At 55.1% G+C, this 55,674-nt stretch carries 37 protein-coding genes, 1 rRNA gene and 2 pseudogenes; 20 read left to right on the top strand and 20 right to left on the bottom strand.

Features of this window, described 5'->3' with window-relative positions; genetic code table 11:
* The 4 genes and pseudogenes from HC757_RS17370 to HC757_RS19215 form a co-directional block, all read right to left on the bottom strand.
* The coding region (locus HC757_RS17370; RefSeq protein WP_211164479.1) for a fibronectin type III domain-containing protein at nt 1-1,008 on the bottom strand (1,008 nt) is incomplete at its 3' end.
* A gap of 60 nt (nt 1,009-1,068) precedes the next feature.
* Nucleotides 1,069-1,464 (bottom strand): annotated as a pseudogene (locus HC757_RS17375) (transposase); the annotation flags it as partial.
* 766 nt (nt 1,465-2,230) lie between these two features.
* A complete protein-coding gene (locus tag HC757_RS17380) occupies nt 2,231-2,701 on the bottom strand; it encodes an Imm26 family immunity protein (RefSeq protein ID WP_169565660.1) in 471 nt (156 codons plus the stop codon).
* 718 nt (nt 2,702-3,419) lie between these two features.
* Nucleotides 3,420-3,851 (bottom strand): annotated as a pseudogene (locus tag HC757_RS19215) (RHS repeat domain-containing protein); the annotation flags it as partial.
* Nucleotides 3,852-3,997: 146 nt separating this feature from the next.
* Here HC757_RS19215 and HC757_RS17390 point away from each other — a divergent pair.
* Together HC757_RS17390 and HC757_RS17395 are read left to right on the top strand one after the other, a co-directional pair.
* On the top strand, nt 3,998-4,747 hold the full coding sequence (locus tag HC757_RS17390) for a pseudouridine synthase (RefSeq protein WP_169565694.1): 750 nt from the start codon (nt 3,998-4,000) through the stop codon (nt 4,745-4,747).
* 159 nt (nt 4,748-4,906) lie between these two features.
* Complete coding sequence (locus HC757_RS17395; protein WP_169565661.1) at nt 4,907-5,794, top strand: SPFH domain-containing protein; 888 nt, start codon at nt 4,907-4,909, stop codon at nt 5,792-5,794.
* Nucleotides 5,795-5,872: 78 nt separating this feature from the next.
* On the opposite strand, the gene HC757_RS17400 is transcribed toward HC757_RS17395, so the two are convergent.
* Nucleotides 5,873-7,165, bottom strand: a complete 1,293-nt coding sequence (locus HC757_RS17400; RefSeq protein ID WP_169565662.1) for an SO_0444 family Cu/Zn efflux transporter — start codon at nt 7,163-7,165, stop codon at nt 5,873-5,875.
* Nucleotides 7,159-7,659: a Zn(2+)-responsive transcriptional regulator gene (gene zntR / locus HC757_RS17405; protein ID WP_169565663.1), complete on the bottom strand. Its 501-nt coding sequence runs from the start codon at nt 7,657-7,659 to the stop codon at nt 7,159-7,161. The genes HC757_RS17400 and zntR overlap by 7 nt, the downstream gene beginning before the upstream one ends.
* Nucleotides 7,660-7,982: 323 nt before the next feature.
* Here zntR and purH point away from each other — a divergent pair, with 323 nt between their 5' ends.
* From purH to HC757_RS17420, 3 genes are all read left to right on the top strand, one after another.
* Complete coding sequence (purH, locus tag HC757_RS17410; RefSeq protein WP_169565664.1) at nt 7,983-9,617, top strand: bifunctional phosphoribosylaminoimidazolecarboxamide formyltransferase/IMP cyclohydrolase; 1,635 nt, start codon at nt 7,983-7,985, stop codon at nt 9,615-9,617.
* A 61-nt stretch (nt 9,618-9,678) separates the two neighbouring features.
* Nucleotides 9,679-10,971, top strand: a complete 1,293-nt coding sequence (purD, locus tag HC757_RS17415) for a phosphoribosylamine--glycine ligase (RefSeq protein ID WP_169565665.1) — start codon at nt 9,679-9,681, stop codon at nt 10,969-10,971.
* A gap of 171 nt (nt 10,972-11,142) precedes the next feature.
* Nucleotides 11,143-14,364: an ImpA family metalloprotease gene (locus tag HC757_RS17420; RefSeq protein WP_169565666.1), complete on the top strand. Its 3,222-nt coding sequence runs from the start codon at nt 11,143-11,145 to the stop codon at nt 14,362-14,364.
* Between the two features lie 77 nt (nt 14,365-14,441).
* Here HC757_RS17420 and HC757_RS17425 read toward each other — a convergent pair whose 3' ends face one another.
* Nucleotides 14,442-15,245 (bottom strand): SDR family oxidoreductase, encoded by an 804-nt coding sequence (locus HC757_RS17425; RefSeq protein WP_169565667.1) that lies wholly within the window; start codon nt 15,243-15,245, stop codon nt 14,442-14,444.
* Nucleotides 15,246-15,340: 95 nt separating this feature from the next.
* Nucleotides 15,341-17,923, bottom strand: coding sequence for a putative bifunctional diguanylate cyclase/phosphodiesterase (locus HC757_RS17430; protein WP_169565668.1), 2,583 nt, complete (start codon nt 17,921-17,923; stop codon nt 15,341-15,343).
* A 348-nt stretch (nt 17,924-18,271) separates the two neighbouring features.
* Here HC757_RS17430 and HC757_RS17435 point away from each other — a divergent pair, with 348 nt between their 5' ends.
* From HC757_RS17435 to HC757_RS17445, 3 genes are all read left to right on the top strand, one after another.
* Nucleotides 18,272-19,015: a spondin domain-containing protein gene (locus tag HC757_RS17435; RefSeq protein ID WP_169565669.1), complete on the top strand. Its 744-nt coding sequence runs from the start codon at nt 18,272-18,274 to the stop codon at nt 19,013-19,015.
* Between the two features lie 10 nt (nt 19,016-19,025).
* Nucleotides 19,026-19,751 carry a spondin domain-containing protein gene (locus HC757_RS17440; protein WP_244623589.1) on the top strand — a complete coding sequence of 242 codons (726 nt, stop codon included), beginning with the start codon at nt 19,026-19,028 and terminating at the stop codon, nt 19,749-19,751.
* A gap of 72 nt (nt 19,752-19,823) precedes the next feature.
* A complete protein-coding gene (locus HC757_RS17445) occupies nt 19,824-20,579 on the top strand; it encodes a response regulator transcription factor (RefSeq protein ID WP_169565670.1) in 756 nt (251 codons plus the stop codon).
* Nucleotides 20,580-20,638: 59 nt separating this feature from the next.
* On the opposite strand, the gene hemE is transcribed toward HC757_RS17445, so the two are convergent.
* Entirely contained in the window at nt 20,639-21,703 is a 1,065-nt protein-coding gene (gene hemE, locus HC757_RS17450) for a uroporphyrinogen decarboxylase (RefSeq protein WP_169565671.1), read from the bottom strand.
* Between the two features lie 484 nt (nt 21,704-22,187).
* Here hemE and rsd point away from each other — a divergent pair, with 484 nt between their 5' ends.
* A complete protein-coding gene (gene rsd / locus HC757_RS17455; RefSeq protein ID WP_169565672.1) occupies nt 22,188-22,682 on the top strand; it encodes a sigma D regulator in 495 nt (164 codons plus the stop codon).
* A gap of 133 nt (nt 22,683-22,815) precedes the next feature.
* On the opposite strand, the gene acnB is transcribed toward rsd, so the two are convergent.
* Nucleotides 22,816-25,413, bottom strand: coding sequence for a bifunctional aconitate hydratase 2/2-methylisocitrate dehydratase (gene acnB / locus HC757_RS17460; protein WP_169565673.1), 2,598 nt, complete (start codon nt 25,411-25,413; stop codon nt 22,816-22,818).
* Nucleotides 25,414-25,867: 454 nt separating this feature from the next.
* Between acnB and hxpB the strand changes: the two genes are divergently transcribed.
* On the top strand, nt 25,868-26,527 hold the full coding sequence (hxpB, locus tag HC757_RS17465; RefSeq protein ID WP_169565674.1) for a hexitol phosphatase HxpB: 660 nt from the start codon (nt 25,868-25,870) through the stop codon (nt 26,525-26,527).
* Nucleotides 26,528-26,634: 107 nt separating this feature from the next.
* Here hxpB and HC757_RS17470 read toward each other — a convergent pair whose 3' ends face one another.
* The 9 genes from HC757_RS17470 to ampD all read right to left on the bottom strand — a co-directional run bounded on the left by HC757_RS17470 (nt 26,635) and on the right by ampD (nt 44,581).
* Nucleotides 26,635-28,677 (bottom strand): M13 family metallopeptidase, encoded by a 2,043-nt coding sequence (locus HC757_RS17470; RefSeq protein WP_169565675.1) that lies wholly within the window; start codon nt 28,675-28,677, stop codon nt 26,635-26,637.
* Between the two features lie 147 nt (nt 28,678-28,824).
* A complete protein-coding gene (locus HC757_RS17475) occupies nt 28,825-31,041 on the bottom strand; it encodes a patatin-like phospholipase family protein (RefSeq protein ID WP_169565676.1) in 2,217 nt (738 codons plus the stop codon).
* Nucleotides 31,042-31,138: 97 nt separating this feature from the next.
* Complete coding sequence (locus HC757_RS17480; protein ID WP_169565677.1) at nt 31,139-35,614, bottom strand: EAL domain-containing protein; 4,476 nt, start codon at nt 35,612-35,614, stop codon at nt 31,139-31,141.
* A gap of 143 nt (nt 35,615-35,757) precedes the next feature.
* A complete protein-coding gene (gene lpdA / locus HC757_RS17485) occupies nt 35,758-37,185 on the bottom strand; it encodes a dihydrolipoyl dehydrogenase (RefSeq protein ID WP_169565678.1) in 1,428 nt (475 codons plus the stop codon).
* Nucleotides 37,186-37,329: 144 nt separating this feature from the next.
* Entirely contained in the window at nt 37,330-39,324 is a 1,995-nt protein-coding gene (gene aceF / locus HC757_RS17490; protein ID WP_169565679.1) for a dihydrolipoyllysine-residue acetyltransferase, read from the bottom strand.
* An 11-nt stretch (nt 39,325-39,335) separates the two neighbouring features.
* Complete coding sequence (gene aceE, locus HC757_RS17495; RefSeq protein ID WP_169565680.1) at nt 39,336-42,002, bottom strand: pyruvate dehydrogenase (acetyl-transferring), homodimeric type; 2,667 nt, start codon at nt 42,000-42,002, stop codon at nt 39,336-39,338.
* Nucleotides 42,003-42,077: 75 nt separating this feature from the next.
* Nucleotides 42,078-42,830 (bottom strand): pyruvate dehydrogenase complex transcriptional repressor PdhR, encoded by a 753-nt coding sequence (gene pdhR / locus HC757_RS17500; RefSeq protein ID WP_169565681.1) that lies wholly within the window; start codon nt 42,828-42,830, stop codon nt 42,078-42,080.
* 256 nt (nt 42,831-43,086) lie between these two features.
* The gene (gene ampE, locus HC757_RS17505) at nt 43,087-43,941 is read right to left on the bottom strand and encodes a beta-lactamase regulator AmpE (protein WP_169565682.1); all 855 of its coding nucleotides are present in this window, start codon (nt 43,939-43,941) and stop codon (nt 43,087-43,089) included.
* Between the two features lie 91 nt (nt 43,942-44,032).
* Nucleotides 44,033-44,581, bottom strand: a complete 549-nt coding sequence (gene ampD, locus HC757_RS17510) for a 1,6-anhydro-N-acetylmuramyl-L-alanine amidase AmpD (RefSeq protein WP_342343079.1) — start codon at nt 44,579-44,581, stop codon at nt 44,033-44,035.
* A gap of 272 nt (nt 44,582-44,853) precedes the next feature.
* Between ampD and nadC the strand changes: the two genes are divergently transcribed.
* The 10 genes from nadC (at nt 44,854) to HC757_RS17560 (ending at nt 55,175) form a co-directional block, all read left to right on the top strand.
* Nucleotides 44,854-45,753 (top strand): carboxylating nicotinate-nucleotide diphosphorylase, encoded by a 900-nt coding sequence (nadC, locus tag HC757_RS17515; RefSeq protein ID WP_169565684.1) that lies wholly within the window; start codon nt 44,854-44,856, stop codon nt 45,751-45,753.
* 794 nt (nt 45,754-46,547) lie between these two features.
* Nucleotides 46,548-47,006: a pilin gene (locus HC757_RS17520; protein WP_169565685.1), complete on the top strand. Its 459-nt coding sequence runs from the start codon at nt 46,548-46,550 to the stop codon at nt 47,004-47,006.
* Between the two features lie 96 nt (nt 47,007-47,102).
* Nucleotides 47,103-48,812: a type IV-A pilus assembly ATPase PilB gene (gene pilB, locus HC757_RS17525; RefSeq protein ID WP_169565686.1), complete on the top strand. Its 1,710-nt coding sequence runs from the start codon at nt 47,103-47,105 to the stop codon at nt 48,810-48,812.
* 32 nt (nt 48,813-48,844) lie between these two features.
* Nucleotides 48,845-50,113, top strand: a complete 1,269-nt coding sequence (locus HC757_RS17530; protein WP_169565687.1) for a type II secretion system F family protein — start codon at nt 48,845-48,847, stop codon at nt 50,111-50,113.
* Nucleotides 50,114-50,172: 59 nt separating this feature from the next.
* Entirely contained in the window at nt 50,173-51,087 is a 915-nt protein-coding gene (locus HC757_RS17535) for a prepilin peptidase (RefSeq protein ID WP_169565688.1), read from the top strand.
* A gap of 32 nt (nt 51,088-51,119) precedes the next feature.
* A complete protein-coding gene (gene coaE / locus HC757_RS17540; protein WP_169565689.1) occupies nt 51,120-51,725 on the top strand; it encodes a dephospho-CoA kinase in 606 nt (201 codons plus the stop codon).
* A gap of 9 nt (nt 51,726-51,734) precedes the next feature.
* Nucleotides 51,735-52,469: a cell division protein ZapD gene (gene zapD / locus HC757_RS17545; RefSeq protein WP_169565690.1), complete on the top strand. Its 735-nt coding sequence runs from the start codon at nt 51,735-51,737 to the stop codon at nt 52,467-52,469.
* A gap of 98 nt (nt 52,470-52,567) precedes the next feature.
* The gene (gene yacG, locus HC757_RS17550) at nt 52,568-52,777 is read left to right on the top strand and encodes a DNA gyrase inhibitor YacG (RefSeq protein ID WP_169565691.1); all 210 of its coding nucleotides are present in this window, start codon (nt 52,568-52,570) and stop codon (nt 52,775-52,777) included.
* A gap of 25 nt (nt 52,778-52,802) precedes the next feature.
* The gene (gene mutT, locus HC757_RS17555) at nt 52,803-53,195 is read left to right on the top strand and encodes an 8-oxo-dGTP diphosphatase MutT (RefSeq protein ID WP_169565692.1); all 393 of its coding nucleotides are present in this window, start codon (nt 52,803-52,805) and stop codon (nt 53,193-53,195) included.
* A 342-nt stretch (nt 53,196-53,537) separates the two neighbouring features.
* Nucleotides 53,538-55,175: a PAS domain-containing protein gene (locus HC757_RS17560; protein WP_244623591.1), complete on the top strand. Its 1,638-nt coding sequence runs from the start codon at nt 53,538-53,540 to the stop codon at nt 55,173-55,175.
* 405 nt (nt 55,176-55,580) lie between these two features.
* On the opposite strand, the gene rrf is transcribed toward HC757_RS17560, so the two are convergent.
* A 5S ribosomal RNA gene (gene rrf / locus HC757_RS17565) occupies nt 55,581-55,674 on the bottom strand; the annotation flags it as partial.

Here is a 55,674-nt window from a genome sequence, read left to right on the forward strand (position 1 = left end):
TACGATAGTCGTCCAGGCGCCGTTATTCACGCTTTCCTGCAGTGTGTAACTGGTCGCAGTACTGGACGCGGCCCAACTGATGGCTATGCTGCCATTGGTCACAGTCGTTGTCGGCACGCTGATGCTGGCAGGCACCGATGGAGGCAGCAGCACTGTCACTGCGCTTGAGGCCTTCCAGCCACTGCATCCGGCTGAATTACAGGCCCGCACTTGGTACTTGTAGCTGCCATTGCTCCGTCCTGTACGAGTGAAGCTGGTCGCAGTCGGTGAGCTGATGGTCGTCCAAGCGCCGCCATTTACACTTTCCTGCAGGGTATAGCTGCTTGCCATAGCGACTTCAGGCCAACTGAGGGAAATAATACCATCGGTTACAAATGACTTTTGAACATTTAACTGTGCAGGTGAGAGCAGCACGTACGAATAATCAGAATAAATAAAATCCCCATAATAGCCGCTCAATTTACTTCTCAGTCGATACCTATATTTCCCAGACGCCAATCCAGACTGTGAAATAGAGGTTAAAGACCCAGTATAAGTAACTTCCCACGGACCGTCATTTATACTTCTCTGCAATTCAAAACCAGATACACCCGCGACGCCGCCCCAATTAACCACCAATCCACCGGAATAACTAAAACCACTCGAATTAAGATAGGAAGATGATCGAATAATGTAGTATTTATTGCCTACATCGGTATATGTACCTGAGCAGTAGACTACGGATTCGCCTTTTTTGCTATCATATTTCTCTGAGCATGGTGCCGATAAATATTCATAGATACCAGAAGACTTATTAGAACGATACCAAACCCCAATAATTGTGCTACTGGGAGTGCTCCATGAGCCGTTGTTTACGCGTTCACGGTATTTTGCCCCATCATCTGGAGTAGATGATCCACCAACAGCATAGTTACCGTCAGTATCTACAACGACAACAGCGTTAGCATAGCCAATAGTAAAGAGATAATAGAAACAGAGACTAACTACCAGATGGTTTAAAATTCGCATATTTCATAACCTGAAGACAAAAAACGAGAAAAATCCAACAAAATCCAACAAAATCCAGTCTTACTGATCAAACCATTCACAATCAAGCCAGTTCCCATCAAGGTATCCCGATACAAATGAAACGCCTGGCTCTATGACTTTGTTCATACTTCCCCCCCGCCAATCCCTCACCGACTTGGCCGTAATAGTCCTGCAGGCTCAGTTTCGGGCTGATGAGCTGCTTGTAGCGGTACATGGCGGTTTCTGACGGCGAGCCTTGGTGATAGTCATTGTCTTGCTTCCATTGTTTGAGGACATCACCTTGTTGAGTGCCTTGACTGCCTCGTTTCTTGGGTGACCTTCTTCCCAGTAACCTGCATTTTTCCTGGGTGGAATCGTGGGTTTGCTGCCTTTGCGTTTCAGCAGCTTATAGCAGCCTTTGGTGTCGTAAGCGCCATCTGTAGGCACTTGCACTTTCTGCATAGAGTATTGCGCTTCAGTGGGTGCAATAAGATAACAATGCACAGGTGCAAGACATCAGTTCACCCTTTGGCAATGCGCATCAGCATGAAATCCGACTGCAGATTCTGCCACCTGGAGTAAACGAGTTGCCGGCATTGGTTGGTCAGGCTGAAGCTCAGCCTGACAATATCAAAGCCTGAGTAGAAAAAGAGCAAAAAATACACAGAACTAGAAGCAGGTAGGTCATCCGTGAGCGCGCGGGCATATAGCTTTTACATCCTTGATAGCTGATTTCGCCACGGAAACTACAGGAAAAGTAACAACTTGTCAACGTAAAACACTCCACCCCATAACACAGGCAACGCAATTTTAGAAAGAACTTCGAAGACCAATGCGTCAGTACCTTTAGATATTGATAGACACAGGGCCAATCTCCGGAAGTTCAAAGGTCAGGTGACCGTCTTTAGTGACCCAGTAGCATGGCACGGATGAAACTGGCTAAGCCCAGAAAATCGAAAGGGGTATAGCCCTTGTGCTTATGCCCCTCTCGGTGTGCGTTTTTGTCTGCCTTCGATACAATACTGCCTTGCTTCGGCGTCTGGGTGGCGGCGCTGCCCCAAACTGCCCGCCCTGCTGGCAAACGCTGATCACTTCTACCGGCAAGCGCTGCCCAGGCTGCTGGTCGAATTGCCCAATTTCAGGCAAGAAAAAGCCCCAAGAAAATGGGGCTGAGAAACCAAAAGATGTAAGCCTGTCTTATCTCTTCGCGTATGAGGGGCGACTATTTTTCAATTAAATATATATTACTTGGCTTATTTCTAGGATTTAAAAGCAATCCATCAAAATAATCATCTTTATAGTAACAGTTCCAATGATGTAGTCCGTGATAAGCGCTCAAAAATTTTCTTATAATTGCAGACCCTTCAATTTCAACACCTATGTAGCGTTTTTTCTTTATTCCATCAAAATCAAAGAAATCATTTGGGTTTAACGGGGTAGAATGTCCGACAATCATCCATTGTCCGTTTTTCAATAAGTCTGGTGTCACAAACTGTATTGAAATAAGATTACCAATGGTTTCATAACTATATTCATTTGTACTATTCAGCTTTACATCATAAAACCCACACAAAACACTATTCAACGCTTCCGGCGTAATTTCCACTACCACGCCGACACTATAACAATCGCCATTTTCAAGAGGTATAACAAATACATCGCCAATATTGATGTCTATTTTTTTCTTAGTCATTACAGCTAACCTCGTCATCTATCTATTTGTTTTTATCTAGCTTCTTTAATTCCAAGCTATCTAATCTTCCAGAAACCCTGACTGTGCCAGTAACCTTTGTAGAACCAAAACGACTCTCTTTTTGCCCACTTGCTCTTTTGGGTTCTGCAAGACCTAATTTACCTCTACGAGCAGGTCCAACTGGATCTTTTTTATTTTGCACTGCATCGGAGTCTTTAGCCCTCATTCCAGCAGTCTTTTCCTGTATTTTGTTATGTTCTGCAACATCCAATTTTTCACCAGGCTCTGCATAGTCAACAATTTTATATTTATGTTCGACTCCTAGTGACTTATCGTGCTCTTTTTTACGCTCTTCAAATCGCTGAGGTGACTTACATTGTCCGATATAACATTCACCTGTATTTGGATTAGTTCTCTCATAAATAATTCCAGTATCCTTACTATCGCTTGCACCAATATCAGCAACTTGGCCTGTTTTAGTCTTAATACTACTATCGGCACCACTGCTTGGCAAAGCAGGCAGCTTTGCCTTACCGACAAGGATAGCCCCAGCAAGTAAAGAACCTGTTTCTTTGTACGCCCATTTCAGATCACTGCCTAAATTTACACCGGCAGCGAACTCCCCTGTGCAATAGCTACATGAATCAGCATTATTAAGCAGCTCGACCTGTGCAGTAGTTAAGTTTGCGTTATATCCAAATGACGCCCCTGCAATATAGTCAGCCGCATACCCCGTCGGATCCGTGCCCGCCAGCGGGTTGTTCATGATGTACGAATAGGGGTTGATGCTCTGCGTACTGGTCGGACTCTGGATCAGCGGATCGACACTGAGGAAGCGCCCCAGGTTGTAATCGTACACCCGGCCGTTCATATGGATCAGCAGTTGTTCGTTCAAGTGCTCATGGTCGGTGAAACCGCGGCGGTTTTTGTTGGTGTCGAGCAAATCACCCAGCGCGCCCGCTTTACTGCTGGTCGCAATGCGGCCGAAGAGGTCGAAGTAATGCTGGCTGGCAATATTGCCGTTTTGATCCGCCAGGGTCGTGGCGCTGCCGAGCCTGTCCCTCAGGGTAAACTGCAGCAGGTGACTGCGCTGCGGCGTGTAGCTGAGCACAGCAATATAGTTCCCCTCTCCATCAGACAAGAAGGCACGTCAACTACCGCCAGTGCCGACATTATAAGTGGTCATGGTCGCAGCGGCCTTAACGGCCCAGCCTCAGCGACAGTTGCCGCTCAAGCTTGCTTAATGTGGACGACGGGGGATAATGGTCTGCCCTTGGTTGCCGATCATTGTCTTTTATGCGTCTGGATAGATTCATCTGCAAGAGTACCGAGCTCGAACGCCCACAGGCCCTGGCCGCCATCCATGCAGGTGACGTGCGGGTTAACGGCGCGGTAATAGTGGCTGCAGCGACCCAAGTGCATGAAAACAATCACATCACCCTGGGGGGACGCGTGCTCACACTTCGCCCCTCGCGCTATCTCATGCTGCATAAACCCGCCGGCACCCTGAGCTCGAACCTGGACGGCCGCTATCCTTCGCTATTCCGCTGCCTGGACATAGAGCGCGCCGCCGATCTGCATCTTGTCGGTCGCCTGGACGCAGATACCACGGGCTTGGTGTTGCTCACGGACGACGGCCGTTGGTCGTTCGACATCATCTCCCCCAAGAGCCGCTGCGAAAAGTTATACCGCGTCGGCCTTCGCGACCCCATAAGTGCCGCGGAGCGCCCGGAACTTGTCGCCCGATTTGCCCACGGCTTGGCATTGCAAGGCGAAGCCTCCCTGACCAGGGCCGCCAACTTGAGCCTGGTTCACCCGACCGAAGCCTTGCTGACCATCACGGAAGGCAAGTTCCATCAGGTCAAACGCATGTTCGCCGCCGTGGGTAACAAGGTCACGACCCTGCACAGGCAAAGGATAGGCAGCCTCGACTTAGATCTCATGCCCGGCGAATGGCGCCATTTGAGCCAGGCCGAAGTCGCCTCCTTCCGCCCTGCTGCCACAGCCGTCGACGTCACCGCAGGCGCAGAAACGCCAATTAGCTAAGTCAATCATTAGGTTGCGGCAGGTTAACACTTAAGTTACATTGCATCTTTCGAAGCGATAACCTCAGGGTAAAGGACCTATCGGCTCTTTCAGCCGGCAGCGGCCGGCTCATGCCGCTATGTCCAAGAGCCCGTTATCCCCATCAGCAAAGGACGCGTAATGTTAAAAACAGGTTCGAACTCGGCCAACCCCTTTAGCCTCGGCAAATTAGTCCCAATCGTCATACTCTTGGCGCTGTTCACTGCCTTGTTCGGCAGTTGGTACACGGTCGACCAGGGTGAGCGCGGCGTGCTGCTGCGCAACGGCAAGATCATAGGCACGGCCGAACCCGGATTAGGCTTCAAGGCCCCCCTAATAGATACAGTGGTGAAGATCTCTACCCAGACCCATACCACCAGCTATCAACAGTTACAGGCCTACAGCCGGGATCAACAACCCGCCACCCTGCGCGCCTCGGTCACCTTCAGTGTGCCGCCGGACAGGGTCGAAGAAGTGTACGCCAACTTCAAGAGCATAGACGCCATGATAGCGCGCCTGCTGGATCGCCAGGTGCCCACCCAGATAGAAAACGTGTTCGGTAAATACACCGCCATCTCTGTGGTGCAGGAAAGGATCAAGTTCGGCATAGACGTCACCGCCGCCATCACCAATGCGATCAAGGGCCCGATCGAAATCAACTCGGTGCAGATAGAGAACATAGATTTCAGCAACGCCTACGAGAAGTCCGTCGAAGACAGGATGCGCGCCGAGGTGGAAGTGCAGACCCAGCTGCAGAACCTGGAAAAAGAGCGGGTCAGTGCCCAGATAGCCGTCACCCAGGCACAGGCCCAGGCCGACTCACAACTGGCTCGCGCCAAGGCGGAAGCCGAGAGCATACGCATCAAGGGGATTGCCGAGGCCTCGGCCATCAAGAGCCGCGCCGAAGCCCTGGCACAGAACCAGAACCTGGTGGAGCTGACCAAGGCAGAGAAATGGGATGGCAAGTTGCCAACCACCATGTTACCCACCGGCACCTTGCCCTTCATCGACGCCAAGACAAGCAAATAAGACGCCCGCAGCCTGCATGCGCATAAAAAAATCCCCGGCACTCTGCAGTGTCGGGGATTTTTTATGTCGGGCCGGAGGCTAGGAGCAGCAATCGCTGCGACGCCACCAACTTCTGGGCAACTTCTCCAGCAACACCTTGCCCATCAGCACGGCCAGGACTATGCCGGAAATCGCCACCAATCCCTGAGGCAACATGGCATGTTCGGCGTCTATCTGCGGCATCACCACAAAACCGAAAGTGTCGACCAGGTAATTGACCAGCATACCTGCGACCAGGGCCACGCCCAGGACCCCACCCAGGTAGCCATAGAGGGCACGCTTGCCGAGTTCACGAGTCACCACCCCAAGGGTGGCTATGTTGGTCGCAGGTCCCGCCATCATGAACACCAGCACGGCACCGGGTGACACCCCGGCGAGCAGCAGGCCGGCGGCTATCGGCGTCGAAGCCGTGGCGCAGATGTACATGGGCACGGACACCAGCACCATCACCAGCATGGCCAGTATGCCGTCGCCCCACTTGGCGAGAAAATCCCCCGGCACATAGGTCTGCACCAGCGCGGCGAAGAACAGCCCCACCAGCAGCCAGAGCGCCGTGTCCCGCACCATGTCGGTGGCGCCATACTTGAGTCCGGAGAGGAGGCGGCTGAGCAGGGACTCGGCGCCTGGGGTTGTCGCCATCTCTTGCGTCCCGGCGCAGCAACTGGTGCCGGCCGCTGCGTTCACGACCAGGGGTTCCCTGGGCTTAGCCGAGCAGCATCCCCCCTGGGGTTTCACGGCTTCGGCTTCGTGCCTTTCGACCCCAGGCGTTGGCTGGCCACTGCCGCAAGGGCTCTCGGCTGGAAGCGTCACGGCTTCGACGGCCTGGGTCCCACAACAAGTTTTTTGCACCGGCTCGGGCCGGCTGTCGGCCTTGCTTGCACAGCAACTGGCGGCAGGCTGTGCTGCAGCCGCCGGCTCGACAACTGCTGGCGCTTCATCCTCGTCGCGGCCCACCAGCAGCCCCGCCACTATGGCGCTGCTGACCGCCGCTATCGGCCGCACTATCGCCATGAAAGGACCGAGCAGCACGTAAGAAACCGTGATGGAATCTACGCCTGTCTCAGGGGTCGACACCAGGAAGGAAGTGGTGGCCGCCTTGGAGGCACCGGCACGGCGCAGGCCAATGGCCGCTGGGATCACCCCGCAGGAACATAAGGGCAAAGGCGCCCCCAGCAGCGCCGCCTTGACGACCGTCTTGACCCCATGGCCACCGAGCTGCTTCTGCATCCAGGCCATGGGCACGAACACCTTCAGCATGCCTGCCAAGAGCAATCCCAGCAGCAGCCAGGGAGCCGATTCCAAAAACAGATGAATGAAATTACTGACTAGCATGATTGTCTCCCTAATTTAGCCTGTGCTTTGTTGTTCGCATGCACCTGGATTTGAGGCTCACAGGCCGTGCCGGCTTCGCGTCTGACGGCCTGACTGCTGGATTCCAGCGCCTCGAGGATGGAGCAATGCTCGGCGCTTTCCGGGCCGCCACAACAGGCCTCGGACAGGCTCTGCAGTGAATCGCGAAAATGCTCCAGCTCGGCGAGTTTGAGCTGCACCTGTACCAGCTTGGTATCCACCATGCCCTTGACGTCGGCGCAGGCCCAGTTGGCCTTATCCAGCTCTATGGACAGCAGTTCGGCAATTTCGTTGAGGCTGAAGCCCACCGCCTTGGCCCGCAGAATAAACCTCAGCCTGGCCGCATCCATGTTGGAATACAGGCGATAGCCGGCATCGCTGCGCACCGAAGGCGCCAGCAGGCCATGTTTCTCATAGAACCTCAGGGTGTCGGCCTTCACCTGGCACTGTTTGGCCAGCTCTCCAATACGGTACATTCAATCCTCTCTGCACATCCACAGTTGCGAATAGACCCAGAGTATAAACCTTAGAGTCAACTCCAGGGTCAAGAATTTATTTTCATCCCCATGATCCGCTGCCGGGGGTCCGGCTTGTTCTGATAGCAATATTGTGAAATCGAGTAGAAAAACCACCCCCAAAAGCCAGTTTTACGCTAGAATACGCGCGCCGAGGCGAAGGGATAAAAAAGTAATAACTAGGACCAAGGGACTTTTGGAAAGCTGTGCAGCATTCACATCCGGATGGCTGTTCTGTTTTCCGAAAGATCCTTGAAACTAAAATAACTGGACCCTGTACCCAAATGACTGATGTTGCAACTAATGCCAGACCCATACGTCGCGCGCTGTTAAGCGTTTCAGATAAAACCGGAATGCTCGAATTCGCCCAAGCATTGCACGCCCAAGGTGTGGAACTCCTGTCCACCGGCGGCACCGCCCGCTTGCTGGCGGATAACGGTATTCCCGTTATCGAGGTATCTGATTACACTGGACATCCAGAGATCATGGACGGTCGCGTCAAGACGCTGCACCCCAAGGTGCATGGCGGTATCTTGGCACGCCGCGGCCTCGATGAAAGTGTTATGGCCGACAACAATATCCAGGCCATAGATCTGGTTGTGGTCAACCTCTACCCCTTCGCCGAGACCGTGGCAAAAGCGGGTTGTACCCTGGAAGACGCCATCGAGAATATCGACATAGGCGGACCCACCATGGTGCGCGCCGCAGCCAAGAACCACAAAGACGTGACCATAGTGGTCAACGCCGCCGATTACGCGCGCGTGCTGGCGGAGATGGCGGCCAACAATGGCAGCACCACCCACGCTACCCGTTTCGATCTGGCGATTGCCGCCTTCGAACACACGGCCGGCTACGACGGCATGATAGCCAACTACTTCGGTACCATGGTGCCTATGCATGGGGTGCCCGCTCACTCCCAAGACGAGTGTTTAGAGGGCTCTCTATCCGCTGAGGGCTCCAAATTCCCGCGCACCTTCAACACCCAGCTGGTGAAGAAGCAAGATCTGCGCTACGGCGAAAACAGCCATCAAGCCGCCGCTTTCTATATAGATACCAAGATAGACGAAGCCTCTGTGGCCACGGCCGTGCAGCTGCAGGGCAAGGCGCTGTCCTACAACAACATAGCAGATACAGATGCTGCCTTGGAATGCGTCAAGGAATTCGACGGGCCGGCCTGCGTCATAGTCAAGCATGCCAACCCCTGTGGTGTCGCCCTGGGTAAAGACCTGCTCGATGCCTACAACCGCGCCTATCAGACAGATCCCACCTCGGCCTTCGGTGGCATCATAGCCTTCAACGGCGAACTGGATGCCGCCACCGCCAGCGCCATAGTCGAGCGCCAGTTCGTCGAAGTGATCATAGCGCCGAGCGTCAGCCAAGCCGCCCGCGAGGTGGTCGCCAAGAAGACCAACGTGCGTCTGCTCGAGTGCGGTCAGTGGCATACCAAGACCCAGACCCTGGACTACAAGCGCGTCAACGGCGGCTTGCTGGTGCAGGACAGAGACCAGGGCATGGTGACCCTGGATGACATCAAGGTGGTCTCCAAGCGTCAACCCACCGAGAGCGAGCTCAAAGATCTGATGTTCTGTTGGAAGGTGGCCAAGTTCGTCAAGTCCAACGCCATTGTCTACGCCAAAGACGGCATGACAATCGGCGTGGGCGCCGGCCAGATGAGCCGCGTCTACAGCGCCAAGATCGCCGGCATCAAGGCCGCCGACGAAGGCCTGGAAGTGGTCAACTCTGTGATGGCCTCAGATGCCTTCTTCCCCTTCCGTGACGGCATAGATGCCGCCGCGGCAGCCGGCATCAGCTGCATCATCCAGCCGGGCGGTTCTATGCGTGACGCCGAGATCATCGCCGCCGCCGACGAGCACGGCATGGCCATGGTAATGACAGGCATGCGCCACTTCCGTCACTGATCCTAGTTCCCAGGCCCTGGTTTCCAGGGCCTTATCCATTTCGATTCATGGGAGTTTTACAATGAAAGTCTTAGTCATAGGTGGCGGCGGCCGCGAACATGCCCTGGCGTGGAAGGCGGCACAATCGGCGCAGGTGGACACTGTCTTCGTTGCACCGGGCAATGCGGGTACGGCGCTGGAGCCCAAGCTTGAGAACATCGCCATAGAAGCGACCGACATCCCGGCGCTGCTGGCTTTTGCCAAGGAGCACAAGATTGAGCTGACGATCGTCGGCCCAGAGGCGCCGCTGGTCATAGGCGTGGTCGATGCGTTCAGGGACGCAGGTTTAGCGATCTTCGGCCCCACCCAGGCGGCAGCCCAGCTCGAAGGCTCCAAGGCCTTCACCAAAGACTTCCTGGCGCGCCACAATATCCCCACCGCCGGTTACCAGAACTGCACCGACATAGGCATCGCCAAGGCCTATGTGCGCGAATTGACCGCCAAGACAGGCTATCCCGTGGTGATCAAGGCCGATGGCCTGGCCGCAGGCAAAGGGGTGATCATAGCCCAGGACGTGGCCGAGGCAGATGCCGCCATCGAGGACATGCTGGCGGGCAACAAGTTTGGTGACGCCGGCTCTCGGGTCGTGGTCGAGGAGTTCCTCAAGGGCGAAGAAGCCAGCTTCATCGTCATGGTCGACGGCAAGAATATTCTGCCCATGGCCACCAGCCAAGATCACAAGGCCCGCGACAACGCCGATCATGGACCGAACACAGGCGGCATGGGCGCCTACTCGCCAGCCCCCGTGGTCACCCAGAGCGTACACGACTGGACCATGGCCAACGTCATACGTCCCACGGTCGACGGCATGGCAAGCGAGGGCAATGTCTACACAGGCTTCCTCTATGCCGGCCTGATGATAGCCCCGGACGGCAGCGCCAAGGTACTGGAATACAACTGCCGTTTCGGCGATCCCGAGACTCAGCCCATCATGATGCGGTTGAAATCAGATCTGGTTGAGCTTTGCCTGGCTGCCACCCGTGGCGAGCTGGACAAGGTCACGGCCGAATACGACGAACGCGCCGCGGTCGGCGTGGTGCTGGCCGCCGGCGGTTACCCGGACGAGTATCGCAAGGGCGATGTGATCCAGGGGTTAACCCTGGGCAACAAGGACGCCAAGGTATTCCACGCCGGCACCAGGATGCAGGATGGCCAGGTAGTCACCAACGGCGGTCGCGTCCTGTGCGCCACGGCCCTGGGCAAGGGGGTCACCGAAGCCCAAAAGGCAGCCTACAAGCTGGTGGAAGAAATCCACTGGGACGATGTCTATTTCCGTACCGACATAGGCTATCGCGCCATCGCCCGAGAGCAATGATAGCGGGAAAACGACTCGATTAAACCGGCTGCCAGCCGGTTTTTTTATGCTTGAATTTTGACGAGCGTCAAATATAAACCACTGATTTTATGTAATTAAAATATTTAAACCTCTGTTTAACATAGGGATGGCAGGATACAATGCCAACCTGTGTTGATGAAAAGGACTCCCATGAAAAATCGTTTGCTCCTGGCATCCATCGCCGCCTTGCTTGGCGGCTGTGGCGCCGGCTCAGAGGACGGCGCCGCCACTGCGGCGCCCAGTCCTTCCCCTGCCCAACCGCCTGCGGTTAGCCAGTATACAGCCAGCAGTGTCGCAGCCCAAGGTGGAGCCTTGACCCCCTCCAGCCAAAAAATCGCCGCCGGCGAAGACTTCACCTTCACCCTCGCCCCCGAAGCAGGCTTCACACTCGAGAGCATCGGTGGCTGTGGCGGCAGCCTGGATGCACTCAGCTATACCACGGCGGCCATGAGCAGCGATTGCAGCATCACCCCCGTGTTCATCTCCAATGCCGAGAATGCCATAGCGCACCAAGATCAGGCTCTCGCCAGCGCCAGCGAACTGATTGACTTCAGTCTCACTCGGATAGACGCCATCCAAAGCAAACGCCAGGCAGAGATAAGCCTGCTCTACCAGGGAATAGATAAGGGCATCAGCTGGCACCCGAGCCACGACTCCATCAGCTTCGCCAACTTAATGCCGGAAAACACCTTCACAGTGCTGCCCTCCAACGTCAACGGCAGTGGTGGGAGTGAAGTACGCGGCCTGGTGATGGCGGGTGAGCAACAAGGGCTGCGCTACGGCGCGATGGCGGGCAACCTGTTCTCGGTCGATACCTCGGCGCAAACAGATGCTCTGCTGAAGAACCTGCTGCATTGGTTGACCAGGGGCGGCGATCAGAGCGACGGCCTGAGGGTGATTACGGCGCAGATGCCAGGCCATGCCGACAGCTGGTACTTCCCCCATAACGAAGGGATCCGCACCTGGCTGCAAACCAATTATCCCGATGCCCACAGCATCAATGAGGCCAACACTTGCGACTACGGCGCGCTCAGCGCCTGTATCGACACCCTGAAGCCGGATCTCATCATCCTCAGCGACATAGACCGCGAATCGCAGGGCTTTGCCGGCATAGAAGCGGCCGTCGCCAAGGCCAGAGCCGCGGGGATTCCGCTGCTGCTATCCAACTATTGGCGTGAAGCGAGCCCCATACTGGCTCCCCTATACCGGGACATGGGCCTGACCACGGCAGGCAACTACTGGTCGAAACTCCAGGCCAGCGACCTGAGCATAGAGAGTATCAAGGCCGAAGATGCCGCGCTGGCCAGGGTCAAGGCGCTGCTGGGGGATCTGAGGGAAGGACGCTTCGATACCTCGGTACTCGACGGCTGCAGCGGCAATTACCTCGGCTGCAACTCGACCGCCTTTGTCGATGCCTTCAAGGCGGGCGCCGATTGGTATCGCGCCGGCGCCGAAACCTTGGATAATCAGGCTATCGATGTCTTCGCCGAAGCGAACTTCTCCCTGCTGAAGGCGGGGCTGCTGCTGGCCGATAAGTACCGCAGCCAGATAGATTACCCCATAGCCTACGGCGAACATGGCGCCTGGCAACAGGCGCTGTTTGCCGATTGGACAGTGAGTTATGCCCGCCCCCATAACCTCGCCCAGCCGGATCTCGGGGAATTTGTCACAGACAAAAATAACCTCGCCAAGGGCAGCAACGCCCACTACTCCTACCCGGCAACTGTGACAGAACGCCAGCGCATAGGCGTGCCCTATGCTGGCCAGTGGACCAGCACGGGTTGGTATGCCCTGCCGGGACAGCGCATCAAGTTGACCCGCCACGACAGCGGCGCGGCCGATGTGAAAATCAAGCTCAACTATCACAGACGCAACACCAACCGCGCCTATCAGCAGAAGATCTATCGCGGCCCGCTGGAGCTGGCACAGCAACGCCTGCCCCTGGGCAGAGGGGCCAGCATAGAGTTTTCCAGCCCCTATGGCGGCCCCATTTATCTCTATCTGTCGGGCGGAAACACTGCCCTGAGTGTCGATGTGACCGCCGAGAATGTCGCCAAACACCCGAGCATCATGGACTTCTCGGATCCCGCCGAAATAGCCGCCTTCAACGATCGCATTCAAAACACAGAGCTGCCCCATGTGGATCTGCGCACCGATGGCGCCGAGCAACACCTGCGCCGCGACCGCTTCATGAATGCCATAGGCGGTAAGATTGTCGACGTGAATGCGCTGCTTGGGAGCATAGTCGATGATCATATCAACAGCGTTTACACTCTGGCGGGCCTCAAGATCCAGGGCAAAACGCTCGCCGACTCCCTGGCAACAGATGTCAAAGCCGGCTGCATGGCGCTATTCGGTGACGACTGCCTCGATAGCAGCCTGCACAGCCGCAACCTAATCCAGCATGCCAACTATGATCAAAATGCCCACTGCGGCGCAGGTTGCAGTGGCAATCCCTGGGATGCGGCCTGGAACATAGATCCCACGGGCTGGGGCGACAACCATGAGCTGGGCCACAACCTGCAGACCAATCGTCTCAATGTACAGTATGCCGCCGCCGGCGACAGGGATAACTGGGCAGGCTATGCCAGCCGCGCGGGGGAAAATTCCAACAACATCTTCCCCTATGTGGTGAAGTGGCAGAGCCACTATCTGCGTGACGGCAATACGGATCCAATCACAGATGGTCACATGAACAACAAAGATCTCTTCTATGTGTTCATGTCTGATGCCGCCGGCACCACAGATGCCAGCGGCAAACGCGTGGTATTCGGTGCCGACTGTAAGCCGATGGATGCCGGCGAGGACAGATATACGGCTCCCTGGCAGAGCAACAGCTATGCCGTCCACAATGGCTATCGGATGGCGTTTTACATCCAGATGGCGCTCAAGGCCCACGGCATGACGCTCGGCGACGGCACCCGGCTCGACAACGGCTTCGGCATCTTTACCTTGCTGTACCAACATAGCCGTATCTTCGGCAAGTATGCCGCCAATGCCACGGATTGGGAGGCGAACCGCGACAAACTTGGTTTCGCTTTATTCCCCTTCGAAGGCCATAGTCTGTACGGCGGCAAGCGGGTGACATCCATCCCGGGCAACGACTTCATGCTGGTGGCCCTGAGCAGGCTCACGGGCCGCGACTGGCGCAGCCACTTCGATATGTTCGGCCTGCGTTATTCCAGCCTGGCCGCCGCCCAAGTCGCCGCCAATGCTGTCTCGGGCACTGTGCCCATGGGCATGTACGAGCTGGAAACCGAGCTGCCACCGGCCAACATGAGCGAGGGGCTGAAGTTCCTGCCCCTGTCACCGAGCGACGGCAGCACCCTGTGGAAAGGCACAGGTTCACCGACGCTATGCCCTAAGCCTTAAGGCCTGAGTCCTAGCCCTAAGCCTTAAGTCCTAAATAAAAAAACGCCCCACGGGCGTTTTTTTTATTGGGCATGGCATCAATGCCCTGAGGCTATGGCTCTGCGGGCTGTCCTGTCTATCAGACTTGGGGCTATGAGTCGCAGCCAGCGGCCGACCCGGCCGCGCCAGGAAGTGATATAGAACCGCTTGCGCTTGGCGATGACGGGCAGCATCAGCTGGGCACACTCGGCGGCGGTGATGATCTTGGCTTCCTGCATAGGCGACTTGCCCAGGGCTTTGCCCTGACCGTCGAGTGCCCTCTTATGAATTTCCGACACCACGAAGTCGGGACAGATGACAGTCACTGCCACCTTGTCCTGTACCAACTCGATGCGCAGCGAGTCGAAGAAGCCGATGGCGGCATGCTTGGAGGCGGCATAACCACTGCGGGTGGGCACCCCTGTCAGGCCGGCGATGGAGGCCACCAGCACCACCTGGCCCTGGCTGGCCTTGAGGTGGGGCAAGGCGGCGTGGGTCAGGTAGGCGGGCGCCAAGTAGTTGACCCGCATCAGGCGTTCCAGTATCTCCAACTCCGCCAGCTCATCGAAGCGTGACCACATGGTCATGCCGGCGTTATTGATCAGAATGTCCAGGCGACCAAAGCGCTCGACACAGGCCTGGATCAAGGACTGGCACTGAGCGGCATCGCTCACATCTGCGGCAAAGGCCGCAGCCTCAGCGCCGGCCAGCAGCACCTCATCGACCAGAGACGAGAGGCGGGACTCATTCCGGGCGCTGAGCAACAACTTGCAGCCCAGGGGCGCCAATGCCAGCGCCAGGGCGCGGCCAATGCCCTCGGAAGCCCCTGTGAGCAACACCACCTTGTCTTTGAAGCTTTCCATCTATCTTGCCCCCTTGATGAGTGCGTTGTCCGGCTCGAGCCAAGCCTATCCCTATAGTCTCAAGTGCTCAAGAGGCCTCAAGTGCTCAAGAGGCCTCAAGCGCTCAAGGGCGCGGCATAGATAGACCCCAGGCTATAGCTTTCCAGCGGCTTGGGTCTGCCTATGCCATAGCCCTGAGCATAATCCACCCCTATGCTATGCAGCTTATCCAGTATCGCCTGATTCTCGACGAACTCGGCCACTGTCTCTATGCCCATCACCCGACAGACATCGTGGATGGATTTGACTATGGCGTAGTCCTTGGCATTACTGGCCAGCTGGCGCACGAAGCAACCATCTATCTTGACATAATCGACAGGCAACTCCCGCAGATAGCCGTAGGAGGCGAAGCCACTGCCGAAGTCATCCAGGGCGAAGGAGAAGCCCAGCTTACGCAGGCGGTGCAGCATTTCCAGTGCCCGCTGCTGGTTCTGAATAGCCGTGGTCTCTGTGATTTCGAAGCAGATACACGCGCTGGGGATGGCGAACAGCCTGAGCTGGTTGGCTATATATTCCACCATGCCCTCGGCCCCGAGGCTATTGCCAGAGAGGTTGATCGAGATGCAATGATCGTCCCAGAATTCGCTGTGACGGGACAGCCACTGGAAGCTCTTGCGGATCACTTCCTTATCGACTTCCGGCATCAGCTTGAAGCGCTCGGCGGCGGCGATAAATTGCGCCGGCGGCAATATCTGACCACTGGGCTCCTGGATCCTGAGCAGTATCTCCATCCGCTTTCTGGCTCTGCCCGGCATCAGACTCTCGATCGTCTGGTAGTAGAGCAGCAACTCGTTATTCTGGATCGCCTGGGAGATGCGTATCGCCCACTTGGGCGCATTGCGCTGATAAGCCAGCTCTTTATCTTTGGCATCATAGAAGTGTATCTGGTTGCTCCCCTTGCGCTTGGCGGCGATGCAGGCGATGTCGGCATCTTTGAGCAGCTCGTTAGCCCGGATCTGCGGCGCGCGGCCGAAGGCCACACCTATGCTCAGGCCCACCTTGTAATGCCTGCCCTTGTCCTGCAATACCTGCAACACCACTTGCGACAACAGATGCTTGAGCAATTGCGCCACTTCCAGAGCGCTGCGGTTGATGATCACCAGGCCAAACTCATCCCCCCCCAGGCGGGCGAGCAGCTCATGCCGGCTCAGGCAAGCCTGCATGGCCTTGGCCACCATGGCCAACATGCGATCGCCGGCATTGTGGCCACAGTTGTCGTTGATCAGCTTGAATTGTTCCAAGTCCAGGTAACACACGGCTATGTTGCCGGCCTTGGCACTGAAATCCGCCAGGCGCGCCTCGAAGGCCATACGGCTGGGCAGGCCGGTAATAGGGTCGAAGTTGGCCCTGCGTCGCAGTTGCTGCTTGAGCACTTCCTCCTGGGTGATGTCCCTGAGCAAGATAACAGTGCCTATCACCTGACCCTGGTGATTGCGCAGATTGCTTATGTTGCGCGCCATGACCCTGGGTACCGCCATGGGCAACTTCATCTTGGTCTGCAAGGGCTCGGTCGCGCCGCCATGCATGAAGGCGAACAGGGTCTCGTTGATCTTATCGTCGCTCCTGAGCAAGGCGGCGACTGTCGCCCCTGTGGCCTCGGCACAGCTCAGGCCGAATAACCGCTCCGCCTGAGGATTGAGGTACACGGTCCTGGCCCAGACATCCGTCAGCAGTACCGCATCGGAAATCGACTCCAGGGTGATCTTGGCCCGCTCCCTATGCTGAAAGCTACCGGCCAACAGGGTGTTGACCCTGTCGGCCAGTATCACCAGCTCGGCACCCCCACTGGCAACCACAGGGGTGTAATCCTTCGCCGCCGGATCTATATGATCCAATTGCTGCATCAAATCTTTGAAGGGGGATAACAAGCCTTTCTTGAGCCAAAAATACCCCAGGGTGACTATGGCGATCCCAAGCAAGAGGATCACCAAGGTGACAAAATCCAATCCCAGCTTAACCTGGGCGAAGGGGAGCCCGGAGAAACGCACCTCGAGTTGCAGCGGCGTTCCATTGAGCAGCCCAGGCAACTGCAGCGTTCTGCTGATGCCCTTGGCAGGCTTGGCCGGGATGGCGGCCTGTGTGATGCCAGAGATCCACTGGGACTGACCATAGAGGCGGGTAAGATCTTGCGGCAACAGCCTGACCACCACCACATACTCATCCTTGGCGGTCGTCGTCAGCGCCGCAATACAGACCCTGCCTTGCACCACCAGGAGTCCGGCTTGAACCTCGGGCTTGGCCGTGGGCGCCGCGGCGGCCAGCGTCGACAAGATCAGCGGGAGTATCGCGTTTGAGTCGGCATCGGCCATGGGCATCAGGGCGCGAACCCGACCCGAGCTGACCACATAGAGGCTAAGGGAAGCGGATAACTTGCTATCGGGCCAGGCACGCTGCAGTTCGGCTCTGCCAAGGTTATCCAACTGGACAAAAGGGACGGCGTAGACCTGGGTGAAGAAAGCCAAACGTGCTATGTCACGGTCAAATTGTGCCTGAATGCTGGTCAGCTGTCTCTCTATACTGTGCTCGCGGAATTGTTCAACCTTGTGATCGAACCAGATGCCCAGACAGTAGGATACCAAGACCAAGGCGGGGATACAGAAGCCGGTAATAAATACGATTATTTTTTTGCCAATGCGCATCGCTGTCCATGTGTTTTGCTCTCCGAATCACCTCTTCAGAAAAGCTTGGCCCGAAGGGCAAGATAACCTATTTTGTAGCACCGTCAAACAAATAAAATATTGATGACCGGAAAAATACCCTAATGAGTTAATGGGTTAAGCCAAGACTCAGAATAAATTTGAACGCTATTACCCCGACTTCCCACCCCGCCACGAAGGCAGCACTGCCAGAACTTCCAAGCCACAGCCTCTCATTCAGGCACAGGAAACCGAGGCAACTAAAATGTGAAGCTTTTGTGAGAATTTGATAACCCTGCAGTGAGATCCCTCTGTCACACTGGCCTTATACCCCAGTAATGGAGCTCGCCCATGAAACTCAATCACCAGAGATACCCACACTCAAGGTACTTGCACCCAAAGTACTGGCACCTGAGTTACCCGCTGGCATTGGCCGGCCTGCTCTGCGCGCCAGTCGACGCCGCTCAGTTGGAGATAGATGTCATTAATCTCACCCATGGCAATCATTTTACCCCCTTGTTGCTCGTAGCCCACATGGATGGCCACCTATTCCAGGCGGGCGAAATGGCCACCCTGGCCCTACAGAAGATGGCCGAAGGGGGTGACATAAGTGATCTGGCCAGCGACGCCACGGCGAATGGCAATATCACAGTGGAAAATCCGGCCGCCGGCTTACTGGCCCCCGGGGCCAAGGTCACGGGCATAATGCTCGACAGCCAGGCCATGACCCGCCTGTCGGTCGTGGCCATGATCTTGCCCACCAATGATGCCTTCATCGGCTTGGATGCCTGGAGCATCCCGACTGAGGCAGGCACTTACACCCTGGACCTCAACGGCTATGACGCAGGCACAGAGGCCAACGATGAGATCATCAATGGCGCTGGCATGCCTGGGGTTCCGGGGATCCCCGCGGCCCCGGGAGGCGATGGTGGCGTCAATGGCAGCGGCATGCAGGATAACAGCAGCAACGACAGGGTCCACATTCACCCAGGCGTCCTGGGCGATACCGATGCCCTGGGTGGTCCCAGTGATCTGGACAGCCGCATTCATCGCTGGCAGAACCCGGTCGCCAGAGTCGTGGTTCAAGTCAAATAAGGGGTGACAGATGAAACCTTCCGACATGATGATAAAACTGGGTCTTGGCAGCTTGTTGATGGCGGCCGTGCTCGGCCTCGGCGCCTGTTCGGATGAGAAACCGCCGAGCCAGGCGCCCATCCCGTCGAATGCCCCTGTGCCCAGGTTGTATTCAGTGACTGTCACTAACTTAACGGCCAATCAGCCGCTGTCGCCTATGGCAGTGATCGCCCATTCGGCCGACATGAGCCTGTTCCGGGTCACAGAGCCTGCCAGTGTGGCATTGGAAAAACTCGCGGAAGGGGGGGATACCACAGGCCTGGTGGCCTTGTTCGGTGTCAGTCACCTCGCCCGCGGCATCGAGGCCATACCCCCGGGGATGAGTGACACGGTCAGCCTCAGCATCCCGACTCCCCTGGTCGCCGGGCTGTCGGTTGCCACCATGTTGGTGAACACCAACGATGCCTTCGCCACCGTCAACGGCTATGATCTGAGGTCACTGGCACTCGGTGACGAGGTCGACTTGTACGCCCTGGCCTATGATGCAGGTACCGAAGCCAATTCTGAAGCCAGGGGCACCATGCCTGGCCCGGCCGATAACGGCGAGGGCTTCAATGCCGCCCGCGATGATGTCAACCGGGTTCACATTCACCCTGGGGTGATCTCGGCCGACGATGGCCTAGGCGATTCTGTGCTGTCGGCATCCCATAGATTCAACAACCCCGTGGCGAAGATCAAGATCCATCGCTCGCGCTGATAAGGGCAAACCAGGCGCAATAATATCCCCTTCCGGCTGGTCTTCTACAGAAGAACGGCTGGAGGGATTAGCATGAATAACATGAGGGGACAGGCGGCCTCGGCGAGCCACAATCGCATTCTTCTGGTTGAACATGAGCCGGAGCTGGCCCAGCTGCTGAGCTATGATCTCGGCGCCTTGCAGTATGACGTCATTCGGGCGACCAGCCTGAGACAGGCAGGCCAGTTTCTGGGCCAGAGCAGCATAGATCTGGTGCTGTTGGAGAGGATGCTGCCCGACGGCGATGGCATCTTGCTATGCCAACAACTGCGCCAGACCGGCGAGCAGGTGCCCCTGATGTTGCTCACAGCCAAGGGCTCGGAAGCCGACTTGGTATTGGGACTGGAATCCGGTGCCGACGATTACCTGGTGAGACCCTTCAGCATACTCGAGTTCAGGGCCAGAGTGAGAGCGCTGTTGCGCCGCGGACAGGCACAGAAGACCCAACCCGGACAGCTGGAATTCAACGGCGTGCATATAGACTGCAGCAGTCGCGAAGTCACGGCCTTCGATAAACCCTTGCACCTTACCGCCAGGGAGTTCGATCTCTTGTTATTCCTCGCCCAGCATCCACAACAGGTATTCAGTCGGATGCAATTGCTGCAGGCCGTCTGGGGCTATGACTATTCCGGCTACCAGCACACGGTCGACAGCCATATCAACCGCTTACGCAATAAAATAGCCTCCAGTGCCGAGCATCAACAGCTGGTGAAAACCGTCTGGGGAGTAGGTTATAAGTTTTCGCCCCCGCCCCCGCCATCAACCCAGGCCCTCGAACAAGGCGCATAAACACCCAGCCCAGAAACAAATAAGGCCCGTCAGACGGGCCTTATTTCACAGGGCTGCACTCATTTGTGGTACTGCTTGGATTGCCTATGCACTGCATTGATGAAGGCGCCGGCATGCTCGGGATCCACATGCTGGTGAATGCCATGGCCCAGGTTGAACACATGGCCGCTGCCTTCGCCATAGCCGGCGAGGATCTGTGCCACTTCCTGCTCGATACGCTCGGGAGAGGCGTACAGCATGGAAGGATCCATGTTGCCTTGCAGCGCGACTCTGTCACCCACACGGCGACGGGCATCGCCTATGTCGACAGTCCAGTCCAGCCCCAGGGCATCACAGCCGGTTTCCGCCATGGCTTCCAGCCACAGACCGCCGCCCTTGGTAAACAGGGTCACAGGCACCTTGCGGCCATCGGCGAAGCGCGTCAGGCCATCGACGATTTTCTGCATGTAACGCAGTGAAAATTCGCGGTAGGCACTGTGGGACAGGGCGCCGCCCCAGGAGTCGAAGATCATCAGCGACTGGGCACCGTTGGCCACCTGGGCATTGAGGTACAAGATCACCGAATCGGCCAGCTTATCGAGCAGCATATGCAGCGCCATAGGCTCGGCATAGGCCATCTTCTTGATCTTCTCGAAGGTCTTGCTCGAGCCGCCTTCGACCATGTAGGTCGCCAGGGTCCAGGGCGAGCCGGAGAAACCTATCAGAGGCACGGCACCATTGAGTTCGCGACGTATGGTGCTCACCGCCTTCATCACATAGCCCAGCTCGTCTTCGGGATCCGGGATCGCCAGCTTCCTGATGGCATCCAGGGTGTCTGTCGGCCGCTCGAAACGTGGGCCTTCGCCCGTCTCGAAATACAGCCCCAGGCCCATGGCATCCGGCACTGTCAGAATATCGGAAAACAGAATGGCCGCATCCAGCTCATAACGGCGCAGCGGCTGCAGCGTCACTTCACAGGCCAGCTCGGCATTGCGGCATAAGGACATGAAGTCACCCGCCTGCGCCCGCACCTCTTTGTATTCAGGCAAATAGCGTCCAGCTTGACGCATCATCCACACAGGTGTCATATCGACAGGCTGTTTCAATAACGCACGTAAGTAACGATCATTCTTTAATTCTGCCATTTGGCTGCTTCCTACACTGGTATGCTTGTATGAGTTTCCGCTGGGCGCTAGTTTAACATTTACCGCCACAAAGTAACCTTTCAGGACCGATTTATGTGAACCCGGGCCTCAGTACGAGCCACAGTACGGGCCGGACAGGCGTGACAGCCGGATTGCCCGAACCCGAAGCGACAACGAACCCGGCCAGGTTCACTCAAACCAGTGCGGTATAAAGTTAAAAAAACGTTGCACCGCCTGTCCCCCTTTGGTATAAAAAGTTTGCGCTAGCAAGAACAATCAAGAAGCTCGTCGTATCGAGCCTGTTAGATATATACTCACCCGGTTGTAGGTTTCTACAACCGGGTTTTTTATTGGCTACTTTTTTGTAGACAAAACAACTGGTTTGTCCATCCAGTCTCGGGGCAAAAATCCAACAAAAAGGTTGATTATTGTACGAGTCATCCCCTACATTAGAGATATGACAGGCTGAATATCGAGATAAGAAATGCTAAGACAATTAGAAAAGGCTGAGAAAAAATGGGGCGGTGCCAATACGCTTATCGATCAATGGCTGAATAATCGTCGTAAGCTGCTCGTCAATTACTGTCAAATCGCCGGGTTACCGCCCTACGGCTCGCCGGGAAAGTCATTGCCTTCGTTCGATCATGTAAAATCCTTCTGTGAACAACTGCTCGATTATGTCTCCGAAGGACATTTCGAAGTCTATGATAAGGTCGTCAGCGCCTGTGAGAAAAATGGCAACTCGGGCCGCAGCCTGGCCAAGGAACTCCTGCCCAAGATCAGCCAAACCACGGATGCCGCCCTCGACTTCAGCGACAAATACACAGAGGCACGCGACGAACAAGTCTTGTATCAGCTGGATCAAGATTTGTCGCGCCTGGCCGATGCCATGGAGACCCGCTTCGAGCTGGAAGATGAGCTGCTGGAAGTGTTGCATAGCAAACATGCGGAGAAGCGCTCCCAACGAGTGGGCAGCTGAATACCATTCTTGTGGCAACTGTTAGCATGATCTGAAGCGAGCATAGACACAAGAATAGAGACAAGAATAGAGACACAAAAAAGCCAGCTGAGAAGCTGGCTTTTTGTTTGTGTCTATCTTAGAGCACTGCGACTTAGACAGCTGACTGGAAGATGACTTCCTCGGCTTTCTTGGTGTAGGACTCTATCTGGTCGAAGTTCAGGTAACGGTAAGTGTCGGCTGCAGTGGCATCCAACTCTTTGGCGTATTCCTGATACTCTTCAGGTGATGGCAGACGTCCCAACAGGGCTGCCACGGCCGCCAACTCGGCAGAAGCCAAATAGACGTTGGCACCTGTGCCCAGACGGTTAGGGAAGTTACGGGTCGAAGTAGAAACCACGGTCGCACCTTCGGCTACCCTTGCCTGGTTACCCATGCACAGTGAACAACCTGGGATCTCGATGCGGGCACCGACACGACCGAAGATCGCATAGTAACCTTCTTCGGTCAGTTGATCTCTGTCCATCTTGGTCGGTGGCGCTATCCACAGACGGGTCGGCAGTGTCTTGGCAAATTTGTCCAGCATCTTACCCGTCGCGCGGAAGTGACCTATGTTGGTCATACAAGAACCGACGAACACTTCGTCAATCTTGGTCTGGGCAACGGAAGACAGGAGTACCGCATCGTCCGGATCGTTGGGGGCACACAGTATGGGCTCCTTGATCTCGTTCAGGTCGATTTCGATCACGGCTGCGTATTCGGCATCCTTATCGGCACTCATCAGCTCAGGGTTGGCCAGCCACTCTTCCATGCCCTTGATACGACGTTCTATGGTGCGACGATCACCGTAACCTTCGGCGATCATCCACTTGAGCATGATGATGTTCGAGTTCAGGTATTCGATGATAGGTTCTTTGTCCAGCTTGATGGTACAGCCGGCGGCGGAGCGTTCGGCAGAAGCATCCGACAGTTCGAACGCCTGCTCGACCTTCAGAGATTCCAGGCCTTCGATTTCCAGTACGCGGCCGGAGAAGATGTTGACCTTGCCCTTCTTCTCAACGGTCAGCAGACCCTGCTCGATCGCCTTCAATGGGATGGCATGCACCAGATCACGCAGTGTGATACCGGGTTGCATCTCACCCTTGAAGCGCACCAATACAGACTCAGGCATGTCCAGCGGCATGACGCCTGTGGCGGCGGCGAAGGCCACCAGGCCTGAACCGGCTGGGAAAGAGATACCTATAGGGAAACGGGTGTGAGAGTCACCACCTGTACCTACAGTATCGGGCAGCAGCATGCGGTTCAGCCAGGAATGGATGACGCCGTCGCCCGGACGCAGAGACACACCGCCACGGTTCATGATGAAGTCCGGCAGGGTGTGGTGGGTATTCACATCGATAGGCTTGGGATAAGCGGCGGTGTGACAGAAAGACTGCATGGTCAAGTCTGCGCTGAAACCTAAACAGGCCAGGTCTTTCAGCTCGTCACGTGTCATGGGACCCGTAGTGTCCTGTGAACCCACGGAGGTCATCTTGGGTTCGCAATATTGACCGGGACGGACACCGGCGACGCCACAGGCCTTGCCGACCATCTTCTGTGCCAGGGTATAACCCTTGCCGGTATCGGCGACATCTTGTGAACGCACGAATACCTCAGACACGCCCAGCCCCAGGACTTCACGGGCCTTGTCGGTCAGACCGCGGCCAATGATCAGCGGAATACGACCACCGGCACGGACTTCATCCAGCAAGACTTCCGTCTTCAGGCTGAACTCAGAGATGACTTCGTCGCTGTCATGACGTGTGACTTTGCCTGCGTATGGGTAGATGTCGATCACATCGCCCATTTCCATCTTGCCAACGTCCAGCTCGATTGGCAATGCACCCGCATCTTCCATGGTGTTGAAGAAGATGGGCGCTATCTTGCCGCCCAGGCAGAAACCGCCGGCGCGCTTGTTGGGCACGAAGGGGATGTCATCGCCCATGAACCACAACACCGAGTTGGTGGCCGACTTGCGCGATGAACCCGTACCTACCACGTCACCCACGTAAACCAGTGGGAAACCTTGGGTTTTCAAGGCTTCGATCTTCTTGATTGGGCCGACAGAGCCGGCAACATCGGGTTCGATACCGTCGCGGGCATTTTTCAGCATCGCCAGTGCATGCAATGGAATGTCGGGACGTGACCAGGCATCGGGGGCCGGTGACAGATCGTCTGTGTTGGTTTCGCCCGATACCTTGAATACTGTCAAGGAAACCTTATCGGCCAGCTTGGGACGGCTCAGGTACCAATCTGCGTTGGCCCAGGACTCAACCACTTGCTTGGCAGATGCGTTGCCTGCTTGCATCTTCTCGACCACATCGTGGAAAGAATCAAACATCAGCAGGGTATGCGACAGGGCCTTGACTGCCAATGGGGCCAGCGCAGGGTTATCCAGCTGAGCGATCAAGGGCTCTATGTTGTAGCCGCCCTGCATTGTGCCCAGCAACTCTGTGGCACGCTCGGCAGACAAAATGGGTGACGTCACAGTGCCTTTGGCAACCGCGTCCAGGAAGGCCGCTTTCACATAGGCGGCTTCATCGACACCCGGGGGAATTCGATTTTCAAGCAGGTCGAGGACGAATGCCTCTTCACCTGCCGGTGGAGTTTGTACCAACTTAACCAGTTCAGCCACTTGATGTGCATCCAATGGCTTAGGGACTACGCCCTCTGCAGCACGCTCTGCGACGTGTTTACGATATGCTTCTAGCACGGCAACATTCCTCTTTGTTTGGCGCTCTAACAACGAAACTGCACGTCTTCTCAATTGAAGCTGACAGTCCGACAGGCTCGACCCGTAATTCCGCCCTGCAGTATACACCAGCTTTGCAAAAGTATGAATCGGGTCACACTCGGGCCGGGTGCGAAATAAAGCTCAAATCCGGCGGGGTGCGTCAGGATAGGCTATCGCTGAAACGGTTGAAATTAGACGATAGTTTGAATCAGACTTAAAAACACAATAATACAGTCACTTAAATAGCAAGCCTGGATTTAAAACCAAACAGCTATCACAGACTTGTGACACTGTGATGTGCTTGAAAAAAAGTCCATCGGCTCAGTTATTACTTTAAAGATAGGGCCCCCAAGCCTAGAATCGGCAATCGAGCCTGACCCGGATCCATGCCTGTGTCCGTTTTTTTATCCGGGTCCAACCCGCAGGAGTCCCAATGACAGCCCCACAAATTCAAGCCGTTATCTTCGACATGGACGGCATACTGATAGATTCCGAGCCCGTTTGGCAGATAGCCGAGCATAGGGTGCTGCAGAGCCTGGGTCTGCCCATCAACTTCGACGACGCGCTGCAGACCACAGGGCTGAGGATAGATCAAGTGGTCGGCTACTGGTACCAGAGGTTTCCGTGGGAGAACTATGACAATGCCGCCGTCGCCAAGGCGATCGTCGATAGCGTCGTCAGCCATATCGAACGCCATGGAGCCCCCATGACGGGCGTCATGGAAGCCCTGGAACACTGCCGTGCCAGCGGTCTCAGGATAGGCCTGGCGACCTCCTCCTCCCATGCGCTGGTGGATGCCGTGCTGGGCAAACTGCAGATAGGCGACTATTTCGACGCCGTTGAATCCGCCCAAGACTTGGCCTACGGTAAGCCTCACCCAGAGGTGTATCTCAACTGTGCCCATGCCCTGGGGATAACGCCGACCTCTTGCCTGGCGATCGAAGACTCCTTTAACGGCCTGATCGCCGCCCGCGCCGCCAACATGCAGACCCTGGTCATTCCCGCGGCCTCGCAGCGCCACCAAGCCCAATGGGTCATAGCCCACAGCCAGGCCGACAATTTGCTGGCCCTGCCAGGCCTGCTGGCCAAGTAACAAGTAACAAGTAATCAGCCGGGCTTAGCCAAGCCGCCAATAAAAAAGCCAGACACGAGTCTGGCTTGTTTATTTCCCTATGCCCAATACCCGGGCCTAGGTGCGGCTTACCAGATCTTCACCCTGTCTTCCGGCGCCAAAAACATCTTATCACCCGCCTTCATCCCGAACGCCTCATAGAAGGCCTCTATGTTGCGTGGCGTCGCCATGGCACGGTAGTGGCTCGGCGAGTGCGGATCCGTCAGCAGACGCCGTCCCAATTCCTCCTCACGATAATTACGGCGCCACACCTGTGACCAACCGACAAAGAGTCGCTGATCGCCGCTTAAGCCGTCGATGACAGGCGCAGCCTTGCCATTGAGGCTCAGATGATAGGAACGGGCGGCGACCGTCAGGCCACCCAAGTCACCGATATTCTCACCCAAGGTCAAAGCCCCGTTGACGAATTTGCCCGGCAGGGCTTCGAAGGCCGAGTATTGTGCCGCCAGCTGGGCACCGCGCTTCTGGAACTCTTCCCTGTCCTTATCCGACCACCAGTCGCGCAGGTTGCCATCGCCATCGTACTTGGCACCCTGATCGTCGAAGCCATGACTGATCTCGTGGCCTATCACTGCGCCTATGCCGCCATAGTTGACCGCATCGTCGGCATCCATGTTGAAGAACGGCGGTTGCAATATCGCAGCCGGGAAGACGATTTCATTCTTCACCGGACTATAATAGGCGTTGACCGTCTGCGGCGTCATGCCCCATTCGCTCTTGTCTATCGGCTGCCCCAGCTTGCCGAGCATATCGGCATATTCGAATCTGGCGTAGCGCATATAGTTGCCCACCAGCTCATTGGGTTTTATCTCCAGGGCCGAATAATCCTTCCACTTGTCCGGATAGCCTATCTTGTAGGTGAACTTGGACAATTTTTCCTGGGCCGCGATCTTGGTCTCCGGGGTCATCCACTCCAACTCATTGATGCTGACTTCGAAGCCCTTGATCAGGTTCTTGATCATGGTCTCCATGCGCGCCTTGGCCTGCGGCTTGAAGTTCTGCTTGACGTATTGCTCGCCCACCAGCTCACCTATGACCTGATCCGCGGCATCCACGGCCTTCTTCCAACGGGGTTTCTGCGCTTCAATTCCCATCAGTGTCTTGCTGTGGAAGGCAAAGTTCAGATCGACGAAATTCTTGCTCAGCAGCTCCGAGTAGCTGTCGACCAGGTGAAAGGCCAGATAGTCCTGCCAGGCCGTGACCGGGAAGCGCTCGAAGCCGGCCCCCAGTTTCTCGAAATAAGATGGCTGGCGCACTATGATGTCGCTGGCCTTGCCATCCAGACCGGCACTGGCGGCAAACTTGTCGAAATCAAACTTGCCGCTCAGGCGTTGCAGCTCGGCACGGCTCAGCTTGTTGTAGCTCTTGTTGGCGTCGCGGGTTTCGACCCGGCTCCACTGACTCTGGGCGATAAAATGCTCTATCTTGGCGACATTGGCCGCGGCGCGACCGGCATCCTGATAACCGGCCTGGGTCATCAGCTCTTCGACATACTTGGCCAAGGCGTCACGAGTGGCGCTGAACTTGGCATCCTCTTGAAGATAATAATCCCTGTCCGGCAAGGTTAACCCCGACTGACTGAGATACACCCCGTACTGACTGGAGTTCTTGGCGTCGTTGTTGACGTAGAACGCCAGGGGAATACTGCTGCCGGCTGTGAGCAGGCTGCCCATGACACCGGCAACATCGGCATAGCTCTTCACCGCCGCTATGCTGTCGAGCTGTGGCTTCAGGGGGCTGATGCCCAATGGTTCCAGCGCGTCTGTGTTCATGTAGCTGGCGTAGAAATCGCCGATTTTCTGCTCGTTGGAACCCATGGCTTTATTGGGCTTTGCCGCCGCTGCGTCGATGATTTTTTTCAGCGCATCCTGGCTCCGCTCATATAACACAGAGAAGGCGCCATAGTTGGATTTATCCGCGGGTATGGGCGTATTGGCCAACCACTTGCCGTTGACGCTGTAATAGAAGTCATCCTGATGCCTGACACTGGCATCGAAATTGTCCTTTTCTATGCCGGAAACCACGCCGGCTTCGACGACAGGCTCGCTGCTGCAAGCCGCCAGTCCCAGGCTTAAGGCGATAGTTATTGCCAGTGAGCTTACACTTTTCATTCTCGTCCCCATTTTGTCTCTGTATGGCGCTGCGATAATCCAGGTCGCTATCGTCAGCGGCGCTATCATTTTTCCGGCCAAACCCTAGCACCCCAGCTTGCCTGGCTACAGCGGGATTTTGTAAAGGAATATGATCTCTGTCTGCGGTTAAAAATTCTTGCCCAGGAATAAATACACGGCATTCTCCCCCTCATCCGAGACACCAAACCCCAAGGCAGCCGGGCCGAGCGCCGTGTCTGTTCCCAGGAACAGGCTGCCGGAATAGATGAGTTCGGACAAATCGACCTTCTCATCCAGCTGCCAGACATTGCCCCCTTCGAGACTGGCCCCCAGATACAGCGGAAACTCTGTCATGCCCAACACGTCCCGACCGAGATCGTATTGATAGATGAAGGCGCCGAAGACCTTATCCGGGCCGGCGAGTGAGTTTTTATGGTAACCGGACAAGTTGAGGAAACCGCCCAATTCGGCGAAGTTGACGGTAAAGTCACTGTCGGTGAGCATTCTGGTATAGGAGGCCTTGCCCACGAACGAGTGGCTGCCAACGCTGACCACACCTTTCCAATCGGCCACCACCTGATAGGAGTCGCCCGGCTCATAGTCGAACTCGCCCTCGCTGTAGCGCTCTTGGCGGTAGTACAAGGTGACATTGACCAAATTGCCCCGGGTGGGGAAGCTGATGCTGTCCAGGCTGTCGTAGCCAAATTTGAGGTAGCCGCCCCAGGACTTGAGTTCGAAATCATCTTCGAGAATAGCGTCGTTGGAGATGGTGCCCACCTCCCCTGTGACGCCCAGTTCGACTATCCCCTCCTCGACATAGTTATAGCCCAGACCCAAGTCGAGCCTATGAGTGCTCTTATCCAGGGTGAACACCCGAGTGTTCGCGTCATACAAGACCCAATTCTTGAGTTCATACTGGTAACGGCTGCGGCTGTAAAACTGCTGATCTCTATCCAGTGGCTGATAGAATTCTGTGCCCAGCATCTTCTCGAAACCCAGTTTCAATTCGTTGCGCCATTCGCCGCCATTATCGGTCAGATCCGTCATCACGAAAGCGGTATCCAGGGACACGGACGAGTCCAGGGTAAAGTCGTCCTCCCAGTTGAAGCCCAGCTGGAAATAATTGGGTCCCCAGGATTTGGCCTTGGTGGTTAAGGTCAAGACCCGGCCGGCGGCGGTATCCTTGAACTCGGCGTCGATACGCTCGAACTTGTTCAGCGAATAGATACGGTTAATTGCCTCGTTCAGCTGCGCCTTGCCGACGACCTCCCCCTCATGCAGGCCGAGCGTTTCCCTGAGCAGGCTCTCGCTCACCTTGGACTGGTTGTCGAAGGCGATTTGCACTAGCGGCCGCGCGACCTCATCGCGCCACACCCGGCTGCGATGGATCTTGTCCTGGGTATATTGGGCATATTCGACCGCGCCTATGGACAGGGCCTGCAACTTGGGCAATTGCGCCTCGGTCGCTTCTCTGCCGAGTGCCAAGGCCTGGGGCATCAGGCTGAAGTCTGTGGTGCTGAGACCATCTATGGAGGGACGAATGAGGATGTCATCCTCGGTCAGCAAGGCTTTCTGGCGCTCAGTGCTGGCGTTGGTCAAGATGGTGGACAGCTGATCCAACACTGCCAGGGTGCCGTTGAGCTTGTCCTTCTCTACCAGAGGCGAACCTATGTCGACGGCGATGATGATGTCCGCCCCCATGGCCTTGACCACGTCCACCGGCATGTTGTTGGCTATGCCGCCATCCACCAGCAATTTATCATCTATCAAGGCCGGCTGCAGTGCCCCAGGCACTGTCGCCGAGGCCTGCATCGCCTGCACCAGGCTGCCGTTGCCCAGCACCACGGCCAGGCTGGTTTCGAGATCCGTCGCTACCGCGCGGTAGGGGATCGCCAATTGATCGAAGTCGCCAAACTGCTCGACCAGATCCGTGGAGTCGCGCAATAACTGCGACATGGTCTGGCCCCGCAGCAGGCCACTCGGGGTCTGCACTGCACCGTCGCGATAACCCAGATTGAGGGGGATATTATACTGATCCCGCTGGACCTTATCCCTATAGCTCAGCTCTTGCCTGGGGATAGTATCCGAGTAACCGCTGGACCAGTCGGCATGCATCATTATGACTTCGACCTCAGCGGCGCTGTATCCCAGGGCATACATGCCGGCCACATAGGCACCTATGCTGGTGCCTGCGATATAGTCCACGGGAATATGATGCTCTTCCAGGACCCTGAGCACCCCAAGATGGGCCGCCCCCTTGGCACCGCCACCACTGAGCACCAGGCCAATCTTTGGCCGCTCTGCCGCAGCCAGGTTGGCCGTTACCAGCGCGAGCAAGAGTAGAACGAGAGATCTGGGCAGCATAGGAAGTATTCTTTGGCTCTAGGTGTAAAATTGACCACATTCTAACAAAGAAAATGCCCCTTAGATAAATTCTTGTTATTTAGTGGTCCTTTAGCCATCACTCCAGTGACAGCGAGGTCCCGGTATCACTCAAACAGGGCAGCAAACCTAAGTAGGCGTCCATCTCATGCAGCGGCATGGGTTTGGCAAAATAATACCCCTGGATCACATAACAGCCCCGACCGAATACTTGCTCCAATTGTTCGACTGTTTCTATGCCTTCGGCCACCACATTGAGTTTAAGGTTACGCGCCAATTCTATGATACTGCTGACTATGGCCTGATCCGCCGCGTTGCTGGCGATGTCGATCAGGAAAGATCTGTCGATCTTCAGGCTGTTCACCTCGAAGTGACGCAGATAGGCCAGAGATGAATAGCCGGTCCCGAAGTCGTCTATGGCCACATCTATCCCCAGCACCTTCAATTGTTTCAGGTGAGACTTGGCCACATGCAATTCCTTCATCAACACCCCTTCGGTAATTTCCAATGCCAGCACCCGGGGCGGGATCTGAGTCTCATGCAGGACCTGTTTGACGCCATCGATAAAATCCGGTTGGCGGAAGTGTATCGCCGAAATATTGACCGACAACTTGAAGGGCTCGGAATACAACTTGCTCCAACGGGCCCCGTGCAAGCAGGCCTGACGCAACACCCAGCTGTCGATATCGACTATGAGGCCACAGGCCTCGGCGACCTTGATGAAGACATCGGGCCTAATATAGCCATCCTTGGGATGTTTCCATCTGAGCAGGGCTTCCATGCCCACCAGCTTGTCGTCGTTGACTACATCTATCTGTGGCTGGTAATAGAGCTCGAATTCTTCCCGCTCCAGCGCCTTGCGCAGATCCGCTTCCAGGCGCAGATGATACAGGGCTTCGGCGTTGCGTTCGGATGAATAATATTGAAAGTTGCCTCTGCCTTCATCCTTGGCATGATACATGGCCAGGTCGGCATTCTTGATCAACGCCTCCGGCTGCACCGCATCGTCCGGCCAGATGCTGATACCTATGCTGGTCGAGAGATAAAACTCACGCCCGAATAACTTGAATGGCGCCACTATCTGTTCCAGCAAGCGCTCGGCCAGATGATTGAGCCTATCCAGATCCCCGGCGTCACGCACCAGGAGCACAAATTCATCCCCACCGAAGCGGCAAAGAACGTGCTTATCCGACATGCAGGACTGCAGGCGATTGGCCGCTTCCACCAGCAGGGCATCGCCCATGCTATGGCCATAGGAATCGTTAACATGCTTGAACCTGTCCAGGTCCAGAAACAGCAACGCCAGCTTCTCATCGGTGCGCCGTGCCTTATCTATCGCCTGGGCGAGCCGGGTCGAAAATAAGCTGCGATTGGGCAAACCGGTCAGTACATCATAATTGGCCAAACGGCGCAGATCCGCTTCACTGCGTTTGCGCTCTGTGATATCTGAGAACACCACCACATAATGATGCTGCTTGCTGTGAGCCCCCTGCATGGTCGATACGTTCAGCCACACGGGGCAGCCGCGCTGGGCACCACAGAGCAGCTCGCGCTCACCCGTCCAGGAATTGGACTCTTGCAGCAAGGTGGCCACATCATCCTGCGCCTCCTTGGTGGCCGACATCAACTCGGAGAAATGCTTACCTTCCAAGGTTGCCGTGGCACAGTTGATGATGCGCCGCGCCGCGCTGTTGCTGACCTTGATCTTTTCATCGGCATCGAGGATCAACACCCCCTCTGAGGTATTCTCAAATGCCTGGGCCAACAGCTTGACATCATCTTCCAACTGACGCTGCTGGGTGATGTCGCTGTAGATACCCGCAACCCGCTCGACTTCCCCCGTGTCTTTATAGCGTGCAACGGGCCGGCCGCTCACCCTGAGCCAACGAGACTCGCCATCACTGCGCAGGATGCGGTACTCGACTTCAAATCTGTCCGACTCGCCGCTGAACATGGCTCGCCACTGGGTCAGCACCCGCTCCTTGTCCTCCGGGTAGATGGGAATGTCATCCAGGCCCATACTCACCTGCTGCAAGTAACCCAAGACCCCCGAGCTGTTGTCCATGAAGAAGATGCCGTCCCGCCACTCCCACAGATCCGAATCGCTGCCCTTGAGGGACTGTCGCAAACGATCGTCACTCTCGAGCAAGGCCAAATTCATGGTCTTGAATGCCGACACCTGCCGCTGGCGTATGACGAAAGAAGCCAGGATGACTAGGGTCGCAATCAACAACCAGATCCCCTTGAACCAACGCGACTGCCACCAATTTTCGGCGACAGCAAAAGAAAAGGAGTAAGGCTTGCTCAGCCAGATACCATTCTTCTTGCTCAGCAGCTCCAGGGTATAGTTGCCCGCAGCCAAACCCGAGACGTTGATCTGTGCCTGGCCCTGCAGCAAGAGGTAATTCCCGCCAAGGGGCTCTCCCGGGCGCCGCAAACGGTATTTCAGCTGCATGGGATTGGCGTCGAGATAGTCATGACTGGTGATCTGGAAGCTGATCATGCTCGCCCCTGGGCGCACCCTGGAAAGCTTCTCCGGCAACAGCGCCACCTCGGTTTGCTCATCGTAGTAAACGGATACAGATTCCAGGAACACACTGTCATCGACGATACGATTGCTTAAGCCAGCGACATCCACCAGCATCAAACCATCGGGCGTTCCCAGGTACAAGTCGCCGGCGGCCGAGTAAAACACCGCGTCTTCATTCAATTCATCGGAAATGAAACCATCATCTTCGCCAAACATCGCCAGCTTGCCATCGCTCTTGCGCTGGCGAACTATGCCATTGGCGCAACCCACAACACGAAAATCTTCCGTCTGCTGCAGGAAATACACCGAGGGGCACTCCACCTGCCATTGCCGGTTCAGCTGGGTCAGCTCCCCGCTCTGTTGCTTGAACTCATACAGGCCGGTCTGAGCCGTGCCGAACCACAGGACGCCGGGGGAAACCTCGTCAATCTGATAGACCACAGGCACATGGGTTTCCGCGCCAAACACATCGAATCGGGAGTGAAACTTCCCGGCGTCGAGATAACCGAACAGCTTCTCTCCGCCGAGCCAGAGTTTGCCATCGCTGGCGCGAAACAGGGTTCGCATCATGGGATGTGACTCTGAGCCGGCATCCTGCGGCAAGGGATAATACCCGGGCGCCGTTAGGCCTGGCTCCCAGAAAAATAAACCGCCAGAGGTGGCGAACCAGATTCGCCCCGGGATCTCTGGATCTTTGAGGGTGTTGAATACCATCTTATGCTGCAATGACTCTGTGCCCTGCGCCCATTGGCCGAAACTCTGTGTTCGTAAGCTCTGTTTATCGACCACGAACAGGCCATTGGTCGTCGACAAGAGCAGGCTGGCGGCATCCAAGCTGTCGATCTTGTAAATGCTGTCGTTAAGCTCCAGTCCCTCGGGGAACAGCAGCCTGGATGTCCCCGTCGCTCTATCGGCCCGCACCAGGCCGGCATCCGTCCCCATCCAGACTATGTCACCTTCGGTAAACACCGACCAGATCATCTCGTTGGCAATCCTGTAACCGCCTTCACTGGTGAAGGTATCCAGCAGAAAATCAGGCTTATCTGCCACCAGGGCCAGACCATCACCCGAACCGCCAACCCACACCAGTCCGGATTTATCCACCAGAATATCGTAAATATATTCGATATCTGCCTGTTGTTTCAGTTGTTGCTGATACTGCTCCAGCCTGTGAGTGTCGGGCGACCACTTCAACAAGCCGCTGCGGCTGGCAATCCAGAAGTTTCCTTTGGGATCTTCCGCCATCTTGGTCACGTAATAAGGGATTTCGGCAACGGGACTCATGCTGAGACTCGGCACATCGATACTGTACAAGCCCTCACTGCTGCTCATCCAGATACGGCCGCGGGAATCCTTGAATAACCCCTTGATCTGCCCGGAGGCTTCACTCCAAGGCAATGAGCCTAAAACCAGCCCGCCGGCATCCCGCAACTCCACTTGCCTGGCCGTGGCCAGCAGCAGTCGGCCGTCGTCAAGCAGCAACAGCTGATGCCAGGGAAAGTCTTGATTCTGTGGTAACTGCAACCGGCTTTCGAGCACATTATCCCTATGGGAATAGGACAGCACGGCCCCCGAGCTCGTCAGCAACAACAGGCTGCCATCGGCCTGTTTGGCATAGTCTTCTATACCGCCGGCATGGTAATGGGGAAAGCGTGTGCCATCGCCAAAACGCTCGAATTCATTGGCCGCTATATCATAGAGGTAAATTTCTGATAGTGTGCTGACAAGTAAATGATCTTTATCAAGATTAATGACAAAATAAACGTATTCATCAACGATACGGGGATCGAGCGCTATCTTGTCAATTCGCCGCACCTTGGAGTTACTGACACGATATAAGCCCTGCTCGGTCGCCAGCCAGATAAAACCATGCTCATCGACGCTGATATCCTGGATACTCGCATTGGCCAAGCCCTCTTTGGCACTGAACACCCGCTGCACCAGATCTTTGGCCTTTACCGACTCAATGTTTACGGCAAAAAATAAAATACAGGCCAGAATTGCGTTAATTATTTTTATTATCATATTGTTAACAACTCACCCCGATGACGGCCAATGATGACACTGAAAGCCTTAAATACTTTCTTACATAAAAAACATGGTCAGTATACAGTTAACCAAAGAAAAAGGCGCTCCTGAGAGCGCCTTTGGCAAAAGTTACGGGCAGATTACTTCTTCTTCGCCTTGGGATTTGGCAAGTCGGTAATGGATCCTTCGTACATTTCCGCGGCCAGGCCGACCGACTCATGCAGCGTTGGATGAGCATGGATAGTCAGCGCGATATCTTCGGCATCACAACCCATCTCGATCGCCAGGCCGATTTCGCCAAGCAGCTCGCCACCGTTAACCCCGACTATGGCGCCACCTATGACTCTGTGAGTCTCTTTGTCGAAGATCAGCTTAGTCATGCCTTCGGCACAATCGGAAGCTATGGCACGGCCGCTGGCGGCCCATGGGAAAGTCGCAGTCTCGAAGGCGATGCCTTGCTCTTTGGCTTCTTTCTCGGTCAGACCGACCCAAGCCACTTCAGGAGCCGTGTAGGCGATCGATGGGATCACCTTAGGATCGAAGTAATGCTTCATGCCGGCGATGACTTCGGCAGCCACATGGCCTTCATGCACGCCTTTGTGTGCCAACATAGGCTGACCCACGATATCACCGATGGCATAGATGTGTGGTACGTTGGTACGCAGCTGCTTATCTACGTTGATGAAACCACGCTCGTCGACATTGACGCCGGCCTTGTCGGCATCCAGTGACTTGCCATTGGGCACACGGCCGATGGCAACCAATACCGCATCGTAACGCACGGCTTCGGTCGGCGCGCTCTTGCCTTCCATAGAGACATAGATGCCGTCTTCTTTGGCTTCAACCGCGGTCACCTTGGTTTCCAGCATCAGATTGAATTTCTTCTTGATCTGCTTGGTGAAGACGCGAACCACATCTTTATCGGCCGCAGGGATCACCTGATCCAGCATCTCGACTACGTCGATTTGGCTGCCCAGAGACGAGTAAACAGTGCCCATTTCCAGACCTATGATGCCGCCGCCCATGACCAGCAGCTTGCCGGGGACTTCTTTCAATTCCAGCGCATCGGTCGAATCCCAGATGCGTGGATCTTCATGGGGAATGAAGGGCAGCTTGATCGGACGCGAACCGGCGGCGATGATCGCCTGCTCGAACTGAACCTGAGTCACGGTGCCGTCTTCGGCAGTCACTTCCAGGCTGTTGGGGCCGGTGAACTTACCGAAGCCGTTAACGACTTTGACTTTACGCATCTTGGACATGCCGCCCAGACCGTTGGTCAGCTGACCTATGACTTTTTCCTTGAAGCCGCGCAGCTTATCCAGATCTATCTTAGGCTCGCCGAATACCACACCGTGATCTGCCACTTCTTTGGCTTCTTCGATCACTTTGGCAACGTGCAGTAAGGCCTTGGATGGGATACAACCCACGTTCAGACATACGCCACCCAAGGTGCTGAAACGTTCAACAATAATAGTTTCCAGACCTAAATCTGCTGCGCGGAAAGCCGCAGAATAACCTGCAGGACCTGCACCCAATACCACTACCTGAGTTTTGATTTCGTTACTCATGTTTTCCTCTAATTCTCGTTCTTTCCGTTGGAAGGGCTACCCAACCAACCGAATCATGCGCCAGCTCGTAAGGTGGGCGCATTTTAACCTTTGTTTGATACCAATCACAACAAAAAGGCCGCTCATTATGAGCAGCCTTGGCTGTTATAAAATCAAAGTGCGAATATCGGACAAGATGCCGGACAGGGTCACGCTGAAGCGCGCCGCCATGGCACCGTCGATCACCCGGTGATCGTATGACAAAGACAATGGCAACATCAGCTTAGGCTCGAAGTCCTTACCATTCCACTTGGGTTTGATTTCAGACTTGGACACGCCGAGGATAGCCACATCAGGGTAGTTGACGATAGGCGTAAACGCGGTGCCACCTATGCCACCCAAACTTGAGATGGTGAAGCAGCTGCCCTGCATGTCGGCAGATTTCAGCTTGCCGTCACGGGCACGGACAGAGATATCCGCCAACTCGAGGGACAATTCTATGATGCCCTTCTTATCTACATCCCGTACCACAGGCACCACCAGACCATTCGGCGTATCCACGGCCACGCCTATGTGGAAGTACTTCTTCTGGATCAGCGACTCGCCGTCGCTGCTCAGGCTGGAGTTGAACACGGGGAACTGCGCCAGCGTCTTGGCCACGGCCTTGAGCATGAACACCAGAGGGGTGATCTTGTAGTTAGCCTTCTTCTTGGCCGCAACCTCGTTCTGTTGCTTGCGGAAAGCTTCCATTTCCGTGATATCCGCTTCATCGAACTGAGTCACGTGAGGAATGGTTACCCAGTTGCGGTGCAGGTTAGGGCCGGAGATCTTCTGTATGCGGCTCAATGGGATTTCTTCCACTTCACCGAACTTGCTGAAGTCCACCTTAGGCGCAGCTATCACCTGCAGGCCGCCATTGCCAGATGCCACAGAGGTGGCCGCCGTCGCCTTGGGACGTGACAGCTCATACTTCACATAGGCTTGCACGTCTTCTTTGAGAATACGTGCCTTGCGACCACTGCCTGTGACCTTGGTCAGGTCGACGCCAAACTCACGGGCCAGACGACGCACCGCGGGTGACGCATGTACCACACCCGTAGTCACAGGCGCAGCCGCGCTCGGATGGTGTGGCACGGGTGGCTTGCTTGGCGCCGAGGCAGACATAGGTGTCGCGGCCGGAGCCGGAGCCTGGGCAGCGGCCTGGGCGACAGGCGCCGGCGCTGCGGCCCCTTGAGTCACTGTCTCTATGGTGGCAATCAAGCTGCCCTGAGACACCTTGTCACCCACCTTGACCGTCAGAGACACTAATTTACCACCGAAGGGAGCCGGCACTTCCATGGTGGCCTTGTCGGTTTCCAGGGTGATGAGACCCTGATCTGCGGCAATCTCGTCGCCGACGGCCACCAGCACTTCGATCACATCGACATCGCTGGCATCGCCTATGTCCGGTACATGCACTTCCTTGACCGCCACGACATCGGCAACAGCCACAGGCGCGGCAACCGGAGTTACGGCCGCCGGGGCAACTGGCGCCGCCTGCGCTTGTGCCGCAGGCGCTTGTACCACAGGTGCTTGGGCGGCGCCCACTTCCAGCATGATCACCAGTGAGCCCTGGGACACCTTGTCACCGACAGCCACTTTCACTTCTTTAACCACACCGGCTTGCGGCGAGGGCACATCCATGGTCGCCTTGTCGGTTTCCAGGGTAATGAGGCCGGCATCTGCTTCTATGCTGTCGCCAACAGACACCAGCACTTCGATGACTTCCACATCTGTGTCGCCACCTATGTCAGGCACTGCAACTTCGATGAGCCGAGTGCCAGTGTTTGCCGCGGCCGCAGGCGCAGCAACCGGCTCGGCTTGCACCGGCGCAGCAGCCGCAGCCTGTGGCACCTGTGCTTCGGCGGCCGGTGCGGCCGCTCCCGCGGCCTGCATCATGGCGATCAGTGTCCCTTCGGATACCTTGTCACCCACTGCCACTTTCAGCTCGGTCAGCACACCGGCGAAAGGCGCAGGAATATCCATGGTCGCCTTGTCGCTCTCTACCGTGATGATGGATTCTTCCGCCGCCAGGGTATCGCCCACGGCAGCACAGATCTCAATGACCTGAACTTCATCGCCACCGATATCAGGAACCAAAACTTCTTTTAAATCAGCCATTGGCTATCCCCTTATGCAAACTGTGGGTTGATCTTGTCGGCATCGATACCATAATCACTTATGGTCTTGGCCAACACTTCGACAGACAACTCGTTACGGTCAACCAATGCCTTCAGGGAGGCGATGACGATAAACTTGGCGTCCACTTCGAAGTGGTGACGCAAGTTCGCCCGGCTGTCGCTGCGACCGAAACCATCGGTACCCAACACCTTGTAATCTGTTGGCATGTAAGCACGCAATTGCTCACCGTAGATCTTCATGTAATCGGTCGCGACAATGGCGGGTGCATCGGCGGCAATCACTTGACTGATATAGGCTTGCTTAGGCGTTTCGGCAGGATGCAGCATGTTCCAGCGCTCTACGGCCTGACCGTCACGGGTCAGCTCGTTGAAACTGGTGACACTGAACACATCGGCGGTGATGTCGAAATCCTTCGCCAGTATGTTGGCCGCCTTGCGCACTTCTTCGAGGATAGTGCCGCAACCCATCAGCTGTACCTTGGCCTTGCCTTTGGCTGCCAGAGTTTCCAGCTTGTAGATCCCTTTGACTATGCCTTCTTCGGCGCCTTGTGGCATCTCAGGCTGAACATAGTTTTCATTCATGGTCGTCAGGTAGTAGAAGATGTCTTCCTGGTTGTCGCCATACATGCGGCGAATACCGTCCTGCACCACTACGGCAATTTCGTAACCATAGGTAGGATCGTAAGAAATACAGTTGGGGATGGTATTGGCCAATACATGGCTGTGACCATCCTGATGCTGCAGGCCTTCACCGTTCAGGGTAGTACGGCCAGAAGTGCCACCGACCAGGAAGCCACGGGCACGCATGTCACCCGCCGCCCATGCCATGTCGCCGATGCGCTGGAAACCGAACATAGAGTAGTAGATGTAGAAAGGGATCATAGGCGTGTCGTTGACCGAGTAGCTGGTCGCGGCCGATACCCATGAAGACATGGCGCCGAGCTCGTTGATGCCTTCCTGCAATACCTGGCCAGACTTATCTTCACGGTAGTAAGCCACCTGATCCGAGTCTTGGGGGACGTATTTTTGGCCTTCGTGAGCATAGATACCCACCTGACGGAACAGGCCTTCCATACCGAAGGTACGGGCCTCGTCTGGGATGATGGGCACTATCTTCTTGCCTATCTGCTTGTCTTTCAGCAAGGCTGTCAGCACCCGCACGAACGCCATGGTAGAAGAGATCTCACGGCCATTGGAGCCCTTGAGGATCGCATCGAAGATCTTCAGTGACGGCACCTGGATCTCTTCGGAGAACTTCTCGCGGCGCTGCGGCAGGCTGCCATGCAGGGCGGCGCGGCGGCTCATCAGGTATTTCACTTCTTCCGAATCTGGACCCGGGTGGTAGAAAGGCATCTCTTCCAGCTGATCATCCGGGATGGGGATGTTGAAGCGATCGCGGAAGTAACGTACGGATTCTGCACCCATCTTCTTCACGTTATGGGCAATGTTCTTGCCTTCGCCGGCATCGCCCAGGCCGTAGCCCTTGACTGTCTTGGCCAGGATGACGGTTGGACGGCCCTTGGTCTTCTTGGCGTGCTCCAGCGCGGCGTAGATCTTGACAGGATCGTGACCACCACGGTTCAGGCGCCAGATGTCATCGTCGGACATGTTGGCCACCATCTCGGCAGTCTCGGGGTACTTGCCGAAGAAGTGCTCACGGGTGTAAGCGCCACCCTTGGCCTTGCAGTTCTGGTATTCGCCGTCGACGGTTTCTTCCATCAACTGCAGCAGCTTGCCGCTGGTGTCACGGGCCAATAATGGATCCCAGTAACGGCCCCAGATGACCTTGACCACTTCCCAGCCTGCGCCGCGGAATTCGCCTTCCAGTTCCTGGATGATCTTGCCGTTACCGCGTACCGGGCCGTCGAGGCGCTGCAGGTTACAGTTGACTATGAATACCAGGTTATCCAGTTCTTCACGGGCCGCCAGGCCTATGGCACCCAGGGCTTCCGGCTCGTCACACTCGCCGTCACCCAGGAAACAGTAAACCGTTTGCTCGGAGCAATCTTTCAGGCCGCGGTCGGTCAGGTATTTGAGGAAGCGCGCCTGGTAGATGGCCTGGATAGGACCCAGGCCCATGGACACTGTCGGGAACTGCCAGTAATCCGGCATCAGCTTGGGATGCGGGTAAGAAGACAAGCCCTTGCCATCCACTTCCTGACGGAAGTTGGCCAGTTGATCTTCGCTCAGGCGGCCTTCGAGGAAGGAGCGGGCGTAGATGCCGGGGGCGATATGGCCCTGGAAATACACAAGATCACCACCGTCTTTCTCATTCGGTGCACGGAAGAAGTGGTTGAAACACACGTCATAGATAGTCGCGCTGGAGGCGAAACTCGAGATATGACCACCCAGCTCCAGATCTTTCTTAGAACCACGCAGTACCATGGCCAGGGCATTCCAGCGGATGATGGCGCGAATGCGACGTTCCATCTCCTGGTTGCCCGGCATTTGTGGCTCCTGACCCGCAGGAATAGTGTTCAGGTAGGCGGTCGTCGCATTGTAAGGCAAGTGAGTGCCGTTGCGACGAGCCTTATCGATCAACTTTTCCAACAGGAAATGGGCGCGCTCGGGACCTTCTTGTTCCAACACGGCCTGCAGGGCATCGACCCATTCCTGGGTCTCTGACGGATCTAAATCTTGTAGCATATCTTCAGACATGACGCTGTCCTTCTCTATATACAGATAATAATAGGTTTACGGTATTCACCCCTGCAGCCTGCGCCGCCAGTGGTATCAAATGCCGCTCTTTAAACGGCGCAGGCTACGCTGCAACCGGCTATCTTCTTTGCGCACAGACAACATCACTTCCTCTATGTAGCTCAAGTGCTCATTGGAGGCTTCTCTGGCGGCTTCGGGATCACGGCGAACTATGGCGGCGAGCAAGGCTCGCCTATGCTCGTTGGCCATGGTGGAAGCTTCTTCGCGACGGCTAAGAAGCTCCAGGTTCTGTGCCACATTTTGATGCAGCACAGGGGCTAAACTCAGAACCAGATGCAGCATGGCCACATTGTGTGAGGCCTCGGCCACGGCGCGATAGAAACGCACAATGGCAGCTGCCTGTGCCTCTACCCCTTCGGCGGCTTCGACTTCGAGGATCATGCGTTTGATGTTCTGCATGTCGGCATCTGTGCCACGCAGTGCGGCAAAATAGGCCATCATGCCCTCGGTCGCATGACGAAACTCCAGCAAGTCGTATTGACTCTCGGGATCGCTGTTCATCAGTTCGACTATGGGATCGGCAAGACTCTGCCAGAGCTGTTGCTTGACATAAGTGCCGCCACCCTGGCGACGCATCAACAAGCCTTTCGCCTCGAGTTTCTGTATCGCTTCACGCAAGGAAGGACGCGACACTTCAAACTGGATCGCCAGCTCGCGTTCGGGCGGTAACTTCTGACCGGGCTGCAAGCTGCCCTCGAGGATCATCTGCTCCAATTGCGCCATGATCACATCAGAAATTTTCGGCTGGTTAATTTTACTGTAAGCCATCGAGTCCCTCGGCTTAATTGTAAATTGGTCTTACCAATTATATGAGTGGACGCACTTTATCAAATCAGACTTTTGATGTCCAGCCACGGCATGTGCTCAAACTGAGTGAGCATAGCTGAAAAATAACGCCATGGGGTCAGACCATTTGACATGGAGAGCCAAGAGCCGGCGCCGATGAGGCGGCTGCCACTGCAGTTCCCGGGTTCGCCGCTGGCCCATAGCTGCTTGAGAAATGCTGGGCAGCGGGGCCGTCCTATTAACTGACCAGGCCGAAGATGGTCAACAGAGACAGGAGGGTCACCAAGAGCATGAAGTTGCGCTTAGTCAGGGCCAACAGGGCCAAGGTCGGTTGCACGCTGACCGGGGCATTGCCGGCATCCTCGGCCACAGACTCGGCCGCCATCGCCGTTTCGGTGATCACGCGCCTGGCGCTGGTTCCCGGCCGCAAGGCATTCGCCCGCCAGGTCGCCAGCGCCCGACTGAACTCGCCGCTGAGCACATAACCGAAGGCGAAGAGTCGGCTCGGCAACCAATCCAGCAGCATGAGTACCGTATCCACCAGCGGCAATGCCTGCGCCTTGCGTCTATTCTCTTCGGCGTAGAAGCGTACGGTACAATAGAAGATGGCGCCAACCGGGCCGAGGAAGACCAGATACAAGGCAACGGCGCCATAGTAGCGATAGTTAATCCAGGCCACACTCTGGCCGACCTTGGTGCCGAGATCCGTCTCAGAGACGGCATCGAAGCACTCGCTGCAATCCAGCTCGCCGGCATAATGGTAGCAGGCCTGCACATCGCCGCGACACGCCGCCTGGATATAATGTTTGAAGGCCCGCCGCTGTTGTTGATGACATAAACAGAGCACAGACACCAACACCCAGAGGACCAGACTGAGGCCCCCCCAGAACAGACCAGCAGCAGCCCAGCTGAGCAGGTAGACGCCGACAGCCGGCAGAACCAAGGCCAAGGCCATCACGAGATCCGAACTCAAAGGTTCACTGCCGAATACACTCGCGTGATATCGCCTGAGCAAGCCATCAAACTGCCATGTCGACGGCAGCAACTTCAGCCTTTCCACCAGAATCGCGACCAACAAAGAGAACAGTGCCATCTATCTCACCTCATTAATGTGTATGCGCGCCGGATAAGGGAAACTGTCTCCAGGCCTTAACCCACGGCATCTTATGCGTCAACCGGCCTATCTATCCAGCCAGGCCACCCAGATACCTATGCCAATCGAAGCTCGCTCCAGGATCTGTCTTGCGTCCAGGGGCGATATCGCTATGTCCCACTATTCTCTCGGGACTCAGCAGGGGATATTCCTGCAGCAGTTGACGGGTGAGTCTATCCAACTGCAGGTACTGCTGCTCCGTATAGGCAAGCTCGTCCGTTCCCTCCAACTCTATGCCTATGGCAAAGTCATTGCAGTTTTCACGCCCCTGAAAAGATGACAGGCCCGCATGCCAGGCCCTGTCATCACAGGAAACATATTGCACTATTTCACCATCCCGGCGGATCAGGAAATGGGCCGAGACTTGGAGATCAGCCAAGCAGGCAAAACTGGCATCCGCCTGCACATCGAGACAACCCTGAAACAAGGCGTCTATATACGGCAAGCCGAAACAACCTGCCGGCAGGCTGATGTTATGGATCACCAGCAGACTGACCTCGGCCTCAGGACGAGCATTGAAATGGGGTGATTCACAGCGCCGCGCCTGCTTAAGCCAGCCTGAGGTAAATTGCCATTGCACGTCACACACTCCTGCCCAATAGAGAAACCTCTTAACTCTAGCAGTTTTAACTGACTGAATATAGACGGCATATAGCATTGCGGCCCGGAAGCGAAGACAGGGCCCAATTAAACCTCATATCCCGCCCCCCGACCCGGCACACATGGAAAAAAGCGCCCAGGATGAGAGCAAGAAGTGGCAACAAAACTGCGTTTTTGTACCCGCTTATGATAATCTTAAGCGGTAAAAAGTCCCACTTTCGGTACCATAAGCACAGCCCAAGGACACCCAGCATGCTAGAGAATGATATACGTCTTGCCGTCAAAATTGCCCTGGATGAGGATTTAGGCCACACAGCCAATCCACAGGCTGATGGTACAGATCCAGAGACAGCGGCATACTCAACCGGCGATATCACGGCACAATTGATCCCCGCCGACAGATATGCCGAAGCCAGCCTCATCACCCGCGAAGATGGTGTCTTCTGTGGCAAGGCCTGGGCGGAACAAGTCTTCAACCAACTGGGCAGCGAGGTCGCCATTCACTGGCATGTGGACGATGGCGATCTCATAGTGGCTAATCAGGTATTGTGTGAACTGTCAGGTCCAGCCCGCAGTATCTTGACCGGTGAGCGCACCGCGATGAATTTCATTCAAACCCTTTCCGGGGTGGCGACCCTGACCAAACATTATGTCGACAAACTCGCAGGTACCAATACCCGCCTGCTGGATACCCGTAAGACACTGCCAGGGCTGAGAACCGCGCAGAAGTATGCCGTCACCTGTGGCGGAGGTCATAACCACAGGATAGGCCTGTTCGATGCTTTCCTGATCAAGGAGAACCATATCCTGGCCTGTGGCGGTATCCCTCAGGCCGTCAACGCCGCCCGTAAGCTGCATGCAGACAAGGCTGTCGAGGTCGAAGTCGAGTCCCTGGCAGAACTGACACAAGCCCTGGATGCCGGCGCAGATATCATAATGCTGGACAATTTCGACGTGACCATGATGATAGATGCCGTGGCCATCAACGACAGCTATAAAGACAGGGGTCAGAATACTAAGCTGGAAGTCTCGGGTAATGTCACCTTGGATACCCTGGCGGACTTTGCCCGCACCGGGGTCGACTATATCTCGGTCGGGGCACTGACCAAGCACCTGCGCGCCCTGGACCTGTCACTCAGGTTGAAGGCATAACGCCTGCTACATCATCTTTTTAGCCTTGGCGTCGAGTCCTATCTGGCTCGACGCCTCGGTTTATCCCGGCAGGGGCTCACCTGGTATCCATCCAAAGCAGTATAAGCAAGCAAAAAAGCGCTGAAAAAAGCCTGGCTCGAACAAACATCGCGCTTCTGCCCGGGAAAAATTCTGCCTCTGCTCCATCCAAGATACCGAATTTGTTCCCGGCGATACTTTTGCTACGCCAAATACGAACAAAAAATCTGCCTTACCGGTAATTTCCTCTCCTGCAAACAGAGAAAAACCTCGGCTCAATCTGGTGTTTTTTCCGCCTGTTTTTTGACTTACGGCAATTAAGTGTCGCATACGGTTTATATGTCAAATAAGTGTTACTCAAAAAATGTACAATTTCGCGCAAACCCAGTAACCAAGCCAATTATTTGCGGTTAAAGTGAAAATTAAGTTTCCTTTTTTTGTAACTTTATAATAACTTTTAGGGCAAGCGAGAGGGTGGCTTTGAGCTCGTATCAGAGATCTCAGTTCAGGCATTACTGATTGAGTCATGGCACATTTGTTTCACCGCTTCTCGTCGGTAGCTGTCGACCTAAATGACATGCGATGTAGCTTCAAACAATTAGCTCGAGATGTAGCTTAAAAAACGGCTTCAATCCCATAAATTCATATTGATTTGGGCAAACGGCACCATCCACAGGAGTCTGCTATCCTTAATCGACTGGTTAACGAGAGTAAGACAGGAAGCAGCAACAGGAGATGTTGCGGGTTAACTGAGTAGTCCTAATGGAGATAACACAATGAAAGGCATTACATTAAACAAGAACGCTAAAGGTTTCACCCTGATCGAACTGATGATCGTGGTCGCCATCATAGGTATTCTGGCAGCGATCGCCCTGCCTGCCTATAAAGATTACACAACAAAAGCTAAGTTCTCCGAAGTAGTTGTTGGTACTTCTGCGTTGAAAACACAGATTGAAATTTGTGCCCAAGATCTGGCTACAGTCACTGGATGTACAGCTGCAGCATCAGGTAATGGTTGGTCTATTCCTGCTGACATTTCAGTTGCAGATGGCAACATAGGCTCAATGACTGTGAGTGATGGTCTGATTACAGCTACCGCCGTTGGTGTTTCAGGTACGCCTGTGAAGGGTCTTGAAGGACAAACATACACTCTTCAAGCAGCTATCAATGCTGCTGGCAAAGTTACCTGGACTAAAGGCGGTACCTGCCTGACTGGTTCACCAATCATTTGCTAAAAGTTAATACTTACTGAGATTTGGGCGGGTAACACCGCCCAATTTTTTCATATTTACAAAATAAACCCTTAACTTAGTCGCGGGAAAAGTAAGTTAATGCCCACAACAGGTCTCCATCTAGGTTTATCGACACTCTTTATCCGCCAAGGCTTGCTCAGCGAAGCCCAGATAGCGGAGGCCATCAACGTATCCCGCAAGAGCAAGCTCTCCCTGGTCAGCACCTTGGTCACGGAAAAATTATTATCTGCCAAGGCCATAGCCGAGCTATGCTATGAAGAATATGGCACCCCGCTGCTGGATCTCGACGAATTCGATATCGCCTCCATTCCGGATGACTTCCTCAACAAGAAGCTGATCGAGAAGCATAGATGCCTGCCATTATTCAAACGCGGCAACCGCCTCTACATAGGCACCTCGGATCCCAGTAATATCGCCGCATTGGAAGACTTCCAGTTCAGCGCCGGCCTGCACGCCGAAGCCATACTGGTCGAGGAAGACAAGCTCGCCAAGGCACTGGAAAAAATTCTCGAGGAAGACCTCAACAGCCTGGACTTGAGCGGCATAGACGAAGAAGCGCTGGCCGGCATAGAAGTCACGGACACGGACAAGCGGCATGAAGAAAGCACTGGCGACAGCAGTGACGATGCCCCTATTGTCATCTACATCAATAAGATACTCACGGATGCGATCCGTAAGGGCGCTTCGGATCTGCATTTCGAGCCCTACGAGAAACGCTACCGTATTCGTTTTCGCATCGACGGCATACTGCATGAAGTATCCGAACCCCCTATCAGCCTGTCCGGGCGCATCTCGGCCCGCCTCAAGGTGATGTCCAAGCTGGATATCGCCGAACGGCGAGTGCCCCAGGATGGACGCATCAAAATGAAGCTGTCGCGCACCAAGTCCATCGACTTCCGGGTCAGCACCCTGCCCACCATCTGGGGCGAAAAGATAGTGATGCGTATCCTCGACTCCTCCTCGGCGCAGCTGGGGATCGAGAAGCTGGGCTACGAGCCGGATCAGGAGCAACTCTACCTAGAAATGCTGGCCAAACCCCAAGGCATGATCTTGGTCACTGGGCCTACGGGTTCCGGTAAGACAGTCTCCCTGTATACGGGACTGAACATACTCAATACGGAAGAGCGCAACATCAGCACCGCGGAAGATCCGGTCGAGATCAATCTCGAAGGCGTCAATCAGGTGCATATCAATCTCAAGGCCGGCCTCACCTTCGCCTCGGCGCTGCGCTCCTTCCTGCGCCAGGATCCCGATGTGGTGATGGTGGGTGAGATCCGTGACCTGGAAACCGCCGAAATCGCCATCAAGGCGGCGCAGACGGGTCACCTGGTGCTCTCGACCCTGCATACCAACTCGGCGGCAGAGACCCTGACCCGTTTGGTTAACATGGGGGTACCGGGTTACAACATCGCCAGTTCGGTGAATCTGATCATCGCCCAACGTCTGACCCGACGCCTATGCCCTGAATGCAAGCAAGCGGAAGATATCCCAGAACATGAACTTCTCAAGCTCGGCTTCAGCAAAAGCCAAATAGACAGCGGCTTCACCGTATTCAAGCCCGTCGGCTGCGATCTCTGCTCCGGTGGTTACAAGGGACGAGTCGGTGTCTATGAAGTGATGAAGATGTCCGATGAAATCGCCAGAACCATAATGGAGGGAGGCAACTCGCTGCAAATTGCCAATCAAGCCAAGGAACAGGGCATGCGGGATCTGCGCCAATCAGGCCTGCTCAAGGTGATCCAAGGGGTCACCAGCATTACCGAAATCAACCGTGTCACCAGCATCTAGCCCTAGCCGCTATTTTCAACCGAGGAGCCATTATGGCAAGCGCCACCGCAGTCAAGAAGAGGTCCAAGGCAGAGAGTAAAGCCCAAAAGAGTCAACCCAAGGTGTATACCTTCGAATGGAAAGGCCTCAACCGCGACGGCAAGAAGACGGGCGGCGAGCTCAAGGGCAGCAGCGTCGCCGAGGTCAAGAGCCAGCTGAAGAAGCAGGGGGTCAACCCCAAACAGGTGCGCAAGAAGTCGGCCTCCCTGTTTGCCCGTGAAAAAAGCATCAATGCCATGGATATCGCCATGATCACCCGCCAGATAGCCACTATGCTGGCCGCCGGCGTGCCTCTGGTAACCACCATCGAATTGCTCGGCCGTGGTCATGAGAAGGCCAAGGTGCGGGAGCTTCTGGGCATAATAGTCGCAGACGTGCAGGCGGGGATCCCCCTCTCGGATGCCTTGCGACCCCATAGGCGTTATTTCGACGATCTCTATGTCGATCTGGTGGCGGCGGGCGAGCATTCGGGGGCACTGGACGCGGTATTCGAGCGTGTCGCCACCTACAAGGAAAAAGCCGAGCAGCTGAAATCCAAGATCAAGAAGGCCATGTTCTATCCCGTCGCCGTAGTAGTAGTAGCTATTGCCGTTACCACCCTGCTGCTGCTATTCGTGGTGCCCCAGTTCGAAGACATCTTTGCCAGCTTCGGCGCCGAGCTGCCGGCCTTCACCCAGCTGATCATCGGCATCTCCCGCTGGCTGCAAACCTCCTGGTATTACTTCGTGATAGGCATCATCATCGCCGCCTTCTCATTCGTTCGCGCCCACAGAAACTCCCAGGCCTTCAGGGATCGCATCGATGAGTTGGTGCTGAAGATACCTTTGATAGGCGACATACTGCATAAGGCAGCCATGGCCCGCTTTGCCCGCACCCTGGCGACCACCTTCGCCGCCGGCGTGCCGCTGATCGACGGCATGGTGTCGGCCGCCGGCGCCTCGGGCAATGCGGTGTACCGCAAGGCGCTGCTGAAGATACGCCAGGAGGTGATGGCCGGGATGCAGATGAACATAGCCATGCGTACCACTGAGCTATTCCCCGACATGCTTATTCAGATGGTGATGATAGGCGAAGAGTCAGGCTCGCTGGACAACATGCTCAACAAGGTCGCCAACATCTACGAGATGCAGGTCGATGATGCCGTCGATGGCCTCTCCAGCCTGATCGAACCCATAATGATGGTGGTGATAGGCACCTTGGTCGGTGGCCTGATCGTCGGCATGTATTTACCTATATTCCAAATGGGTAACGTGGTAGGTTAAGTTGTTAACTTTTCATGATAAGAACCCGTAATACACACCCATAATAAGAATTAGTTGAAATGTCAGAAATCCTTAGTGTTTTAAGCCATAACTTGTGGCTGTTCATCCTCATCAGTTTTATGTTTGCCAGCGTCATAGGCAGCTTCGTCAATGTGGTGATCCATCGTTTGCCCGTGATGATGAAGCGCCAATGGCAGCAGGAGTGCAACCAATATCTGGCCGAATATCACCCGGAGCAGCTGCAGCAACTGGGAGCTGAGAAACTCAATGAAGCAATAGATCCCTATCCAGCCAAATACAATCTGATTTTTCCTTCATCAACCTGCCCCAAATGCCACAACCCCATCAAGCCTTGGCATAATCTACCCATTATTGGCTGGTTAATGTTGCAAGGAAAATGCGCCTCTTGCCAGTCGCCAATATCACCACGTTATCCTCTGGTAGAACTCATAGCCGGACTCCTTATCTCGGTATTGGCATGGCACTTTGGTCCCAGCGGGCAGTTTCTCTTCGCCAGTCTGCTCACCTTCGCCCTTATCGCCCTGACAGGCATAGATCTGGACGAGATGCTGTTGCCGGACCAGATCACCCTGCCACTGCTGTGGTTGGGATTGATGCTCAATCTGCAAGGCCAGTTTGCCACGGCAACGGATGCACTGATAGGCGCCGCTGCCGGTTATCTCAGCCTCTGGTCCGTATTCTGGCTATTTAAGCTGCTGACGGGCAAGGAAGGCATGGGCTATGGTGATTTCAAATTGCTCGCCGTATTTGGTGCCTGGCTCGGCTGGCAAATGCTGCCCCTGGTGATATTGCTGTCATCCCTGGTGGGAGCCTTGGTGGGAATAAGCCTGATAGTCACCAAGCGTCTCGATCAGAGCAACCCTATTCCCTTCGGGCCTTATATCGCCGCTGCAGGTTGGATTGCCCTCGTCTGGGGTCAGGATATTGTCGATTGGTACCTGGCAACCCTGTGATCCCAAGGGCACAGGGCTAAGGAGTAGCATGCATGTCAAAATTTATCGTTGGCCTGACCGGCGGCATAGGCAGTGGCAAGACCACTGTCGCTAATTTGTTTGCCAAGCAAGGGATTACCCTGGTCGATGCCGATCTGGTGGCACGGGATGTCGTTGCCCCTGGCGCAGAGGGTCTGGAACAAATACGGGCCCATTTCGGTGACCAAATCCTGCTCGATGACGGCAATCTTAACCGTGCGGCGCTGCGGGAGTTGGTATTCAATACGCCGAAAGAACGGCAATGGCTTAACCAATTATTGCACCCCATGATCCGCGCCGAGATGCTGCGTCAGGTGGCCAGCGCCAGCTCCGCCTATGTCATCATGGTCGTTCCCTTGCTATTTGAGAATGGGTTGGATAAGTTAGTTGATCGGACATTAGTGGTGGATATTTCACCCGAATTACAACGCCAAAGAACCATACAGCGTGATGCCGTCGATGCCCGGCAAGTTAACAACATCATTAACAGCCAAAGCAGCCGGGCAGAGAAACTGGCTAAAGCAGATGACGTTATCGATAATCAAGGAGAGATATCAAAATTAGAGTGCGAGGTTTTAGCACTACACCAGAAATACTTACATTTATCCGGTAAAGCCTAACCCAACGCCATGACTGAACTTATTTACGAACAGCCCTTGAACGAAAAGATCCGCAGCTACCTGCGCTTGGAATTTCTGAATAAGCAATTGCACAATAACTTCAGTCAGGATCATCAACAAAGATGCTTCTATCCTTTATTTTCGCTCTGTGAATTGACCGAACGTTGTGACTATCGTACCGATGTATTGAAAGATATCGACAGACATTTACATCAGCTCCCCCTGTGGCAACAACAGCCAGGCGAAAATCTAATGCCAATAGCACAGCTGCAGCAGGAGCTTCAGCAGGCCAAGGATACATTGCAGAAATCTGAACGCTTCGGCGCTCAGCTCAAGCAGGATAGATTCCTGTCTGTGTTGCGACAACGTTTTTCCATGCCTGGGGCCAGCTGCAGTTTCGATCTTCCACAGTTGCATTTCTGGTTGGCTAAACCCTGGGAAGAACGCAGACAAGATTATCTGAACTGGTGCAGTCACTTCGATGCCCTGCTACGCCCCATAGGCATATTGCTTGAGCTTACCCGAGCTACGGCCCAATACACACAGGCAAGTGCCTGCGCCGGCTTCTACCAGGCCGAAAGCCAACGCCCCCTGTCCCTGGTGAGGGTTAAAGTTGATGCCAGTTATGGCTGTTATCCAACGATCAGCGGGCATAAGAATCGCTACGCGATTCATTTTGTGCAGTTCGCACAGCAGCGGCATTCTGACCAAAACATAGATTTCCAACTGGCGGCCTGCACCTGAAGGGATTATCATTCCCCTAAGCCTAAGCCTAAGCCTAAGCCATATAGCTTAGCTTGCACGTCTTAGAGATTGCCAGTATCAGACCCGAGAGAGATGTTATGCCTATTGCCGTAAACTGCCCCATCTGCCAAACACCTGTAGCCTGGGTCGCTGAATCCCAATTCAAACCTTTTTGCAGCGAACGTTGCAAGTTGATCGATCTCGGCGATTGGGCCTCTGAGAAACATGCCATTCCTGTTAAACCCGAATTCGATCCACAAGCCTTGGACTCTCTGGGCTATGACGACGCCGACTTCTTCAAAGAATAATCCGACCTAAGCCGATATAACACCTATGACTAAAAGAGTTCATGTTGCCGTAGGCATCATAATTAACCATGACAATAGCGTCTTGCTTGCCAAACGTCATGAACATTTGCATCAGGGCGGAAAATGGGAATTTCCTGGCGGTAAAGTCGAAGCCAACGAGACTGTCACCCAAGCCTTAGTCCGTGAGCTGAAAGAAGAGGTCAATCTCGACGTTGACCACAGCCAGCCATTTATGGCCCTGAGTTACGATTACCCGGATAAACAGGTATTACTGGATATACATCTGGTCACAGAGTTCAGCGGTGAAGCCATAGGTGCCGAAGGGCAACAAGTGGCCTGGGTAGCTAAAACCGAGCTCAGTGAGTATGAATTCCCCGCGGCCAATAGGCCCATCCTGGAAAAATTTTTGGCGCTCTAGTTCATTCGCCTCTGTACCACAGGGGCGCATTTCTTCCATGTATTCTGCTCCATGCCCTCTTCTGCATGCCCTCTTATCCAAGATGTCCTCCCATAAAGCAGCATCCCAATCTGGAGTCTATTGCTCTTCAGGCGTCATTTACCCTCACCCAAAGGGTATCAAGTGTAGATATCATCCAGGCCGATTTTCACAATTGTCTTAATCTCTATCGAGCGACTTGTGGTAAATTAGCCGGATTATTATTTCAATCCTAATCTATTTGATAGTTTTGCACTGGTGTCGCTTGAACATTCCGGCAAGCTGCACCCACATCAGTGTTAACGAGGGGATATTTTGCTGAAAATGCCAAGGCTGGCGATAGCCTACCTCATGCCTGTGAGTGTTATCATGTTTTACCTGTGCTTAACCTCGGGGGCATATCTTTATGCCGATGCCCAGGTACGCGGCTCGGTGGCAGAACGTCAGCTGGAATGGGTGAAACAACAAGTCTTCAGAACACAACACCTGGTGGAATCCGCTCTGCTGGTCCAAGATCTGGAACGCATAGAACAGGAAGTGTCATTAGCCTCGACAGATCCCAATGTGATGGTCTATATTTTGCTCGATTCCGCCAGCAAGATACGTTTCGCCAACCACCTGGTTTGGCGCAACAGCAATGCAATCCAAGTCATAGATGGCTACCTGTTCGAACGTCATTATGAGGTAGTGTCATCGACACAAGCCTATATTCATATCAATAGGGACAGGTTGTCTATCCAGGCATACTATCCCCTTATCCCCAACAGTGATCTCGGTCCGGACAATAATGTTGAGCTGCTCTATGTCGAGTATGATCTTTCTCTCCTCATGGCTAAGGCTTCCAACAGTCTGCAGCAGACCTTTTATCTATTCTGGGGCGTCGGCACTGTTTTTCTGCTGATATTGTTATGCTTCTTGCATTGGCTCATCATTCGTCCACTGAAACGACTCAACCACAGCACTATGGCAGAGCCCATCAAGCCTACAGGCTGGCTGCCGGCCGAGTTAAGCCGTCTACAAGATAGCATTGAGCTCATCAAAGACAACGCCAGCTATAATCTCAAACGCCTCAACGACAGTGAACAGCGCTGGCTGTTTGCCGTCAACGGCAACCATAAGGGGATCTGGGACTGGAATATCGCCACTGGCGAGGTATTTATGTCCGACAGCTGGAAAGCCATGCTGGGTTGCGCCCCTCTCGATAACACCGAAGATTTCCGGGCCTGGAAGGGCAGAATACATGCGGAAGATAAAGCCAGAGTGCTCCAGAGCCTGCAAGAACACCTCAATGGGACGACTCAAACATTCGAATGTGTTTATCGCCTCAGACATAGACAGGGACATTATATTTGGGTGCTGGATAGGGGAATGCTGATCGACTGGGATGACCAGGGGCGCCCCAGCAGGATCATTGGCATGAATACCGATGTCTCAGACAGTCTGAGCGCCCAAAGCAGCCCGAAAGCAACCAAGGCTGAAGCCTGGCTAGAACAGCAGATGTTAAGGCACACAAAGGCTCAGCAATCTGCCTTGTTTGTCATACGCCTGGCCGGCACACAAGTTCAGCCAAATGCCGCCGAAAAGCCATTAATCCAGCTGCTCATTGCCAGACTCGCAAACTACCTGTCGGCAGTGGACCTCAACGGCCACTATCATGATGGTGAATATGTCTTCATCACCTCGGCATTGGCATCGGACTCTGAGATCGCTCGGCGACATAGCTTGGCCATTGGCAGTGACATTGCGCGTCTACTCACGCAAGATAACTCCTTGGAGGATGACATGCTTCAGGCATTCACCTTCTCCATCGGCATAGCGCTGGCAGAGCCGGCCAAGCAACTGCCGCTCAGCATATGGCTTGAACAGGCACGCATCGCCGCTGGCAGCTCCCACGGTCACAAATCGCCCTGCAGCATCTACTCCGATGCAAACACCACAGAACTGCACGGACACGACTCGTAGAAGAGCCGCAGCATAAGAACAGATCCAGTTGCAGACAGCCTGGAACTGCGCATCCCCTCTGCATTTCTCCATTCCCCGAATCAACAGACCCCAGTAAAATTTGCTTCCCTATACAACCTTTGGTCACCGAGGCAGTGGCGATTCAGCAAGTCTCAGCCCTACCCAACATAGACATGAGAAACCCAGTAGATGCCGGGAGGCATTTTCTGTCAAAGCTTGTTTGGTAATCGCAAGGGCTTCATTCTCCTCCGCATTCCCCCCTTGAAGGCACATGGTAGTTGCCTGCCTCGCATAAACTATATTTATAGCCCCATGTGCGAGCCGAGATTTCAAACGCTGTTAAACGAAAAAATCCCCAACACAGTGTGCTGAGGATTTATCGCTTCTCTTTCGAGAAAATTAGGCGCCTGGAAATGACCTACTCTCACATGGGGAGACCCCACACTACCATCGGCGCGATTGCGTTTCACTTCTGAGTTCGGGATGGGATCAGGTGGGG

The sequence above is a fragment of the Shewanella salipaludis genome (assembly GCF_012911865.1).
GTDB classification, from domain to species: Bacteria; Pseudomonadota; Gammaproteobacteria; order Enterobacterales; family Shewanellaceae; genus Shewanella; species Shewanella salipaludis.

What these genes read in the sequence shown, in the direction of transcription:
- HC757_RS17470 (WP_169565675.1), bottom strand. Translation starts at nt 28,677, where the DNA reads ATGAAAAGTGTAAGCTCACTGGCAATAACTATCGCCTTAAGCCTGGGA.
- ampE (WP_169565682.1), bottom strand. Translation starts at nt 43,941, where the DNA reads ATGGCACTGTTCTCTTTGTTGGTCGCGATTCTGGTGGAAAGGCTGAAG.
- zapD (WP_169565690.1), top strand. Translation starts at nt 51,735, where the DNA reads ATGACTGAACTTATTTACGAACAGCCCTTGAACGAAAAGATCCGCAGC.
- coaE (WP_169565689.1), top strand. Translation starts at nt 51,120, where the DNA reads ATGTCAAAATTTATCGTTGGCCTGACCGGCGGCATAGGCAGTGGCAAG.
- HC757_RS17430 (WP_169565668.1), bottom strand. Translation starts at nt 17,923, where the DNA reads ATGCGCATTGGCAAAAAAATAATCGTATTTATTACCGGCTTCTGTATC.
- hemE (WP_169565671.1), bottom strand. Translation starts at nt 21,703, where the DNA reads ATGGCAGAATTAAAGAATGATCGTTACTTACGTGCGTTATTGAAACAG.
- HC757_RS17395 (WP_169565661.1), top strand. Translation starts at nt 4,907, where the DNA reads ATGTTAAAAACAGGTTCGAACTCGGCCAACCCCTTTAGCCTCGGCAAA.
- HC757_RS17390 (WP_169565694.1), top strand. Translation starts at nt 3,998, where the DNA reads ATGCGTCTGGATAGATTCATCTGCAAGAGTACCGAGCTCGAACGCCCA.
- mutT (WP_169565692.1), top strand. Translation starts at nt 52,803, where the DNA reads ATGACTAAAAGAGTTCATGTTGCCGTAGGCATCATAATTAACCATGAC.
- HC757_RS17560 (WP_244623591.1), top strand. Translation starts at nt 53,538, where the DNA reads ATGCCAAGGCTGGCGATAGCCTACCTCATGCCTGTGAGTGTTATCATG.
- HC757_RS17380 (WP_169565660.1), bottom strand. Translation starts at nt 2,701, where the DNA reads ATGACTAAGAAAAAAATAGACATCAATATTGGCGATGTATTTGTTATA.
- pdhR (WP_169565681.1), bottom strand. Translation starts at nt 42,830, where the DNA reads ATGGCTTACAGTAAAATTAACCAGCCGAAAATTTCTGATGTGATCATG.
- lpdA (WP_169565678.1), bottom strand. Translation starts at nt 37,185, where the DNA reads ATGAGTAACGAAATCAAAACTCAGGTAGTGGTATTGGGTGCAGGTCCT.
- HC757_RS17535 (WP_169565688.1), top strand. Translation starts at nt 50,173, where the DNA reads ATGTCAGAAATCCTTAGTGTTTTAAGCCATAACTTGTGGCTGTTCATC.
- HC757_RS17520 (WP_169565685.1), top strand. Translation starts at nt 46,548, where the DNA reads ATGAAAGGCATTACATTAAACAAGAACGCTAAAGGTTTCACCCTGATC.
- HC757_RS17435 (WP_169565669.1), top strand. Translation starts at nt 18,272, where the DNA reads ATGAAACTCAATCACCAGAGATACCCACACTCAAGGTACTTGCACCCA.
- HC757_RS17475 (WP_169565676.1), bottom strand. Translation starts at nt 31,041, where the DNA reads ATGCTGCCCAGATCTCTCGTTCTACTCTTGCTCGCGCTGGTAACGGCC.
- HC757_RS17480 (WP_169565677.1), bottom strand. Translation starts at nt 35,614, where the DNA reads ATGATAATAAAAATAATTAACGCAATTCTGGCCTGTATTTTATTTTTT.
- pilB (WP_169565686.1), top strand. Translation starts at nt 47,103, where the DNA reads ATGCCCACAACAGGTCTCCATCTAGGTTTATCGACACTCTTTATCCGC.
- HC757_RS17400 (WP_169565662.1), bottom strand. Translation starts at nt 7,165, where the DNA reads ATGCTAGTCAGTAATTTCATTCATCTGTTTTTGGAATCGGCTCCCTGG.
- hxpB (WP_169565674.1), top strand. Translation starts at nt 25,868, where the DNA reads ATGACAGCCCCACAAATTCAAGCCGTTATCTTCGACATGGACGGCATA.
- HC757_RS17445 (WP_169565670.1), top strand. Translation starts at nt 19,824, where the DNA reads ATGAATAACATGAGGGGACAGGCGGCCTCGGCGAGCCACAATCGCATT.
- HC757_RS17425 (WP_169565667.1), bottom strand. Translation starts at nt 15,245, where the DNA reads ATGGAAAGCTTCAAAGACAAGGTGGTGTTGCTCACAGGGGCTTCCGAG.
- purH (WP_169565664.1), top strand. Translation starts at nt 7,983, where the DNA reads ATGACTGATGTTGCAACTAATGCCAGACCCATACGTCGCGCGCTGTTA.
- purD (WP_169565665.1), top strand. Translation starts at nt 9,679, where the DNA reads ATGAAAGTCTTAGTCATAGGTGGCGGCGGCCGCGAACATGCCCTGGCG.
- aceE (WP_169565680.1), bottom strand. Translation starts at nt 42,002, where the DNA reads ATGTCTGAAGATATGCTACAAGATTTAGATCCGTCAGAGACCCAGGAA.
- HC757_RS17440 (WP_244623589.1), top strand. Translation starts at nt 19,026, where the DNA reads ATGAAACCTTCCGACATGATGATAAAACTGGGTCTTGGCAGCTTGTTG.
- zntR (WP_169565663.1), bottom strand. Translation starts at nt 7,659, where the DNA reads ATGTACCGTATTGGAGAGCTGGCCAAACAGTGCCAGGTGAAGGCCGAC.
- HC757_RS17530 (WP_169565687.1), top strand. Translation starts at nt 48,845, where the DNA reads ATGGCAAGCGCCACCGCAGTCAAGAAGAGGTCCAAGGCAGAGAGTAAA.
- nadC (WP_169565684.1), top strand. Translation starts at nt 44,854, where the DNA reads ATGCTAGAGAATGATATACGTCTTGCCGTCAAAATTGCCCTGGATGAG.
- yacG (WP_169565691.1), top strand. Translation starts at nt 52,568, where the DNA reads ATGCCTATTGCCGTAAACTGCCCCATCTGCCAAACACCTGTAGCCTGG.
- aceF (WP_169565679.1), bottom strand. Translation starts at nt 39,324, where the DNA reads ATGGCTGATTTAAAAGAAGTTTTGGTTCCTGATATCGGTGGCGATGAA.
- HC757_RS17420 (WP_169565666.1), top strand. Translation starts at nt 11,143, where the DNA reads ATGAAAAATCGTTTGCTCCTGGCATCCATCGCCGCCTTGCTTGGCGGC.
- rsd (WP_169565672.1), top strand. Translation starts at nt 22,188, where the DNA reads ATGCTAAGACAATTAGAAAAGGCTGAGAAAAAATGGGGCGGTGCCAAT.